This window comes from Kordiimonas lipolytica (genome assembly GCF_042651265.1).
GTDB lineage: Bacteria > Pseudomonadota > Alphaproteobacteria > Sphingomonadales > Kordiimonadaceae > Kordiimonas > Kordiimonas lipolytica.
Genome location: NZ_JBHSCR010000001.1, coordinates 1 through 57,671 on the forward strand (window position 1 = coordinate 1; position 57,671 = coordinate 57,671).

Genomic DNA, 57,671 nt, shown 5'->3' on the forward strand with positions numbered 1-57,671 from the left:
TGAAACATGTCGGAAAATATAGATGATGATCAACCAGACCACCGTCCACATCTCCCTTCCAATCTACAATGTCAAAGAGCAAAAAACTGCCCGACCGGAAAACCAGTTTGAAACTATCTTCGCGTTTCAGGCAATGTGCCGGACCGGACATTTCGTCAGCGTGCGGCAAGGCGGTCTGTATATGGTGGGCGAACCCTCCGTGTCAAGTCGTTTCAAACAAAGTTTTTAACAACTTTCAGACCGTGTCGTCGGTGCGGCATTCCTATCCGGCGTTGGTGCCCCGTGGGGCTCCGTCCGGTAGAGCAGCGCGCCCCGTCGGTGGAGCGGTTTCTAGGGGGATCGGCGTCAAAGCGCAAGCGCTTTTTTGGCATTTTTGCACTTTTTTTACACCCCTCCGTTATGATCCGCAGAAACCTGCGGCTTTTCGCGCATCAAGGCCGGATTTCACGATCAAATTGACAGTGAATCCATGTCAGATATACTGCCCTATATATATAAAGACTCTAATCAGGAATTAAAGAGCACCGCGCCGTGAATCATCTTGCAGTAACGGGAGCGGGTTTTGTGAATCAGAGGATGGTAGATGTTTCGATTAAATGAGATTCGCGACAAGATTTCCGACCCCGTCCGGCGCGCCCAGATGAAAAGTCGCTTGGCACAGGCGCTGAAATTGACCGAGTCGCCGTCAGGCTTCGCCGCCATGGCCGGCACCGGACTGGTGCTTGTCCTGATTCTGAACCTTGCGAATGACGACCCTTTAGCCTCAGACAACCTGGCTGAGCAAATAGCTGTGTCGCAGCCGAACGAAGCGGCAGGCGCTCTGCAGGCCAAAGAGCCGACCAATGAAGGTGCGGCGTTAGAAATGGCGCCAGAGGCCGAGCCTGCGGCCACCTCTGCGCAAAGTTATCGCCTGAAAAGAAATGAGACGCTGATCGGGCTGCTGCTCCGGGCCGGGGTGTCGTCTGTTGAAGCACACAAAGCTGTCAGCGTATTGAAGGATGTCACTAACCTGAGGCGCCTTCAGCGGGGCCAGGTGGTTCGCATCATCCCTGCCACTGATAATCAAGGCAGTATCCGGGAGCTTCGAATGCGAGACAGCTTTGAAGAAGAGGCTGTTCTGGTCTCCGCTGAAGGCAGCTACCAGGCAACACGGTCCACCATTACGACACTTCCCCTGACCCATCTGGTCGAAGGGGAAATCACTGACAGTCTTTATATGTCAGCACAGCGGGTCGGATTGCCCACTCCTGTGATAGTGGAGCTGATCCGCCTGATGAGCTTCGACGTGGACTTCGAACGCGAAATCCGGACTGGTGACAGATTCCAGGTCTATTTCGAGCGCACGTACGCGCCCGACTTCGGGGATCTTGCCGACGGCCGGATATTGCATATGCGGCTTGAGCTTCAAAAGCGCACCCTGGAAGCCACCTATTTCGAAGATGAAAATGGTCGCGGAGACTATTTTGACACCAATGGCCACAGCACCCGAAAGGCGCTGATGAAAACACCGCTGGACGTTACAGTCGTGACATCAAGCTACGGCAAGCGCAAACATCCGGTACTGGGTTATACCCGGCAGCATACCGGCGTGGACTTCCGTGCCCGAACCGGCACGCCAATCATGGCCGCCGGGGACGGTGTAGTGGAACGGGCCAGCCGCTATGGCGGCTACGGCAACTATATCCGTATCCGACACAACAGCACCTATGAGACAGCTTATGCACATCTCAGCAAATACGGCCGAGGTATCAAGGCCGGAGTACGTGTCAAGCAAGGCCAGATTATCGGCTATGCTGGCGCGACCGGGCGGGTGACGGCTGCCCACCTGCACTATGAAGTGCTTGTGAACGGTCGCCATGCGAACCCACTGACCCTGAAGTTGCCAACGGGCCGGAAGTTGGATAGCACCCAGTTGGCGGCATTCCAGAAAGTGCAAGCCACGCTCGCCTCAGATATTGACAAAATTCTGATGCAACAACAGATTTTACAGACCGCATCGGTCGACGCGGCTGACGTACCCGCCAGCGTGAGCGCCGAAGTAGAGAGAGCGATAACCGCAGACAGATAACAAGGCTGTCACACGTATCGACGTTCAAGGGGGACCATTCATGAACAGGATTGCCGCCACCATTCTGGTGGCCACAGCATTGACATTGTGCGGAACCGCAGACAATGCCGCGGCGGAAGACACACCCAAGCTGGAAACATTCAAAAAATGTGTCACCTTGAAGGATGATGTATCGCGCCTGGCCTGCTTCGACAAGGCCGCTGCCGGATTCGACTTTGAAAAGGCTTCAGCAAGCCTCAAAGAAGCGAAGAAGCTAAAAGAAGAAGCCAGAACTCTGAAGGAAGAGAAGCGCAAACTGGCCGAAGCAGAACAGCGGCGGAAAGAAGAGGTGGAGGCCATGCGTACCGAAGAATTCGGCAAAGCCGATGCCGAGGTGCGAACCGTCGACCGGGTGGACACCACCATCAAACGCGTTATCGAGCCACGCGTTGGTGGCAAATATCTTGTTCTGAACAACGGCATGGTCTGGCAGATCACGGACGGTGGACGTACCGGGCCCATCAAGGAAGGCATGGCCGTGCATATTAATAAGACAACTTTTGGTGGCTATCTGCTGACAATAGAACTTGCCCGCCGCACCTTCCGGGTCAAACGCGTCAACTAAACCGCAGCCAAGTACAAAAGCAAGGGAGCCTTCGCCGCGCTTCCTTGCTGGATGCTCAATCAACTTGTTGCAGGCAAGCCACATAAAGAAACGGTCGCGCCAGAAGCATCAAGGGCCATACGCGTCCACCAGTGCAATGATTCGCATGCCTTTCGGAAGGCTGCATGGCTTCTGCAACTGTCAACTCATAAAACCAGGGCGCTTCTGCCCAGCCGGTTCCAGGCTAGCCCCGACTGCAATTTGAAACTAAACACCTATGCTCATTGAGATTTTCTCCTGAACTGCACCTGATGCCGTGAGAATTGCGGCCTCTCGAACAACTGCAACTGCAGCCAAGCTCACAGCTGCCTGAAAAGAAGCATCGCCCCCCGTATTCAACCGCCATCGCCACCATCTGATGAGAAACGGTTTCTCCTAAACCCAACACTCGAAGAAAAACTTTCGCTCTAAACTAAATATTCTCAACTTTTGAGGGTTAAACCGGCAAAAATACAGCCACTGCGGCGTTCAGGGCACCCTATATAACCATGGTTTATGTCTGTGGCGCAAATGACACACCATTTTGCTAATCCCAAAGTTCAGCTATCGGGAATATTAAACTTTTCTGTCATGCAGGGACAGATTCTGGCTACAGGATATTGGCGGAAAGTAATTTCCGCATATTCCGAGTGCTTGGAAAGCAATAATACAGAAGAGGAAACGCAGAGTGTCTAAGGAACTCATGAAATTGCGCCGCTCCGCCCTTATGGGCAGCGCCGCAACACTGCTCGCCAGCTTCGCGCTGGGCGCAGGCGTAACCGGTGCTTCTGCACAAGATGCAGACTCCGATTTTGATATGGACCTGGAAGAAGTAACCGTAACTGGTTCGCGCATCGTACGTCGCGACCTGACGGCTCCTTCCCCAATTTCTACTGTTGGTGCTGAAGAATTCCAACTGACTGGTGCACAGAACGTTGAGCAGGTACTTGCTACTCTGCCACAAACGATCCCAGGCTTTGGTGGTTCTTCCAACAACCCAGGTGACGGTACTGCAACTGTTGACCTTCGTGGTCTCGGTTCTTTCCGTACACTGGTTCTGGTAAACGGCCGCCGTTACCTCCAGTCTCGTCAGTCTGGTACGGTTGACCTTAACACCATTCCTTCTACGCTGATCGAGCGTGTGGAAGTTGTGACCGGTGGTGCTTCCGCTGTTTACGGTTCCGACGCTATGTCCGGTGTTGTTAACTTCGTAATGAAAGACGACTACGAAGGTCTGGAAGTTTCCGGTCAGTACGACACCACTGTTCACGGCGATGCTGAGAAGTACAACATCGACGCTACAATGGGCGGTAACTTCGCTGACGGTCGCGGTAACGCTACCCTGTTCGTGAACTACGCTAAGCGTAAGTCTCTGATGCAAGGCGACCGTAAGTTCTCCACTTACGCTCTTGGCGAAGGCGGCGATCCAGACCGTCTGCCAGGTGAAGCATATGGTGCAGGCACTGGCCTGGGTGGCTTCGGCTCCTCCGGTATCCCTGGCACTCGTACCTTCACTCGCCCAACTGTGAACCCAGGTACTGCTGGTGAATACCTCCTGGGCCGCTTCAACAGCGACGGTTCCGGTGCGCCTTACTCCGCAGCGTCTGACAGCTTCAACTACGCTCCAGACAACTTCCTGCAGCTCCCACAAGAGCGCTGGATGGCGTCTGCAATGGCACACTATCAGATCAACGACAGCGTTCGTATGTACACGGAAGCTACGTTCGTATCGAACAAAGTGCCGCAAGAGCTGGCTCCAACGCCTGCCTTCACCACTGTTGAAATCAACCCAGACAGCCCATTCTTCACTGCTGACGTGCAGGAAGCTTGGCGCAGCCTGCGTACGCTTGATCCAAACGATCCTAACTCCGGCTGGGAAGACGAGAACGTCTTCGCATTCGTTGGCCGTCGTATGGTTGAAAACGGCCCACGTCAGGCTCTCGACACTCGTGATGCATTCCGCATTCTCGTTGGTTTCGATGGCGAAATCGGTGATGGCTGGTCCTACGATGTATCCTACAGCTACGCTCGCGTAGACAACTTCCAGTTCCTGAAAAATGACGTTTCTGCTTCCCGCTTCGTTCAAGCGATTGCAGTAACTGACGATGGTACTGCATGTCAGGATCCATCCGGCGGTTGTGTACCACTGAACATCTTCGGTGCCGGCAACATCAGCCAGGAAGCTGTTGACTTCGTAAACATCTCCGCAACCAACGTAACTCAGATCGAAACCCAGAATATCCAGGGTATCGTTTCCGGTACGCTCGGTGACTGGACTGGTGCTGGTGAAGTTGGTCTGGCAATCGGTGTTGAATACCGTAAAGACGAATCCGCGTTCACGCCTGATACCTTCCTGGCATCCGGTGACGTTCTCGGCTTTAACGCTGGTGAGCCAACTGTAGGTGGCTTTGACACTTACGAGGTGTTCGCTGAGATGGCTCTGCCACTCATCACTGGTGCTCCAATGGCTGAAAACCTCGAAGCCAGCCTTGCTGCTCGTTACGCAGACTACTCCACTGCAGGTTCCGTATGGTCCTACGCTGGTGGTCTGACTTGGGCACCTGTAGCTGACATCAGCCTGCGTGCACAGTATCAGCGCGCGGTACGTGCTCCTAACGTACTTGAGCTGTTCCAAGGTAACGCAAACGGCTTCCCAGGCGCATCTGACCCATGTTCCGATGCAACGGCCAGCCCATCTGCTACCCTGATCTCGCTTTGTGAAGCAACTGGCGTTCCTGCTGGTCAGACTGGTAACTTCACCCAAGCAAACGGCCAGATCGAAGGTATCTTCGGTGGTAACCCTGACCTCTTCGAGGAAAGCGCTGACACCTACACCTTCGGTGCTGTGATCACGCCAGAAGCCATCCCTGGCTTCACCATGACGGTTGACTACTACGACATCACGATCGATGACGCTATCTCCACCCTGGGTGGCGGCGTTAACAACATCCTGGACATCTGTTACAACACTGTTCAGGACCTGAACTCGATCTATTGTCAGGCAGTTACTCGTCGCCTTGACGGTAACGTTGACACTGTGTTTGCCGGTAACGCAAACATCGGTCAGATCAAGACTTCTGGTGTTGACCTCCAGATGTCCTACGGCATGGATGTTGACTTCGGCTTCTTCGAAGGCGGTTCTTCCATCGACTTCAACTTTGTTGGTACGCATGTAATCAACAACGAAGTTACACCTGACCTGTTCGTAGGTACGGTAAACGATTGTGAAGGCACCTATGGTAACACCTGTGGCGAGCCTGATCCTCAGTACCGCTTCAACCTGCGTACGACGATGACGAACGGCCCACTTCAGCTCTCGCTGAACTGGCGTTGGCTCGACAGCGTTGAAGACGACCAGATCAAAAACGCGGGCCTGACTCGCGCTGATCTGCCAGTTCCAACGCTGAAAGCTGAGAACTACTTCGATCTGTCCTTCACGTACGACGTGAACGAGAACCTGCAGATGTACGGTGGTGCTCGCAACATCTTCAACAACAAGCCTACGTTTGTTGGTGACAGCCAAGAGCAAGCAAACACCTTCCCAGAAACTTACGACGCAATCGGTACGCGCGTATTCCTGGGTGCACGTGTGCGCTTCTAAGCCATCGGCTTAATCAGAACACGGGAGCGGCGGGCATTGCCCGCCGCTTTCTTTTTTGGCCATAGGAAATAGCCGGGCCAGCATTGACCGGGCAGCAAGACAGGATGCCCTGTAGTGGCTGCTACTTTTCTGATGTCATTGATGAAATTTTCGGCTCAACGGCGCCCAGCAAATTGCCAGCCAAGAAGCGCCTGGTCCGCGCCAACGTGAAACGGCTCATAGGAAACATCCCGCAAACCAGCTTCTGCCATGATCTGCCGCAGATCTGCCGCATCATTTTCGGCCAAAGCCGCATCGCCAAGTTGTCGCATGCGTTCCTGCTCGGCCTCAAGCCGGCGACGCATATCTGTTGCACCTTCAGCGCGAACGATCAGGTCAAGGTCCTGACGCGTCAACAGCTGCCTGACAGCCGCGAATATCTCTGCCGTGATCCGAGGCAACTGGTTGTCATAAAGCTGGAGCAGGCGCCTACCCTCAGCCTCCAATTGCTCCATTCGGACCGTACCGGCCAAAAGCCCCTGAATACAGTCCACCAGCCCACCAGCCTGAAGCAGTGTGTCAATTTCATTCACTTGCGCCACATTCGGCGCCACCAAAGCCCCTGACTTATGGTGAACCAGCAACTGGAATGTGCCACTCGGCTTAAGTACACGGGCAAGTTCGGCAACCGCCGACACAGGCGGCGCATATTCAAAGCCGAACTGGGATACAACACCATCAAAAGACTGATCGGAAAACGGCAAATCACAGATATCAACCTGCCCCTCGAACTCGATCAACCGGATCAGGTCCCCATATTCCTTCAGGAAGATTTCAGGCCGGATGTCAGCCAGATCGACAGCCTTCACTGATATGTCCTGGCCCAGCTCAACGGCCGCCTCGACAAGACGTAACGCAACTGCCCCGTTCCCAGTGGCAAGATCAAGAATCTGTCCCCCGTCCGGCGTACCGGAAACAAACGTCCGCCAGAAGTCGAAGATGGCTTTTTGGTCATCATCCTGCTGGCCCGGGCGCACAATACAGCTATCCAGCCGGTTGGCATGCCAATAGGTGGTCCAGGCTGTTTCCCCGGCCGCCATCAGGAAAGCACTCCATAGCGCTTCAGCGCTGCCTCAAGCGGTTCCAGTTGCTGGGCATAGTACCGCCAACGCCCGATGCCTTCCTTGTTCAAAGGCTTCCTGACCTGCAGCTCGCTGAAGGTGAAGCTGGTGCCCTTGCTCTTGTGGAACTCAAGGCAGCCGGCGTGCCAATCAAGGCCGCAGAAGTCTGCAATGGCTTTGGTGTGGGTTGCGGGATCGTCCACCAGGTCTTCATAGACTACTTCCAGCACACGGTCAGGGAACGCGGCCTTCCAGTGATCTTTAAGCCGCATGTTTTCGGCATAGAAATGCGCCAGCCAATCCAGGTCAACGGCATAGCCATGCGCTTCCGGAAACAGGCGGCTGTATATGGACAGGCACACGTCCCTTGGGTCCCTCCGCATGTAGATGACGCGCGCATCAGGGAACATCTGACAGATCAACCCCACATGACGGAAATTGTGGGGCATCTTGTCGGTTACAACGGGCAGCGTATGGGGCGTTTTCTGCCAATAGGACTCAGCCATGTCCGCCAAACTGTCCGGACCGATCTCGGTTGGGCACACGATACGGCCTTGCGCCAGGTCCCAATAATATTGGGCGGCTACAAATTCGACTGCCTCGTTTTCACCTCCAGCCTCCACGCCATCAAGGCATGACAAAATCTTTTCAACTAGTGTTGTGCCGGACCTCGGCATACCCAGAATGAAGACAGGCCTGCGCCCCTCCTGCGCAGGCGCTTCAGCATAATTTCCGCCTTTTGGGAACCGTGCGATAATCTTGTCGTGCTCCGCGACGGTTGCTTCCTTGTCGTAGGAACAGTCTCGCGTCGCCAGGAATGCCTTATGTTTGAGGTTTCCTCGGTCGAAAGCCTCAAACGCTTCCCCAAAACGGCCAAGTTTCTCGTAAGCTCGCCCTGCCGTCAGCTCGAGCATGATACGGTCCCATTCCGTAGCCCGCGCATCGCCAACCAGGCCCACGCAGGTATCGGCAAGGTCTGCCAGCTTGTCGGTAGGCGAAACCTCAAATTTCAGTTGCCAGGCTTGGCCAAACGCGGGGCGGCGTTCGATTGCCATATCGGCAAACTTCCTCACACGCGCCTTATCGCCCTCAAGACGTGCGCACTTGGCCGCAAGGTGATGGGCTTCAGCCCGGTCAATCCCGCCATCTATGGCTTTTTCAAGCTCAGCTTGAGCGGCCTCAGGCTTTCGTGCGGTCAGCAAAAGGTCTGCGAGACGCAGATAGTCCTCCGCTGATGGCTCTTTTTTCGTCATATAGGTTCTGAAGGAGGCGATCGCATCGTCATAATCTCGCAGAAAGCCGGATGCCTTTGCATGCTCGAACCACACAACGGGATCATCCGGATTTTCATCCGTCAGGGCAGCCAGTGTTTTAGCTGCCCCGCGCCAATTGCCTGTTGCCCCGAGCGCCTTGGCTTTCAGGATACGCACCTTGGGACTCTGGTCACCCGAACGGTCCAGACAGTTGTAGGCTTGACCCGCCAAGCCCAACTCCACCATCTTGGTACAGATGGGAATAAGAAAATAGATGTTGTTGCCTGCAAGCGCCGCAGCCCGCAGAAGCGCGCCCTTGGCATCTTCTGTCTGGCCTACCTTGGCCAGGCAAAGCGCCAAATTGAACTGGAATTCAGGCACGCTGGGCAGTTGCCGGGCTGCACTCGCCAGATGGGATAGCGCTTCGGCATCCTTGTTCTGCTGCATGAGCACGGTACCCAGGCCGTAATCGGCGTCGGCATGCCCGGGAGACACCGACAGCGCCTTCCGGTAGAAGGTTACCGCATCGTCGAGCCGACCAGCCCGGTGGTGCCCTTCTGCCTGGTCAAGTAGGCGATCGATCGTCAAAAGATTCTCCCTTAGCCAAATCGTCCCATTGACTGCCTGCTTCCTTTTGTCGCCAGGAAAGTCATCGGCAAGCCCGCCTTCGCCTTTTACAATGGGCCGCCATAAGTTAAAAGACCTGTAGTCACCAGAGAGGGAAAAGAGTGGATATGTCGGACTTTTCGCTGAACAGCCAACTTGATGTAGACGAACTGGCTAAGAACTATGCTCGGAAAAAACGCCTGCATATTCCCAACATCCTGACCGATGAGAGCGCCACCAAAATTGCGTCCTGTCTGGAGACGCAGGTGCCCTGGGGCTTTGCCTACAATAACGGGGAAAGCCAGTTCCTGCGCGCCGAAGAAATGCAGCGCATGTCACCGCAGGAGCAGCAACAACTCCTGAAGGCGCTTTACGACCGGGCGCGGACCGGGTTCCAGTACGCCTATAACTGCTATCCTATTCTGGACGCTTATATGAACGGCTGGGGCCAGGTGCCGCTTCTGGACCGCCTTCTGGAGTTCATCAATTCAGAAGAAGTGCTGGAATTTATGCGCACGCTCACCGGCCGTCCCGAAATCATCAAGGGCGACGCCCAGGCCACGCGCTACGGCCCAGGCCAGTTCCTGAAGTTCCATACAGACAATGTGACCGAAGAATTTCGCGTGGCTGCCTTTGTCCTGAATTTCACCCGCGACTGGGACCCGGATTTCGGCGGCTACCTGCAGTTCTACGACCAGAATTGGGACATTGAAGAGGCATTCCTGCCGCGCTTCAATGCGCTCAATATCTTCACCGTGCCGCAGAATCATGCGGTCAGCTATGTAGCGAACTATGCCACCAAGCAGCGCTACGCCATCACTGGCTGGTTCAGGTACAAATAGGGCTCAGGTCGGCACCACGTCAAAAGGCGTGGTCATGCGTACGCTGTCGTCCGTAAACGGTACCGTGCCATGCCAGACATAAGACGGGAACAAAGCCAGAAGCCCTGGTTCCGGCTTGATGATCTTTCTGATTTCTTCCCTTCCCTCTCCAAGCGCAAGACCACTTTCACCAAACTTGATCCAACCCTCATGGGCCTGGTCAGTATCACACACGCTTTCAGGCACCTGCACATAGAAAGCCGAACTGATCCAGCCGGCTGGGTGCACGTGGTTGACATGGAAGCCATCTTTCGTCAGCCGCACAGACCATGAACCTGCAAACCGGAAGGTCTGGCTTTTGCGGCTGAGCAGCGGATGCTCTGCGTCATCAGGCAGAGAGGAGATATAGCGCGAAACGCATTTCTCCAGCTGTTGCCTGAGGGTCTGCACGATAGGCACAGGGCGGAAGAACAGGCGTCCGTGCGTCTGGGTGCCGCCCCGCAATGTCTGTTCAAGTGGCCGCACCTGGGTGACATGCATATCTGTCACTGTTTTCTCAAGCTCCTCTAGGAACTCCTCAAGCGACCCGTAGCCCTCGGGTGTTTCGATCCTTTGCGGCTGTACAAAGCGGTCATAATCATTGAGCCAAGCTTCACGTTTGTCGCCCAGGAACCGCCAGCAAAGGCCGCGATAACACCACATCTCCTGGTCAAATAGGTTCAGTTTCTCTGCCGCCTCCAGGTGACCGAGCGCACGCTCATATTCGCCCTTTTGGATAAGGAGGCGAGAGAAGTCCATGCGGATTGGCTGATGATCCGGGTTAGCATTCACTGCCTTGTCGAAATAGTCGACGCTTGCATCCACATCGCCCTTAGCCGCCAGAATGCGGGCCTTCCTGCGAAACAGCCCCGCGTCTCCGCCCAACTCAGAGAGTGCCTCATCAACAATAGCTTCAGCTGCCTCCTGGTTACCCGCCAGTTCCAGCGACTTTACATAGGCTTCCCGGAGTTCCGCAGAATCCGGGGCGCTCTTGATCCCAACCTGATAGGACTTGGCAAACAGGTCGCGCTTGCCGTGCTCCCAATACATCTGGTTCAGGGTCTCATGTGCATCCAGGAAATCTGGCTTGAGTGCAATGGCCGTGCGGTATTGTTCATCGGCCTCATCATACCTGCCGAGTTCATAAAGGGCATTTGCAAGGTTGTACCGAAGTTCAGCAACCCTGGGCTCAATTGCCATGGCACGCATATAATAATCCAGCGCTTCCGCCTGCCTGTCCTGCATCCGCAGGGCCACACCCATGTTATGGAGGGCGCGATAATAATCGGGCTTCACCTTGAGCGCATGACCGTAAGCCTCAACGGCCTTGTCAAGCTGGTCTGTCTCCTTGAAGGAAATACCAATAGCATTGGCGAAACGCGGGTCATTTGGATTGATGGCTTGAGCCTTTTCCAAGGCCTGAATTGCCTCATCATGCTGGTCCAGACTTTGGTAGACCAGCCCCAAATTGAAGAACGGCTCGGCAAATCCTTGCTGCGCTGCGGCCGCCTTTTCATAGGCTCCGATGGCTTCCTGTTGCCGCTTCATATCCCGCAAAAGGTTGCCCAGATTATTGAGCATTTGCGCGTTGTCAGGCTGGCCGGATAAAGCCTGTCTTAATGACTTTTCTGCTTCTGCAAACCGGCCCTGGCGTCGCCGAATCAAGGCCAGGAGGTGCAGAGCGTTTGGCTCAGCCACAACCTGGGCGAGGATCGCACGGCAACATTGCTCAGCCTTTGCCAGGTTGCCCTGACCAAATGCCTGCCCGCCCTGTTGTAGGATCTGTTGCAACTGCGCGTTACTCAAAAAGAGCCTCCTTTTGCCAATTCTTTAGCGTGCTTACACCGGTTTGAGAACGAAAAACTAGCTGTCGCAACATAATGTCATCACAACATTTTTTGCATGGATACGCCTTAAGTTTAGTCTGGGTTAGTTTCAGAAGTTACATTTTTGTCACACTTGGATTTCATAATTAATGATCCGTTAATCTTTGGCTTTACTCCATTTGTGGGGACCGACACTTTAGAAGCCTTAACAAAAGGTCAGGGGCGCCTGTCGGGGCTGGCAGGCGCTACTTATCTCTGGGAGGAGTAACTTATGAATAGCACAGAGCTATTGAAGAACCGGCTGGCATACAGCACGGCTTCACTGCTTATTGCGGCAGCGGGCATGATGGGCACGTCCGGCGCAATGGCACAAGATGCGCAATGCGCCGCCGACGAAGTGATCAACGACGCTGGCGAGTGCGTAATGGAAGACGAACTGGTAGAGGTGGTTGTTACGGGTTCCCGTATCCGCCGCAGCGAATTTACCAGCGCTTCCCCAATCCAGATTATTTCGGGTCAGAAGTCCCGTGAAATCGGTCTGATCAGTGCTGCAGACGTTCTGCAGTCCACCGTACAAACGTCCGGTCTTCAGATTGATAATACCTTCGGTGGTTTCGTGATCGACAACGGTCCTGGTTCGCAGCAGATTGGCCTGCGCGGCCTCGACCCAGAGCGTACTCTTGTTGTGCTCAACGGTCGTCGTCTGGCGCCTGCTGGTATCGGTGGCGCGCCAACATCACCTGACCTGAACTTGATCCCAAGTATCATGGTTGATCAGTATGACATCCTGCTTGACGGCGCTTCCACCATTTATGGTTCCGACGCTATCGCAGGCGTGGTGAACATCAAACTGCGTCAGGACGTTGAAGGCTTTGAGGTCGATGCATCCTACCAGGTTCCATTCGCTGGTGGCGGCGAAGAGCTGACGGCTTCTGTCCTGTGGGGCACGAAGACGGACCGCGCGAGTTTCATGATCGGTGCCGAATTCTATGACCGTAAGGCGCAGACTGTGGGCGAAAACCCATACATGGGCGAGTGTGAAGGCTATGAGTATGAAGACGCTCAGGGTAACCGTTACCAAGGCGACCGCACATTGGGCCCAGAGTCCCGTGGCATCGTTGATTGTAGCATCTTCCCTCTGACCAACCGTATATCTATCCCGGTGTTCTGGGGCAGCGTTTACTACACGCCTGGTTTCTCCAACACTGGTATCCCTGGTGTGTCGGACGGTATTCCTAACTTCTCTGAATCGTCCGTGACTGGCTTTGCCGGCTTCTTCCCTCACTGGGTAGCAGCTGACAGCAACGCAAACGGTGACCTGACAGACGACAATGGCTATGCCATCGTTGACTGGGATGGCGATGGCCTCAAGGACTTCGACTTCCAGGACCCGTTCTATGCATTTGATCGTTCTGATTATGCGCAACAATCCCAATTCATCACACCATCCCAGCGTGTGACAATCTTGGGTACTGCAGACTATAACCTGCAGGACGAAAACGATACGACCTTCTACTTCGAAGGCCTGTATTCTCAGCGTGATGACAGCAGCTTCGCAGCTGGCTACCAGTTGTTCCCAACTGTTGGCGCTGACAACCCGTACAACCCTTGTGGTGTGGACGGTGTTGACTGTCTTGGCGTGATCGGTTTCCCAATTGGCCCAACCTCCGTGACCCCAATTGTGAACATCCGCGGCGACCGTGATACGGCGAACTTCGACCTCTACCAGTACCGTCTGGTTGGTGGTGTTCGTGGTAACATCAGCGCGCTCGACAATTTCGGCGAAGGTAACTGGTCCTATGACGCATACGGTTCCTATAGCTACTCAAAAGGTACAAACAGCCGCTTTGGTATCAGCGCACCTCGTCTTGAGCAGTCTCTTGACGCAACGCGTGACGGCAACGGCAATGTAGTTTGTAACGATCCATCAAACGGTTGTGTTGCCGTAAATCTGTTCGGTGACAACATCTTCCAAGAAGGTGGGGGTACATTCACCGCCGCGGAAGCAGACTTCCTGTTTGTTGAGCGTTACTCGGAAACAATTGTTAAGCAGACAATGGCCAGTGCATTCCTGACGGGTGACCTGTTCCGTCTGCCATGGAACGACACTGTTGTTCCAATCGTGTTCGGTTACGAATTCCGCCGCGACACCATTGCTTCCAACCCGAACGACGTAGCAGCCGACGGCCTGCTCTTCGGCTGGTTTGCTGACGCTGGCGCAGACGGTTCCCGTGACCTGCATGAATTCTATGCAGAAACTCACTTCGACCTGCTGCAAGGTCTGCCATTCGCAGAAGAACTGTCGATCGACGCATCCGCGCGCTGGACAGATGAGAGCTACTATTCTCCGGCCACCACGTACGCTGTAAAAGGTCTGTACCGTCCGGTTGAATATCTGACCTTCCGCGGCAGCTATGGCACGTCTTACCGTGCACCAAACCTGCGTGAGCACTTCCTGAATGGCACCACGGGCTTTAACGCTGTTTCTGACCCGTGTGTTGTTCCTGAATCGGCTCGGGTCAATGCGCCTGGCAGCCAGCCTGGCGATCCTCAGGTTTATAATGCAGCAGAAGACACTCGTCTTGACCGCGTTCTCGACGCGTGTCGTGCAGACGGTGTTGATCCGACTACACTTGGTCTGAACCCGGTAACCTTTGGTTCCTACTCTGTGGAAATCAACACCGGTGGTGCACTTGACCTGACAGAAGAAGAAAGTACCAGTAAGACAGTTGGTGTTGTTCTTGAGCAACCTTGGTTCGACAACTTCGATCTCCGTCTCGCTGTGACTTACTTCGACATCGAGATCACTGGTAGTATCGAAGAACCAACTCGGGCATTCATCATCAACCGTTGTTACGACAACCCGGATGAGCCGAACGCAACCAGCGGCTTCTGTAGCCGTATTTCACGCGACACCGACGGCTTCATCGATCTGTTGGACACATCCTTCGTGAACGCTGGTCGTTATACGTCCAAAGGCTTCGACTTCAACATGTACTATCAGCAGGACTTTGAAGTTGGCAGCAAGACGCTTGGCGTTTCGTTCGACCTGCGTGCAACCAACCAGCGCGAGAACGTTTTCGAGCTGTTCGGTGACGTTGACGACCTTGCTGGCGAGCCTGGCTCTCCAAACTGGCGAGCTCGCGGCCTCCTGACCCTTGAATACGATGACTTCGCATTCAACTGGGATGCTCGTTGGATCCAAGGCGGTGAGAACGACAACCCAGAAGACTTCGACACCACTGCCATTCCTTGTGATGGCCTGGGTGTTGGCTGTCGTCCGGTCTACTACACCGAAAACTACATGCGCCACAACATGTCGGTTGGCTGGAGCAACGGAAAATACCGCGTGAACGTTGGTGTTGAGAACGTGTTCAATGCCAAGCCACCTCGCGTGGACAGTGCAGGCGTCTTCAGCGTGCGCAACGTTCCAATCGGTGTTGGCTACGACGTGACTGGCCGCTCTGTCTTCATGAGCGTCGGCGCAACATTCTAAGAAAAGTCTTAGCTCACTCTTGTGGGCTAAGTTAGATTGTGGCTCCGGGAGAATTTCTCCTGGAGCCATTTTCACCTGAGGGCCCGCGTTTTCGCTCGCTGTGGCCTCTACCTTGGGAAGAGATTGGGGTGAGATTCAATGCTTAAGAAACTCGGTTTCGCTCTGGCCGCTGTGCTGTCACTGACAGCTGCGCCGGGCAACACCGCCTTCGCGGAAGAAGAACAGATTCCGCTGGAGGCTTTCACCATGCTGCCTATCATTCAGGATGCGCGTATATCCCCTGATGGAAAGAAGCTTGCTGTCCTGCGTGCGACTACAGCTGCTGGCGACTATATTCTGGATATCTACGATACTCGCCGGATGGACAGAGAGCCAGTGCGCCTTGGCTCAGACAAAATGCAGATGCTTGCCGTTGGATGGGCAAACAGCGACCGCTTGTATATGACTTTCCGCGTCCAGAAGGATCGCCCGAACCGCTTGGGTAGCTACTACCGCTTCCAGCGCGCGATTGTCGATGCTGACGGCAAAGGCGAATGGCTATACCTGCCTGATGGCAGCAGCTGGATGTCTTGGCTCCGAAGCGAGAAGGACGAAATCCTGCTAGAAATGGATGCGAATGAAAATCGTATTCCTGACGTGGTTCGATTTAATGTCAATAACGGTCGCACACGTACAGTCATCCGTGGCAGCACCAAGATTAGCGGCTTCATCAGTGACCTCGACGGCGATATCCGTGGTGGCACAGGCTTTGAGGTCGAATCCGGATCGATCAAATATTATGCCCGCCTCAAGGGCGATGACGATTGGCAACTGATCAAGACGGTTACACCAGACGCAGAAACCCGGGATGACTTTGATCTTCTCGCTTTTTCGGTTGATAATCCGAATGAAATCTACATCCGGGCCAATAACGGTCAGGATAAATCAGGTATTTACACCTATAATCTGGAAACTAAGCAGACATCTGAACGCCTGTTCGGCCTGAAGTCTGTGGATGCAGGCGGTATCATCACCGGCAACCAGCCACACAACCTAGGCAAGCTTTTAGGCTATACCTACGACGCAGGAGAATATCGCCGGTTTTATACGGATCCCGCGGAAAAAGCGCTTCATGACGCGGTACAGGCCCTGTTCCCGGAAGATGATGTGTCACTTTACAGCCGGTCCGACGACGACAATATGATCATGGTCTATGTTTCGTCCGACACGACACCTGGCACCTATTATCTGCTGAAAAACAAAGCGGAGCTGATCAAGATCGGCGATACATATCCCCTTTTGGACAAGAGCAACCTCGCGGAAAAGAAATACATCCGCTATAAAGCCCGCGACGGTCGCACCATCTATGCATACCTGACAGTGCCACGCAGCGAAGGTCCGCACCCCGGCATTGTGTTGCCGCACGGCGGTCCGTGGGTTCGTGAGACCGGTGGCTATGATGAGTGGTCCCAGCTGCTGGCCAGCAGGGGGTATGTGGTCATTCAGCCAAACTATCGCGGCTCCACAGGTTATGGTCTTGATCACTGGAAAGCCGGTGACGAGAATTGGGGCCTGAAAATGCAGGATGACCTTGATGATGCGGCCATGTATCTGGTGGAAAAGGGCCTGTCTACGAAAGACAAGCTTGCCATGTTTGGCTGGAGCTATGGCGGCTATGCGGCCTTTGTTGCTTCTATGCGCGACAACAACATTTATCAGTGCTCTGTCGCAGGAGCAGGTGTCAGCAATCTGGAACTACTGAATGCTGGCTTGCACAACAGCCCGTTCCTGAAAGAGTTGCAGCGCCCTACAATCAAGGGCATTTCGCCTGAGAAGCAGGTCGAAAAGGTCAACATTCCAATCTTCGTCGTGCATGGCGCCATTGACGAGCGTGTGCCGGTGATCCACAGCCGCCAGTTTGTTGATGAGCTGGAAAAATACGGCAAGGACTATAAGTACACCGAGATGGAAGGTCTGGACCACTTCTCGAATCGTTTTACGCACGAACACAAGAAGCAATTCTACACCGAGCTTCTTGACTGGCTCGCCAGCGACAAGTGCTTCGGCAAGTAAGCGATACAAAACAGGCAAAAAGCCGGGGAATAAGTACCCCGGCTTTTTCTTCTAAGCCTGAACTATCAGGCCTCTAGTTATCAGGCTGCATCAGCCTTGCTTTCTTGTCGGTTCAGGAGCAGCATGCCATCGCCCGCAGACACAGCAACATGGTCGCCCGGCTTGATGTCACCCTTCAGGATTTCATCCGCTAGCGGGTCCTGCAGATATTTCTGCACTGTCCGCTTCAGTGGGCGCGCACCGTAAACCGGATCGTAGCCCATATTGCCAAGCCAATCCCGCGCTTCGTCCGAGAGGTCGATCACGATCTTGCGGTCGTCCAGAAGCTTCTGCAGCCGGCGAACCTGGATATCCACAATCGCCGCCATATGACTGCGTTCCAGCCGGTGGAACAGAATGATCTCGTCCAGCCGGTTGATGAACTCAGGCCGGAAGGAGCCCTTGACCACATCCATCACCTCGTTGCGTACGCTTTCAACCGGTTCACCGTCCTTCAACTCGGCAATCAGGTGTGAGCCAAGGTTGGATGTCAGGATAATGAGCGTGTTGGTGAAGTCCACCGTACGCCCCTGCCCGTCCGTCAGGCGGCCATCATCCAGCACCTGCAACAGCACGTTGAATACATCCGGATGGGCCTTTTCGATCTCGTCGAACAGGATCACCTGGTATGGCCGGCGTCGCACGGCTTCGGTCAGCACGCCGCCTTCCTCATAGCCGACATAGCCCGGAGGGGCGCCGATCAGCCGGGCCACGGAGTGTTTCTCCATGAACTCGGACATATCGATCCGCACCATAGCCGTATCGTCATTGAAGAGGAACGAGGCCAGCGCTTTTGTAAGCTCTGTCTTGCCCACACCAGTGGGCCCGAGGAACAGGAAGCTGCCAAGCGGCCGGTTCGGGTCCTGCAGGCCAGCACGCGCGCGGCGCACAGAGGCCGAGACGGCCTCAAGGGCTTCCCGCTGGCCGATCACACGACGACCGAGCTCATCTTCCATCCGAAGGAGCTTGTCGCGCTCGCCTTCCAGCATCTTTTCAACAGGCACACCAGTCCAGCGCGACACCACGGCCGCAATATCCTGGTCGGTTACCTCTTCCCTGAGAAGCGACCCGCTCTCATCGGCATTAGCTGCCTCTTCGAGGCGCTGTTCAAGCCCTGGGATTGTGCTGTGCTGCAGCTCACCCGCCTTGGCATAGTCACCGCGACGTTGAGCCTGCTCAAGCTCGATCCGTGCCTGATCCAACTGTTCCTTGAGGTTCTTGTCCCCGGCAATGCGGTCCTTTTCTGTCTGCCAGCGAGCTGTCAGTTCTGCAGAACGCTGTTCAAGGTCCGCCAGTTCTTTTTCAAGATCCTTAAGGCGTGTTTTGGACCCTTCGTCCTTCTCTTTCTTCAGGGCTTCCCGTTCGATCTTCAGCTGAATGATCTTGCGGTCCAGCTCATCAATCTCTTCAGGTTTCGATTCGGTTTCCATACGCAGGCGCGAAGCGCTTTCGTCCATCAAGTCGATCGCCTTGTCCGGCAGAAACCGGTCGGTGATATAGCGGTTTGAAAGAGTTGCGGCAGCCACAAGCGCGGCATCAGTGATACGGACACCGTGGTGCAGCTCATACTTTTCCTTCAGGCCGCGCAGGATGGAGATCGTGTCTTCAACCGTCGGCTCGCCAACAAACACGGGCTGGAACCGGCGCTCAAGGGCAGCATCCTTTTCAACATATTTCTTGTATTCATTAAGCGTTGTGGCGCCGATACAGTGCAACTCACCACGCGCGAGCGCTGGCTTCAGGAGGTTTGAAGCATCCATGGCACCGTCGGTCTTGCCTGCGCCCACAAGCGTGTGCATCTCGTCAATGAACAGAACGATATCACCTTCGCCTGCGGAAACTTCCTGCAGCACACCCTTAAGGCGCTCCTCGAATTCACCGCGGTATTTTGCACCTGCGATCAGCGCGCCCATATCAAGCGCCATGATGGTTTTGTTCTTCAGGCTATCCGGCACATCGCCATTAGCAATCCGCAATGCAAGGCCTTCCGCAATCGCGGTTTTACCAACGCCAGGTTCACCGATCAGCACCGGGTTGTTCTTGGTCCGGCGCGAGAGGACCTGCACCGTGCGGCGGATTTCCTCATCGCGGCCGATCACGGGATCCAGCTTGCCGTCGCGGGCCCGCTGGGTCAGATCCTGCGCGAAGCGCTTGAGGGCATCATAAGCGTCTTCGGCCGAAGCGGTGTCCGCCGTCCGACCCTTGCGGATGGTATTGATTGCGTCATTAAGCTTTTCGGGCGTCAGGCCAGCTTTCATCAGAATGCTGCTTGCGTCACACTTGGGTGTCAGCAGAAATGCAAGCAACATGCGCTCGGCAGTGACATACTTGTCACCCGCCTTTTCGGCGATCTCTTCTGCTTTGGCAAATACTTGCGCTGTTGCAGGGTCCAGATGCAATTGTCCGGCACCCGATCCCTCGACCTTGGGCAACTTTCCAAGGGCCTCTTCAACGCCCTTAAGCGCCTCTTCAGGCTTGCCTCCTGCGGCGCGAATAAGGTTCGCCGCGAGGCCTTCCTTGTCGTCGAGGAATACTTTCAAAAGATGTTCTGGTGTAAAGCGCTGGTGTCCCTCACGAAGGGCCAGTCCTTGAGCGCTCTGAATGAAACCGCGCGTGCGGTCGGTATAGTTTTCGATGTTCATGTGTCATCAACCCCATGATTGTCCCGCCCTTCTTTTGAAGCGACAGGGTTACTTTCGGTTACTCACAGACGCCTTCTTTGAAGCCCGCCTGCTATACACATGTGGGTATTATATCAAATTCTCGCAAGGGTAGGAGCCATGAAAAAAGGTCGCACCAACGCTGGCACGACCTTTTGGAACTCTTTAAGCCGGCACAATGGCCCTTAGGCGGCTTCATTGCCTTCTGGATTGCTACCAGCGTCGGCGGCAACTTCTGCAGCGGCTTCCGGCACGACATCAGCCTTGGGGCTGCGGCGGCGCACAGGTGCCCGGCGACGCTTCGGCTTTTCTTCTGCCGTAGTGCCGTCCAGATCCAACTCCGGATGCACCTCAACAGGTTGCTCTACCGCGGCTGGATCTGCTGCATTGCCCGCTTGGCCACCATTTTGATCCTGGTCTTCAGGCTTTTTCCGCCGCCCCCGACCTCGGCGCTGCGCCTGATCGGCGTCCTGCTGCACGCTTTCAGATGACGGCTGGTCATCCTCATGCTGACCCTGGTCGCGCTGGTTTTGGTCGCGCTGGTTTTGGTCCCGCTGGTTTTGGCCGCCATTCCTTGCGGTCATCTCATTCAGGACCCGTTGATAATGGTCGGCGAACTGATAGAAATATTCAGCCTGAACCCGGTCACCAGCCTGCTTGGCTTCCCGTGCCTGGTTCTTGTATTTTTCCAGCAGTTGCTTTGGATTGCCACGAACCTTGGGTTCGTTGCTACGGTTACCAGGACCGCCATTGCTACCTTTGCCGCCTTTGCGGGGTGCAGACCTACCGCGCTGTTTCCGCGCGTTCTGATTCTGTTTCATGCGAAATCATTACCAACAGTGATAAGAAATTAATTCAAAGGCAGACCAAGCCTGCCAGTCTTCCGACATCGAAATTCGACCTTTTTCGGAAATTATGTCTGCAGCGGTTGGTTCCCAAAGACCATGTCCGCTCTTTCCAAGACATCCTCACCCTAACGGGTCTTATTATGCATTCCAAGGGAAAAAGGCTGAGAATTCAGCTTTTTTTGCCGTATAGCACGCGCTCAACACCGCCCAGGTCTTTGACCTTGCCGGTTCCGACCAGACCCGCAGCATCAAAAAGCGCCATCACGTCACCAGCTTGGTGAATGCCCACCTCCACCGCCAGTAGGCCGCCAGGCGCAAGAAATGCAGGTGCCTGATCCGCGATCAAACGATATGGGCCCAGACCATCTTCGCCGCCATCAAGCGCACTGCCTGGCTCATAAAGCCGGACATCGGCCATCAGGCCGGCCATATCCTTTGATGGAATATATGGCGGGTTGGAAACGATCACATCAAACTGTGCCTGCTTATCCAGGGGGGCAAACCAGCTGCCTTGAAAGAATTCGACCCGCTCCTGAAGGTCCAGCGATACAGCATTTTCTTTGGCCACCGACAGGGCTCCGGCGCTGATATCAACGGCAGTTCCAAGGGCGTCCCGCAATTCATGCAGGAGGCTCAGCAAAATACAGCCGGACCCTGTCCCCAAGTCGAGGACGCGCCGAACCGGCAGTCCGTCCATCTGCCTGAGGACCGTTTCCACCAGGGTTTCAGTGTCCGGGCGTGGGATCAGGGTGTCAGGTGTCACCTTGAAGGGCAGGCTCCAGAACTCCTGCTCGCCGGTGATGTAGGCTACCGGCTCACACGTCAGCCTTCTGCTCAGCAGCGCATCAAATTCTGACACCGCTTGCTGGGGGACGGCAGCTGTCAGCTTGCCGTAGAGCGCCATCCGTGGGCAGCCCAGCACATGAGCCATTAGGATTTCTGCGTCCAGACGGGCAGTCTCAATCCCGGCCAAGGCAAGCCTGACCTCAGCCGCCTTCAATTGACTTAGAAGGGTGTCCGCTACGCTCAAAAGCCTTCTTCCATAGCGGACAGTTTAGCTGCCTGATCTTCACTGATAAGGGCGTCGATGACTTCTTCAAGGCCTTCACCCGCCAGAATCTGATCCAGCTTGTGAAGGGTCAAGCCGATACGGTGATCCGTCACTCGGCCCTGCGGGAAATTATAGGTACGAATGCGTTCAGACCGGTCACCTGAACCAACCTGGCTCTTACGCGCCTCTGACCGCTCCGCTGCCAGCATCTCCCGCTCCCGGTCATAAAGCCGTGCCCGCAGCACCTGCATGGCCTTCTCCCGGTTCCGGTGCTGGGACTTCTCGCTTGATGTCACCACAATCCCGGTTGGCAGGTGGGTGATGCGCACGGCACTATCGGTGGTGTTTACGTGCTGGCCACCTGCGCCTGAAGATCGCATGGTATCAATCCGGATGTCTTCCGGGCGAATTTCGATGTCCACCTCTTCCGCTTCCGGCATTACCGCAACGGTGGCCGCGCTTGTGTGAATGCGGCCACCTGATTCGGTTGCCGGCACACGTTGCACCCGATGCACCCCGGATTCGAACTTCAGCTTCGCGAACACGCCCTTGCCGGAAACGTTCGCCATCACTTCCTTGAAGCCACCAACGTCAGATGGGGAGCCAGAGATCATCTCCATCTTCCAGCCCTGGGTGGCTGCGTACTTTTCGTACATTTCATAAAGGTCGCCTGCGAACAGCGCCGCTTCATCACCGCCCGTGCCCGCTCGAATCTCAAGGATCGCCGACTTGTCATCCGCCGCATCTTTCGGCAGCAGCTGGATCGACAGGTCCCGGTCCATTTGGGGCAGCTTTTCCTTGAGCTCTTTAAGCTCTTCCTGCGCCAGTTCTCTCATCTCGGGATCGTCGCCTGACGCGATCATCTCCTCAAGATCTTCAACCTCCTGGCGCGCGGCTTTGAGGGCATTCACTGCCTCAACCACGGGGCCAAGGTCGGCATACTCGCGGCTCAGCTTCACGAACTCTTCGTTCGAAAACTCATCGGGTGTGCCAAGAGCATGACCCAGATAGTCATAGCGATCAGTTAGCAGTTCCAGGCGTTCATCGGAAATCATGGCTTCTCTCCTTACGCCTTGATCGAGGCAACGAGGCCGCCAAACGGCACTTCCCATTGCTCGCCACTATCAAGCTCTTTCACCATCACATTACCGGCCTCCAGCTCATTGTCGCCAAGGATCACGGCAAAGCGCGCGTTGGCTTTATTGGCCCGGTTCAGGCGCTTCTTCATATTGCCACTGCGGTCTGCGAGAACAGTCAATCCGGCTTCACGCATGTCTTCCGCGAGCGCAAAGGCCTTCAGTGTCGCAGCTTCGCCCATTGGCATGATCATAACCGGGCGAACCTCTCGGAGGTCCAAGTCAGACAGCATGGCAAGGCGTTCGATGCCACCTGCCCAGCCAACACCGGCCACGGCTGGACCACCGAGCTTCTCAATCAGGCCGTCATAGCGGCCACCGGCCAGAACCGTGCCCTGTGCGCCCAGCTCGGTGGTGACGAACTCAAAAGCCGTGTGGGTGTAATAATCAAGGCCGCGCACCAGGCGCTCGTCGTGCTCATAAGGCACGCCCACGGCTTCAAGGCCTGCCTTCACGCTTTCAAAGAAGGTGTGGGATGCCTCATTCAAGTGCGCCGACAGCAGCGGCGCGTCGGCCACGATCAGCTTGTCCCCTTCATCCTTGCTATCGAGGATACGGAGCGGGTTGGTTTCGAGCCTGCGCACACTGTCTTCCGACAGCTTGTCCCTGTGTGCTTCGAAATAAGCCACCAGTGCCTCGCGGTAGGCTACCCTGCTTTCCACATCACCCAGTGTATTGAGGTGCAGGATAACCTTGTCACCAAGCCCAAGCTCGCGCAGCAGGCGCCAAGCCATGGCGATCTGCTCCACATCCGCTTCCGGGTTTTCGGGGCCCAGAAGCTCAGCATTGATCTGATGGAACTGGCGATAGCGGCCTTTCTGCGGGCGCTCGTACCGGAAAGCCGGTCCGTTGCTCATCAACCGGCACGGCAGGTTCTGCTGCATCCCGTTTGAGATAAAGGCGCGGCACACGCCGGCTGTGAATTCCGGCCGCAGCGTGATCTCTTCACCGCCCCGGTCCTCGAAGGTGTACATCTCTTTCGAAACCACATCGGATGCTTCACCAAGCGGGCGGCGAAACACATCTGTGAATTCAAATATCGGGGTAGAGATTTCCTCGAAACCATATGAACCTGCCACACGGCGGAACGTTTCCACCACGGCATTCATCCGGCGGGCTTCATCCCCATAGATATCGCGCGTGCCCCGCGCTGGTTGCAGTTTGGACACGGGAAATTCCTTTTACGTCAGCTAATGAGTGTCTTGGGCTGCAGCGGCTTCAAGCTGAGCCGCCTTTTCTTCCACAAGATCAACAATATGATCGACAAGCTTGTCGTCAGTAATTTTATGATCGGTCACACCCGAGAGGTAAACCATATGGTTGCCCTGGCCACCGCCAGTGAGGCCGATGTCCGTCTCCCGCGCTTCACCAGGACCGTTCACCACGCAGCCGATGATCGACAGGCTCATGGGCGTATGGATGTGTGACAAGCGCTCTTCCAGCACCTCCACGGTCTTGATAACCGGGAAAGCCTGGCGCGCGCAGGACGGGCAGGAAACAATCCGCACACCACGGTGCCTGAGGCCAAGTGACTTGAGAATTTCAAAGCCCGCCTTCACTTCCTCGACCGGCTCAGCAGAGAGGGACACGCGGATGGTGTCACCAATACCGGCCCAAAGAAGCGAACCGATGCCGATAGCGGATTTGACCGTGCCGCCTCGAAGGCCACCGGCCTCCGTGATACCCAAATGCAGGGGGTAATCTGTCGCATCAGCAAGGCCTTGATAAGCCGCGACGGCCAGGAACACATCAGACGCCTTCACGCTGATCTTGAAGTCATGAAAATCATTGTCTTCAAGAATGCGGGCATGCTCCAGCGCGCTTTCAACCAATGCCTCGGGGCAAGGTTCGCCGTATTTTTCCAGGAGATGCTTTTCCAAGGACCCGGCATTCACGCCAATACGCATGGAGCAGCCGTTGGCTTTCGCGGCGCGGATTACTTCCCGAACCCGATCAGCAGACCCAATATTGCCCGGGTTGATCCTGAGGCACGCTGCGCCAGCGTCGGCTGCTTCAAGCGCCCGCTTATAATGGAAGTGGATATCCGCCACGATCGGCACATTGGCCTCGCGGCAAATCGTCGGCATCGCCGCTGTTGAGTCTTCGTCCGGGCAGGAAACCCGCACGATATCGACGCCGGCCTCTTCCGCCGTACGGATCTGGTTGATTGTCGCGCACGGATCAGACGTCAGGGTATTGGTCATGGTTTGCACCGTGATCGGCGCGTCGCCCCCAACAGGAACATTCCCGACCATGATCTGGCGGGATTTCCGGCGATAAATATCTCTCCAGGGGCGTACACTCATGACGGCCTATTACCTTCTAACTCCAAGCGTGTTTGTTGGCGTTATACATGAGGAAGCGCCTCGCTGAAAGCAAGGAAATTCGCGAAATAAAGGAATGATAAAGTTAGCGCGATCCAGCACCTGAAGAGCTGATAGAAGATAGCAAGCGGTCTTGGTCAAGACGAACGCCTTCAATCACTTCTCCGCGACTGCCTAGCGCAACCATCTGCTGATCCCCGAGCGTCAATGTCACGCCACCGGCATTTGTGGTAGACAGAAGCGCGGCCCCTTCAATCTGCGGACGGTAACTCTGGCCCTCTCGCAGAACGCCAGACCAGATTTCAGTACCGTCTGTATTCTCAAGGCGTACCCAGGAATCTTCGCTGGCCTGCAATGTGAAATCAGCCTGGCCCGGTGTTGCTGGCCCGGCCTGGTCCGCAATCGCTGCCGGCGAGAACAGAGAAGCAGGGCGCGCAAACAGTTTTTCACGGTCTGATGACACTGTTTCCAGCTGAACCACCTCTTCGACAACTGCGGCGTCAGCGTTCAGGACCTCTGTCTCCTTTGTGAGAGACGGTAAAGAGGCCTGCACAGCCTGCAACTGCGCCACATCTGTATTGCGGTCAATAATGTCGCTGTCAGCGGTCAGGCTAAAAGGTACGATACTGCTGCCGAACATGGCCCAGCAAAGGGAGACACCCACAACGCCAGCGAGCGGCGATAGCCAGCCAGGAAGGCGGCGACGAGGCTGCGCGAGCGCGTTATCCACCGGCAAAGCCAGCGGTTCGTCTTCTGCGCCATATTCTTCTTTGAACTGAGCAACAATGGCTTTTGCGTCTTGCTTTAGTGCCATGGCATAAGCGCGCACAAAACCAACTGCGAAAGTTTTTTCAGGCAGCTCGCTATAGTCGTCCGCTTCAATGGCGACCAGATAGCTGCTCCTGACACAAATATCTTTGGCGATGGACTCAATACTCAGGCCACGCTCATCACGCGCGTCCTGCAACAGTTTACCAACTGTTTTTACTTCCTGGTTCATCACAAAAACCGTCCCCTGCCTTGCCTTTGCTGGATTTTTCCAGTCTGGACAGACAGTAACCTGCTATTACAGCGTTATCCCATCATGAGACCGTCCGGCTTAACCCTAGGCCTCTCGAGCACCACATTTCTGCATCCAAAGTGCACCCCGCTATCGTGCGAGCAGCTTGTGGTTGCGGTCCGTGGTATTTTTCTACGGTTTCTATTGGACCACACATTAGTCAAAAAACATTTAACGCCCCGAGTCAAATAGATTCAATTTTTATGGGAAATTATTCCCCTCCTGACAGCAAACATTTGCTGCTTCAAGAGAATTTCAGAGTTTGATGTTGTGATCCTGGGCAAAAGCCAGGAGTGAGTCGCGAATCGAATGTTCCGGCGACGTGATGTTTGAAAGCATGAAATCGCGCAACTGCTTCAGGTTGACTGACCGGATCATGCGCTTCACTGGCCCCACAGATGTAGGCGAAATGGAAATGCGACGAAGGCCCAGCGCCACCAGTGCCATGGCCTCGATGGGGCGCCCACCCATTTCACCACACAGCGTTACAGGAACATCTGCGTTATCGCACGCCTTGATCACCATATGGAGGAAAGCAAGAACAGGCGGTGCCAGTAGGTCATACCGGTTGGCAAGCTTCGGATTGCCGCGGTCGCAGGCAAAGAAAAACTGCATCAGGTCATTGGTCCCGATCGACAGGAAGTCGATCTCCTTAAGCAGAATATCGAGCTGCCACGACAAGGACGGCACCTCAAGCATGCAGCCCACCTTCACAGCCGTTGGCGCCTCACGGCCATGCTTGGCCAGACGGTCAATTTCCTTTTGCAGGATCGCCTTGCAGCGCCTGAGTTCGGCGACTTCCGCAATCATGGGAAACATGACGTGAAGTGTCTTTCCCGGCGACGCATAGAGAAGTGCCCGCAACTGATATCTCAGGAGCGCAGGGCGGTCGAGCGCGATGCGAATTGCGCGCCAACCCATGGCCGGGTTCTCTTCTTCTTCGCGTGGCAGAAAAGGGGCAGGCTTGTCGCCGCCGATATCCAGGGTGCGGAACACCACTGGTCGGTCGCCTGCAGCTTCAAGCGCGGCTTTATAGATCTTCGTTTGCTCATCCACGCGGGGCAACGCCGGTGAAACCATGAACTGGAATTCCGTCCGGAACAGGCCGATGCCTTCGGCACCGGTCGTATCAAGGCTGGGCAGGTCCACCAACAGACCCGCGTTCATGAAAAGCGTGACCCGCTGGCCATCCACCGTTTCCGCAGGCAGCTCGCGTTCGGCTGCATATTCGGCATAAAGCTTTTCCTGAAGCTCAAGCGTCGCCTTATAGCTTTCAACCACATCATCGGCCGGGCGAATGTAGACATGCTCGCTGCCTGTATCGACGATCACCTGTTCGCCGGGCTCAACATGTGTCAACAGGCCCTTGACCCGCCCCAGAACAGGAATGCCCATCGCACGAGCAATGATGGTCACATGGGACGTCGCCGATCCTTCCTCAAGCACAATGGCTTTCAGAAAATCGCGGTCATAATCCATCAACTCTGCCGGGCCGATCGTGCGGGCAATCAACGCCGAATCCTCTGTCAGCTTTATCCGGTAATCGGTGGTGTCGCCCTGGATGATCCGGATAAGACGCGTGGCGAGGTCTTCAAAATCTGAAATCCGTTCCTTCAGGTACGGATCACGGATCTTGCTCATACGGGCGCGGTTTTCCTGCTGAACCCGGTCGACCGCAGCCTCGGCGGTCAGGCCCGACAGCACAGCATCACGCATCTTGTCCTGCCAACCCTGGTCGTAGGCGAACATGCGGTAGGTCTCGAGCACTTCGCGGTGTTCGCCGCCATGGGCAAGGTCTGGATGCTCTATAAGCTCTTCAAGGCGAAGCCTAAGTTCGGCGATCGCCTCTTCCAGACGCAGTTTTTCGGCATCAACGTCTTCCGCGACCGTGCGAGTGATATGAATTTGCGGCTGGTGAAACACGGCCACACCGGCGCCTACACCACCCGCGAGAGACATGCCGTCAAGCGTGACAGGCTGGCCCGTCGTGGTACTGTCTTCCGACAGCTCTTCCTTGTCCACCAGGGTGCCAGAGCCCACAAGCTCAGCGATCACCATCGAGATGGTCTGAAGCGCTTCCACTTCCTCTGGCTTATAACGGCGCGGGGCCACATTCTGCACAACCAGAACACCCACCACCTTGCCGGTCCTCAGGATCGGTACGCCAAGGAAGCTGTGATAGATGTCTTCGCCTGTTTCAGGGCGGTAAACGAATCGGGGATGCTGCGGTGCTTCAGAAAGGTTCAGCGGCAGGCCACGTTCGGCCACAAGACCCACAAGGCCTTCACCGAAGCGCAGGCGCGTCTGGTGCACAGCCTCTTCCTTCAGGCCTTCTGTCGCGAAAAGTTCCAGGATGCCGCCTGCCCTAGCCAGATAGATTGAGCAAACTTCGGCAACCATATTCTGCGCGATAACACGGACCACGCGGTCGAGCCGGTCCTGCGGCTGGCCACTGCCAGCCATAACGCTATGGAGCCGCCGAAGCAGCAATCTTGGCTGACTTACGTGGTCAGGCAAGGCATTCCCCCTCTTGCTTGTACCGGCCGATGAGCCGGCGTGCGGCGGAAACCGCGATCCACCTGTTAGCCTCGGGCATCCAGGTGGGCTATTGCTTGGTCTACAAGCTCCCGAATGATATCGGCGGTCGGCTCAATCTTTTTGACCATGCCGACGCTTTGACCAGCCATAACAGAGCCGGTTTCGACGTCGCCGTCAACCACCGCGCGGCGCAGGGCACCACCCCAGAAGTGTTCAATCATCATCTGGCCTTCGTCCTGGGCAATTTCACCGGCCCGGAATTTGGCGACAACTTCCTGCTGGGTCTTCATGAAATCTTCTGTGCCCTGATTCTTGAGCGCACGCACAGGAATTACAGGGAAACGGCTATCGATCTGCGTGCTCGCCACAGCGTCTCGGGCACTCGCGCGAACAAAAGCCTTCTTGAAGTTTTCATGAGCCACACATTCTTCTGCAACCACAAACCTGGTTCCTAACTGGGCACCTGACGCACCCATTTCAAGGTAGGAAGCCATCACTTCACCGCGGCCGATACCCCCCGCCACGAAAACAGGCACGTCTGTGATCACCGGCAGGATTTCCTGCGCGAGGACACTTGTGGACACAGGCCCGATATGGCCGCCAGCTTCAGCGCCTTCGATAATGATCGCATCAACGCCAGACCGCACCAGCTTCTTGGCCAGCGCCGCCGTTGGCGCAAAACACATCAGCTTGGCCCCGAAACCCTTGATTTTGGCAATCGAAGCGCCACTTGGCAGGCCGCCCGCGAGTACCACATGGCTGACCTTCTGCTCGGCACAGACATCGATAAGGGCATCAAGGTCGGGGTGCAGCGTGATCAGGTTAACCCCGAAAGGCTTGTCGGTCAGCTTGCGAGTTGCGGCGATCTCAGCAGCCAGAAGGTCTGGCCCCATTCCGCCACAAGCGATGACACCGAAGCCACCTGCGTTAGAGATGGCGGATACCAGGTTCCGTTCGGAGACCCAGGTCATTGCACCGCCAAGGATGGCATATTCACTGCCTAAAAATTCCTTGCCGCGCTGCCAGTGTCTTTCCAGGCGCGCCAGACCAATTTCACTCATAAAAATACCCTCAAACTCTACGCAGATTATGCGTCAGTCGGGGCATCCAAACCATAGGCCGTATGAAGCGCCCGAACTGCAAGCTCTGTATATTCCGCGTCGATAATTACACTAACTTTAATTTCAGACGTAGAGATAACTTGGATATTGATACCCTTTTCTGCGAGCGTATCAAACATTTTGCTTGCGACACCTGCGTGACTACGCATGCCGACACCCACAACAGACACCTTTACAACGTCGCCGGTGTAGACGAGGTCGCGGTATTTGAGCTCATCCTTGCGGTCTTGGAGAATCTTAACCGCTTTCCTCAAGTCATCCTCAGGCACCGTGAAGGTCACGTCAGTGGACGTGCCGTCTTCGGACGCGCTTTGCACGATCATGTCGACGTTGATATTTTCCTCGGCAAGCGGCGCGAACAGGTGCGATACCTGACCAGGCCGGTCTTCAAGGCCAACAACGGTAATTTTTGCTTCGCCGCGGGAATATGCGATCCCGCTTACTACTTCCTGTTCCACGATTTCGTCCTCACCAACTACAAGTGTTCCGGGCAGGTCTTCAAAAGATGACAGAACCTGAGTGCGCACGCCGTGCGTCATGGCCATGGCAACAGACCGGGTCTGCAGCACCTTGGCCCCCAGGGATGCCATCTCGAGCATCTCTTCATAAGTAATTTTATCAAGCTTGCGCGCCTTTGGCACGATACGAGGGTCTGTGGTGTAGACACCGTCCACATCCGTGTAAATATCGCACTGGTCCGCCTTCAGGGCAGCAGCAAGCGCCACCGCTGACGTATCCGACCCACCCCGACCAAGCGTGGTGATGCGGCCGTCGTCAGCAATACCCTGGAAGCCTGCCACAACGGCCACACGGCCACCCTTCAGGCATTCCTCAAGCTTTTCGGTCTCAATAGATTCGATTCGGGCCGCACCATGGACGTCGTTGGTGTGGATCGGCACCTGCCAGCCCAGGAAAGAGCGCGCAGGCACTTCCATTTCCTGAAGGCAGATAGACAGGAGCCCGATGGTAATCTGCTCGCCAGCTGCTACGACAGTGTCATATTCGCGGGCATCATGCATGGGTGCGGCCGCGCGGCAGAAATCCACCAGTTGGTTTGTAGTGCCCGACATGGCGGAAACAACGACAACCACTTCATGGCCTTCGTCCACGGCTTTCTTGACCCGGTTTGCTACGTTGCGAATGCGGTCAACGTCGCCAACAGAAGTCCCACCAAACTTTTTTACTATCCGTGCCATCTGAATTTCCGGTTCCTATCGCAAACAATCCTGTTTCCGGCAATTTGACGCATGCACTTGACCCGATGGGCACAAAGGTGCGTATTGAGAAACAGCGCGATATTGTTTAAAGGCTGGCTTGCATGCGTGCAAGCGCTCAGTCTTTGGGTCGCGCGGGAAAAGCTTGCTTGGAACAAAAGATATGCTGAACGAAAACCAGACATCCGACACAGCACCAGAGGCCGGCACCATCGCCCATGGTGGCACAGTGGATGAAAGCGAAGTCGCTTTCTTCGCCCGCATTGCCGATACCTGGTGGGACCCAAAGGGCCCCTTCAAGCCGCTGCATATCCTCAATCCAACGCGCCTTGGCTATATCCGGCAGGAAGTGGAAGCTCATTTCGGCCTCGAGAAGAATCTGAAGGAACCCTTCAAAGGGTTGCGTCTTCTGGACATTGGCTGCGGCGGCGGGCTGGTATCTGAACCCGTGGCGCGCCTGGGAGCCGATGTGGTGGCCGTTGATGCGTCTGAGAAGAACATCAAGACCGCCAGTGTGCATGCGGCGCAGTCGCGCCTCGAGATTGACTTTCGCAACACCACCGCCGAAGCGCTCGCGGACGCAGGCGAACAGTTTGACGTGATCATCAATATGGAAGTAATCGAGCATGTGGCAGACGTGGATGCCTTCCTCGCATCCTGCCGCAAGCTCCTGAAACCCGGCGGCATCATGTTGCTCTCCACTATCAACCGGACGGCAAAATCGTACCTGTTCGCGATTGTGGGCGCAGAGCACATCCTGCGCTGGTTGCCCGTGGGCGCGCACGACTGGAACAAGTTCATCAAACCGGATGAGCTGAAGGAATATGTCGCTAAAGCTGGCTTCACGCCCGGCGACGCCACAGGCTTTGTGTTCAACCCCATCGGAGGCCGGTGGCGGCTGAGCAGCACAGACACGGGTGTCAATTATGCCATGACGGCAACCGCACCCAAATAAGGACGCGGTCGCCGTCATACCCCCATCAACTCAGGCTTGGGGCTTCTTCTTGAGGCCACGGTAGGCCAGTAGACACGCGATGATCAGGACCGCGCCGGTGATGGCGCTGTTCTCTGGCCCTTCGGCACCACCCGAAAGCCAGTCACGTGCGCCTGTCTTGATCATCAAGTCCACCCACAGCGGCTTAACATCAAGGGCAATGCCGGTTGTCGGCAGGCCGAACCATGTGATGAACGACCAGTTCCAGGCCGCGTGCCAGGCGCACGCCCCCCATACGGATTTCTGCCGGATCGCCAGGAAGCTGACAAAGATCGAGAAAGCCATTGTCATGAATGTGAAAATGGCGAACACGAGAGGGTCAAAATCTTCACCGCCGATCCCCTCGATATGCATCAGCATGAACAATGTGGAGTTGCCAAGCACCCCGGTCCACATGCCGAACCGCTCCGTAAGGCGGGACAGCATCCAGCCCCGAAACAGGATTTCCTCCACACTGGATTGGACAATGAAGGCCAGCCCCAGGAACAGGATTGGGCCATAGCTCACCAAGGCAAAATCCTGCGGCCCCTCCAGCGTGTAGCCGCCCACAAGCCAGACAGCCACTACGGAAACCGATGCCATCAACAGGCCAATAGCGAAGCCTTTAGGGAAATAACGCTTCAGGCTGCCACCCGGCGCAAGCCCAACGCTTGCCAGGCTGCGTCGTTCAAAATAGCGAAGCCATAACCACAAAATGCCGAAGGACGCACCAAAGGACGCCACCAGGAAATAGAGGATTGTCGGATAAGTCTCGACATTTTCCCGCGTGACCAGATTGGAAAATTTGGCGGGCAGCAGAACCATAAGCTGGCCACCGATAAAGAACACCGGCAATAGGATGAACAGAGCCCAAAACCAGGTTCTTCGACTGTTTTCGTTAAGGTCGGAATAGAAAGTTGTTGTCATTGTTTTTCTCTCGCTGTCGGACTCGTCTTTGCGCGAGCCATCCAACAAGCCCCTAACGAAAGTCATAGGGCTCGAATATCAAAATCTTGCTGTTTTGGGTGCGCATGCCTATCTTCTGCAAAGACAGTGAGAGGAATTCGGCATGAGCCGCGCAGATAAGAAAATAGACAGCGCGCTGCTTCTGAAAGCCAACGCAAGCATCGAGGCCCAGCACGACATCCACAGGGATGTGGCTGTATCCAGATGGTCCATCGACCGCAACAGCGTGGCTTATGAAAAAAGCGACAGCCATACGCTAAGCCTTTACCTTAAGGGCGGCGACACAAGTTACCGCGCCGACCAAAAGGGCAACCCAGGTCGCGCGGGAACCCTGTGCCTGATGCCGCAGGGGCACGCATCCAGCTGGCATATCGGTGGCCCGATCGATTTCGTGCACCTATATTTTTCAGACGCCATTTTGAAGCGCTTCGCCGCCGATCATTATGAGCAGGATGTGCGGCTCGTGGATATCAGGGACCTGACTTATCAGGCGGACCAAACGCTCTCGAATATGCTGCTTGGATATGTTGATTGCTGTGCCCGGCAGCCGGACCGCGCCGGGCTTATCGGCGAGCAGCTCCTATACAGCATCTTCGATCATGTCATCGGCCACTATAACGGCTTCGAGATAAAGGAAAGCCGCCTCAAGGGTGGGCTGACGCCGCGCCAGATGAAGCGGGTGAAGGCGCTGATTGCCGACCGGCTCGAAACCCGCCTGTCCATGACAGACCTTGCAGCGGAGGCGGGCCTGAGCCCTTTCCACTTTGCCCGCCAGTTCAAGGAAAGCTTCGGGGAGACGCCGGGGCAACATGTCATGCGGCGGCGAATTGAAAAGGTGAAGGAGCGACTGTCGAGCGATGAGCCACTGGCACAAATCGCTGCCAACGCCGGTTTCGCTCAGCAAAGCCACATGACGGCCCAGTTCAAAAGACAAATGGGGATAACACCGCAGGTCTACCGGATAGCCCTGGCGGGCTAATGGATTGTTCAGGCGTCCTTGCGCCCAAGCCCGGGCAGCGGCATGACCTCTACGCCTTCCTCCAGAAGTTCCTTGGCTTCCTTGAGGGTGCTTTCGCCGTAGATGCCGCGCTCTTCTGCTTCGCCATAATGAATTTTACGGGCTTCGTCCGCGAACTTGTCGCCGACATAGTCGCAGTTCTGTTCAACGTGGTTCTTCAACTTCGTCAGAACCTTCTGCGCCTCGGCCACGACTTCCTGCAGCTTGGGATCGCCCGAGCGAGCAGCAACCGACGCCACTTCAGACTTCTGATTGCCTTTTGAGGCCACATTGGGCGCCATCAGTGCCTTTGATACGTCGTTGGTGCCACAGTGCGGGCATTCCACGAGCCCGGCAGCTTTCTGCTCTTCATAGGCCCCCGAGGAACGAAACCAGGCTTCGAACCGGTGACCAGTGCTGCATTTCAGGTCAAATACAATCATTTGGCATCTACAGTCGTTACATTTATGTCGCGGTCATGCGTCAATGAAGGGATTTTCTGCCGCGCTTCAGCGCATTTTGCAAGGTCCAATTCGGCATATGTAACGCCCACATCCTCGCCCGCGTCAGCAATCACCCGCCCCCAGGGATCAATCACCAGGCTGTGGCCAAACGTATCTCGGCCGGTGGCATGGTGGCCTGTCTGAGCCGCTGCCAATACAAAACAACCGGTCTCGATCGCACGGGCCCTGAGCAGCGTATGCCAGTGGGCCTCACCAGTTGGTTTTGTGAAAGCCGCAGGCACCAGCAATATGTCAGCCCCGGCGTGGGCGAGCGCACGATAGAGGTATGCGAAGCGAAGGTCATAGCAAATGGAAAGACCAAACGCGCCCATCGGCGTTTTTGCCACGACAGCAGCCTTGCCCCCTTCATACAGGGCCGATTCCCGGTAAGCTTCGCCACCACCCAGATCCACATCAAAGAGGTGTATCTTGTCATAGCTCGCCTTGATCTCACCGTCCGGGCCGATCAGGAAGGCCCTGTTGGCCAGACGGTCTTCAGCCACCTTTGTGATGAGCGAGCCGATATGCAGCCACACGCCAAGTTCTGCCGCCAGGGCGCGGAAGCGCTTCAGCCCAAGGTCTTCATCCTGGGTGCAGGCCTTCTCGAGCACTGCCTTTCGGTTCATTTCCATCAGATGCGTGGTCTCGGGCGTGCTGATGAAAACTGCGCCGCCAGCTGCCGCTTCCCGAATAAGGCTTTCTGCCGCAGTCACCGCGTCAGCGACGATGTTTCCGGTATTCAGCTGTATAAGGGCAATACGCAAGGGCTCTATCCCGCCAGAAGTGCCGTCAGGCCACCCTGTGCATCAAGGGCGTATAGATCGTCACAGCCGCCAACGTGGCGATCACCGATCCAGATTTGCGGCACAGTGTTCACGCCGCCTGCCTTTTCACGCATCTCGCGCCGGGCAGCGGGGTTCATGTCCACATTGATTTCCTTAAAACGGGCACCTTTCTGCTTCAAAAGCGCCTTGGCGCGAAAGCAGTAGGGGCACATGTTCGAGCTATAGATGACGATGTCAGCCACAAAAAGATCCTTTACTTCAAACAGCGTTGCCTTTCACGGCAATCTGGATTCGCCACATATGTAAGCGAAAACATGCAAAATTTAAAGGGAATCCCCGCTTCACGAAAGCGGGAGCTAGGCATGAACCGGGCGTCCGACCCGGGCAAATGCCACAACACCCACCTGAGATACCCCCGCCTTTTTGAGCGCAACAGCGCACGCAGAAGCCGTCGCCCCCGTTGTCAGCACGTCATCCACCAGAAGCACCCGTTTGCCTTCAAGCTGGCTTGAGCAAGAGGGCAGCACCCTGAATGCGCCCTGTACATTCTTCCGCCTGCCCTTCCGGTCAAGCGTGCCCTGGCTGGGTGTTGCGCGAGTGCGCTCAAGAATGAAAGGGTCGGCACGAACCCCAAGCTTGCCCGCCAGGCCCTTCGCCAACAGCTGGGACTGATTGAAACGGCGTTTCAAGAGCCTCCAGCGATGAAGAGGCACCGGGACTATCAGGTCAGGCAAGGCGTCAGGTGGGATCACCCGGGCCATCATGGTTACAAAGGCAGGAATGCTGGCCCCGGCCCCACCATGCTTCATCCTGATGATCAGGTCACGCCCCAGCGCCTCGTATGATACAGCCGCGCGAGCCCAATCGAAGGCCGGTGGATCTTTCATGCAGGCCCCGCACTGGGCATCTGGGCCCACATCCACTTCGAACGGCAAACCGCAGGAGGCACACCATGGCGCAGCAATGGGTGCCAGCTCCTGCCAGCAATTCCCGCACAGATGGCCATGCGACAGAATGCGCTCGCCGCATGCGGGGCACCGCGGAGGCAGCAGAAAGTCCACCACCCCGCTTGCGACCTTTCTTATGACCGACAGTTCCCCCACATGTTTCATGAGCAAAGCTTAGCAGGCAACGTAATGCGAAACCAGTTGCAACACCCACGCCCCTCGCCTATGTCAGAACCCATGAACACTCAGCCAGACGATATCAATCTGTTTGATGCAGATGCTGTACAGCGCAACCGGAAACGGGGCCGTGCAATGGGGCCGGATTTCGACTTTCTGCGCGCGGAAATCGCTGACCGCATGGCGGACCGGCTGGCGGACATCAATCGTGACTTTGGCTCCGTGCTGGACCTGGGCGGCAATTTTGCGCCCCATTCCAGCAAGACAGTTGAAGCTGTGCCGGTGGGCGACGAACCTTTGGCTGCCTCGCCCGGCAGCTATGACCTTGTCGTCTCCAACCTGGCGCTTCACTGGGTAAACGACCTGCCGGGAGTGATGGTGCAAGCCAACCGCGCCCTGAAGCCAGATGGGCTTTTCATGGCTTCGCTTTTCGGCGGCGAAACGCTGCATGAACTTGGCCACAGCCTTCTGGCAGCAGAAGCAGAGGTGACGGGCGGCGCCAGCCAGCGGGTAATCCCATTCGCTGATGTGCGCGATCTGGGTAGCCTGTTGCAGCGCGCTGGCTTTGCCCTGCCAGTCACGGATATGGACACCATCACTGTGACATACGAGCATCCGCTGAAGCTGATGCAGGAACTTCGGGGCATGGGTGAAGCCAACGCCATGCATTCTCGCAGCCGGCGCTTCCTACGGCGTGATGTGTTGATGCGCGCATGTGAGATCTATCAATCGAAGTTCGGCATGGCCGACGGCCGTGTTCCCGCCACTTTCCAGGTCATGTATATGACGGGCTGGCACCCGCACGAGAGCCAGCAGAAGCCATTGAAGCCTGGCAGCGGCAAGGTGAACCTGGGCGATGCACTCAAGGCTGGCGGGCCACCGAAAAAGCCTAGTCCCTGATCACAGTCAGGTTCGGCCAGCGCTGCTGCCACCCCTTGGCGGCAAGGCGACGTTCGAAGCCTTCCGGGTCATTCGCCTTCATGGCTGGCGTAATCCTGAGCACGTGACCGAACAGGTCATCAAATCCGAAAGCAGCCAGCCAATCAAAGTCGCCGCTGGGCTTGAGCCGCACCCCAATGCCCGTCGCAGTTTCCGCCCAATGCTGTAGCGCCGTAACGATATCGGGGAAAGGATCATGGCCGCCGAAGGTATGCATGCGCGCCTGATTGCGCACCTGCCAATCCACATCAGGCTGTTTGAGCTTCAGCGAAGCTTCATAAGCCATGTCGCGGGTCTTCAGGTTATAGGTCTTGTCGAAATAGATGACGTCCACGTCTGATCCCGGCGCCATTGGCGCGGGATCATAGAGGCTATCCCAGTAACGATTGCGGACAAAACCGGCAGCAATATAGGCGCCTTCGGGGCCAGCAGTGTGGACAGCCTCAAGTGCTGCCATGGCGGCATCGTCACCGCGCAGAAGGTCTTCGAGCGCCTTCAGGCTCAAAAGAAATCCCTGAGCATGGCGACAAGCGGATCATCCGCGGGCGGCATGGGGTAATCGCCAAGATCTCTGATCTTTACCCACTTTGTTGCCTGTCCTTCCATACCGCGCACAAGGCCTTCCCATTTCCGGCACAAGTAAAGCGGCATCAGCAGATGGAACTTCTCATAGGAATGGGACGCGAAAGCAAACGGCGCCAAACAGGCAGCCGTGATATCGATATCCAGCTCTTCCTTGCATTCGCGGATCAGCGCAGCTTCAGGCAGCTCGCCTTCTTCGACTTTGCCGCCCGGAAACTCCCACAGCCCGGTCATGGACTTGCCTTCGGGACGCTGCGCGATCAATACGCGGCCATCGATATCGATAAGCGCGATCGCTGCCACCAGGACAGTCGGCAGGCCTGCGTCAATCTTCACATTGGGTTCTGGACAATCATTGATCATGGTGGCTACGCGTAAACACACTTTTACGCAAATTCAAGCTTTAACAACTTGTTTAGGTTTCAAATGGAGGCTTAGGGCAGCTTATAGCGCGGATGAAAGATATGGGGTTACAGAAGTGTTCAAGACAGTCGCTGTAAAAATACGCGTGCTGCAGCACGCCATTTGGCGGGACCGCCAAGGCGCGACGGCTGTTGAATACGGCCTGTTGGTTGGCCTTGCCGCCCTGGGCCTTGCTGCTGGCTGGGGAGCGCTTGGCGATCTGGTGCAGCAAATTTTCGGAATGCTAAGTGACCAAACACAAGCAGCCACCCCAACCCCCTAAAGGCTGGAATGGAAACAAAGGTGTAATGCCGAACCGGCGAACCGGTTCGATCAGCTATAGGCAGCTTCCTGAAACCCACCTGTCATGCGGCGGGACCGACGACCTGACTTACCATCATCAGACTCATCATCCATGCGCTCGGCAATCACAAGGCGCGCTCTCGCGACTTCCTGCTTCATGTAATTCAGCTCCGCCAGCTTATCCGCGCCTTCATCAGCATAGCGGTCCAAAGCTTCGGTCAGTGCTTCATTCAATTCCGTCAGGAACTTCATCTGTAACTCTAGATTGACGGTTGGCATCATATTTCTCCAGCGAACTCCGGTTCAACGTACCCCACGCCTTCCTTGATACAAGAGTCATGCCAGAGATTTATTTGTTTACTTTCAATATCTTACGGCAACAAAAAGAAACACCCGGCAGAAACCACCGGGTGCAATTCGCTATTTGAGGAAATTTCGTCCTAGCTGCGATAGTCGGCGTTGATCCGAATGTAGTCATAGGTGAAATCACAGGTCCAGACAGTTGCAGTCCCGGTCCCTACGCCCACATCGATGCGGATATCAATGTCCTGGCCCTTCATGTGCTCGGCCGCCACAGGTTCGCTGTAACGGGGATGAACGCAGCCTGCCTTAGCCACCTGCTGGCCGCCAATCCAGATTTGCAGTGCGTCACGCGCTGCCGCTTCGCCCGCCTTGCCCACGGCAGCGACAAGGCGGCCCCAATTGGGGTCTTCGCCCGCGATGGCCGTTTTTACAAGCGGGCTGTTGGCCACGGACTTGGCGATAACGCGTGCTGCCCTATCGTTTTCGGCACCTTCAATCGTGATCGAGACAAATTTCGTCGCGCCCTCTCCGTCGCGCACGATCTGATGCGCCAGATCGGTCATCAGCTCATCAAACTTGGCGCGGAAGTCTTCCAGGCGCGGATCGTCCGGGTCATCGATCGGGTCATAGGTCGCTCCGACGCCAGTTGCCACAGCAATGCAGGTGTCGTTGGTTGAGGTATCGCTATCCACAGTGATGCTGTTGAAACTGCGGTCCGTGGCGTCTGTGAGCATCTTCTGAAGGCAACCATGCGTCAGCGCCGCATTGGTGAAAACAAACCCCAGCATCGTGGCCATATCTGGCGCGATCATGCCTGACCCTTTGGCGATTCCCGAAATTACAACAGGTCGACCTTCAACGGTCGCCACCTTGCAACTGCCCTTGGGGTATGTGTCTGTTGTCATGATGGCGCCCGCAGCTTCGCGCCACATGAAACCGGACATACCGTCCTTGATGGCTTTCAGCGGCTTTTCAAAAAGATCACCATTCAGCGGCACGCCGATAACGCCGGTTGAGCAGGCCAGCACCTCCTCGGGCGCGCATCCAACAATTTCGGCGGTCGTCTCAACCGATTTCATCGTCGCCTTCATGCCTTTCTCGCCGGTAAAGGCATTGGCATTGCCCGCATTCACGATAATCGCCCGCACCTTGCCGCCTGACTTGGCGAGTGCCTCACGGCACCAATCCACGGGGGCTGCCGGCGCTTTTGACCTGGTGAAGACACCTGCCGCCACAGACCCTTCAGCCATCACGGCGAACAGAAGGTCCGGCCTTTCACGTTTGCGAAATCCGGCGTGCATGGCGCCCATTTCAACGCCAGCAACGGGCAAAAGGTTCGGAAAGCCCTCAGGGGCAAGTGGAGACACTTTAGACTCGGCCATATGATGATCCTCAATCGATGCCAAATTTCATGCTGCATCATGCCCCCAGAATTACCAATCATCAAGAAATGACACAGGAATTACTCAATTCACCGTTAGAAGGTGCCGCACCAGTTGACAGACGCAGGCATGATACTTATCTGTGCCTGCACTCATGTAGTTGTGAAACTGCATATATAAATAAAGTCAGTAACGCATTCCCTCAGGGATCACAGTACGGCCGGCCGCGCTTTGCGCACTTCGAAAATGACCGGTGATGTCAGAGCTAGGAAGCCAAGGGCAGGCCAGGAAAGAAATATGCTGGGACTAAGCAAACTCGCCAAAAAGATTTTTGGGTCCGCAAACGAACGCTATCTCCGTAAACTCGAGCCGAAAGTTGCCGCCATTGGCGCGCTGGCTGACGAGATGAAAGCGCTGTCAGACGAGGCCCTCAAGGCAAAGACCCAAGAGTTCCGCGACAGGCTTGATGCAGGTGAAACGGTTGACGACCTTCTGGTCGAAGCCTTTGCCGTTGTCCGCGAAGCCGCGACACGATCACTGGGCCTGAGGCACTATGATGTCCAGCTCATCGGCGGCATGGTCCTGAATGACAGCTCGATCGCTGAAATGAAGACAGGTGAAGGTAAAACCCTGGTGGCGACGCTGGCCGCTTACCTCAATGCCCTGCCCGGTAAAGGCGTGCATGTTGTAACCGTGAACGACTATCTCGCCGAACGTGACGCCGAATGGATGAGCAAGGTTTATGGCTTCCTGGGCATGACCACTGGCGTCATTGTGCCAGGCAAGACAGATGAGGAGCGGCGCGAGGCATATCAGTGCGACATCACTTATGCCACCAACAACGAGCTGGGCTTCGATTACCTGCGCGACAATATGAAAACGCACAAGGACCAGATGGTCCAGCGTCCCTTCCACTTTGCCATTGTCGACGAGGTGGACAGCATCCTGATCGACGAGGCGCGGACCCCGCTGATTATCTCTGGCCCGACCGAAGACAAATCCGAGCTTTACATCACCATCGACAAGCTGGTGGCTGAACTGGAAGAAGGCGACTATGAAAAGGACGAAAAGTCCAAACATGTGGCGCTCACCGAAGACGGTCATGAAAAGATCGAGAAAATCCTCGCAGACCAGGGCCTTCTGAAGTCCGAAAACCTTTATGACTATGAGAATACACAGATCGTTCACCACGTGGACCAGGCCCTGAAGGCGCGGACCATGTTCGAACGTGACACCGACTATATCGTCAAGGGCGATAAAGTGGTGATCATCGACGAATTCACAGGACGCATGATGGACGGCCGCCGCTACTCCGGTGGCCTGCACCAGGCGCTGGAAGCCAAGGAAGGCGTGGCCATCCAGCCTGAAAACCAGACACTGGCATCGATTACTTTCCAGAATTATTTCCGCATGTACCCGAAACTTTCGGGCATGACCGGTACGGCTGCCACGGAAGCTGAAGAGTTTGGCGACATTTACGGCCTTGGCGTGATCGAAATCCCGACCAACGTACCTGTGGCCCGTATTGATGAGCACGACGAATTCTACCGCACCGGCAAGGAAAAATTCGACGCCATCATCAAGGATATCCTTGAGGCTCAGAAAAAAGGCCAGCCGGTTCTGGTTGGTACCGTGTCGATCGAGAAATCGGAGGTACTTTCCGATTACCTCAAAAAGAAGAAGATCAAGCATCAGGTCCTTAACGCCCGCTTCCATGAACAGGAAGCGCACATCATTGCCCAGGCCGGTCGTCTCGGAGCCGTAACGATTGCCACCAACATGGCGGGTCGGGGTACTGACATCCAGTTGGGCGGTAACGCGGACATGCGTATCGCTGATGAAACCGCAGGCGTTGAAGACGAAGCTAAGATCAAGGAAATCACGGACCGCATCCGCAAGGAAGTCGAGGAAGAGAAACAGAAGGTTCTGGAAGCCGGCGGCCTTTATGTTGTGGCCACTGAGCGGCACGAAAGCCGCCGCATCGATAACCAGCTTCGCGGCCGTTCTGGTCGTCAGGGTGACCCGGGCCGCACGAAATTCTTCCTGTCGCTGCAGGATGACCTGATGCGCATCTTCGGCCCTGAGCGCATGGACGCCATGCTCGTGCGCCTTGGCATTGAGGAAGGCGAAGCCATCATCCACCCATGGATCAACAAGGCTATTGAAAAAGCCCAGTCCAAAGTGGAAGCCAGGAACTATGACATCCGGAAAAACCTGGTGAAATTTGATGACGTGATGAACGACCAGCGCCGCGCCATCTACGACCAGCGCAAGGAAGTGATGGACGCAGATGAGATCAGCGAGACCATTAAGGATATGCGCGCCGATGTCATCCACAATATTGTGGAAACCCGCATCCCGCCAAAATCCTACCCGGAGCAGTGGGACATTGATGGCCTGGATGAAGACGTAAAAACCAAGCTCAGCCTTGACGTTGATATCCGTGCCTGGGCGGCAGAAGAAGGCGTGGATGACCATGTGATCATCGAACGCCTTGATGAAGCCTGCAGCCAGATGATGACTGAAAAAGCCAAACGTATCAATGAGATGACCGGAACAGCGGACGCTGAAACCGGCTTTGGCATGTGGGAAAAGGATATCGAGAAAAATATCCTTCTTCAGGTACTTGACCAGGAATGGAAAGAACACCTGCAGAATCTGGACCATCTGCGCCAGGGCGTTTCTCTTCGTGCCTACGGTCAGCGTGATCCACTCAATGAATATAAGACCGAAGCCTTCACCCTCTTTGAAGGCATGCTCTATCATATCCGCGAGGAAACGACCCAGCTACTGGGCCGCATTGAGCTTGCTCCGCAGGTTCGCCCGGAAGACCTGGAACCCGAAGCACCTTCTGTCTTCAAGGAAAGTCACCCGACACCAGACACGGCCGTTGGGGCACCGTCTCAGGGTGGTAGCTTCAACCCGAACGACACATCAACCTGGGGCGATGTGCCGCGGAACGCACCATGCCCATGCGGCTCGGGCGAGAAATTCAAGCATTGTCACGGTGACATCACGAGCATGAACCCGGCGTCATTCGCCGGTGCGCGCCAGGCATCCAACCCGTTTTCTGATGTTGGTCGCAACGACCCATGCCCCTGTGGGTCTGGCAAGAAATTCAAACACTGCCACGGCGCTTTCTAACGCCGCACAGGAACAAAACAGTGTATCAAGGCGGGCTTTGCGGCCCGCTTTTTTATTTAATAACAAATGGTTATTCCCTACTAAGCCAGATGAACAACCTATGAACGTCAAGCTCAGGATGGTGTAAGACGCGGCTGTCTATTGTGTTTCCATAAGACGAGGAGACCCGAGCAATGACAGCGAAACGACTGACCTCCATCCTGATCACAGCGGCAACCAGCTTTGCCATCGGTGGCGCGGCGACAGCAGATCACCGCGACCCACGCGACCTGCCTGACTATGACGCAGAAAGCAACGTGTTCCGCACCAGCCACCCAATCCGGGTTTTTGTAGATGTGGACAGCAAGGACGAACGCCGTGAAGCTGGCGTAACCGCGTTTGAGGCGCAGGCCTTCAAACACATGCGGTACGCCTTGCCGAATTATGTCGAGTTCGTGCGCGAACGCCACCATGCCGATATGATTGTACGCGCCCGGGAAAAGGATTACCGATTCGGTTTCCGCGTTGTCGACACCGACCGCAAGGATAAGAAATACAAGAAGCATGCCCGCAATACCGGAGGCCGGTGTGGCCATTTCCAGAAGGCTTACTACACCAAGGTGAAGGAAAAGGGCGAGGCCTATGCCTCCTACGGCATCAAGATCGCCATGCATGGGTATGGCCGCGACACGGACTTTATCGAGCTTCGGTCGGCTGAGAATTTCAGCTATGGCACTGACCTGGTGGCCCGCACCAATTGCGGCATGGTTTCCACCTACCATATGCCGTCATCCGGTGTTGCCGAGCTGTTTGCCCGCAACACACCAGAGTATAGAAACCATGTTGCCCGCGAGGTTCGCGAAGAAGCAGCAGCCGATCTGGGCCGTGCACTGGCCCATAAGATCAGAAATGGCGTAGACCATTATTATCTCAACCTGGCCACAAGGCTGAGCCAGGCAGACTATGACCGATATTCACGTCGTGGTGGCGACTATGGCAGACGTTCTGAGTATGACCACCACGCACCTCGTCCTCCGCTGGCACAAAACCAGCATTTTGAACTGGAGGACGATGACCTGGGCGCCGCGGTTTTCATCGCTACCGGGTTGGCAATCCTCGCTGCCACCCTGGACGATTAAACCTCCCCTATAACGGCTCCCTAAACTGAAGCGCCCGGCTTTGTCCGGGCGCTTTTTTTTAAGATAGGGGTCCGGAGCACGAAAAAGCGCCCGAGAATGTCTCGAGCGCTTCTTGTTCCGGACTTGTGACCAATTTGCCCATTCGGGCTTAATGCGTTCGGATTTACTCGAACGCGTCCTCCCACGAGCCTTGGGTGGCCGCTTTTGAATATTCGGTCGCCCGGTTTTCGAAAAAGTTGGTGTGCTCCACTGCGTTCAACATGCTGTCCAGCCACGGCAGCGGGTTGGACTCCACATGGAAAACCTCGTCCAGATCCAGTTGCGACAGGCGGCGATCAGCGATATAGCGGATATATTGCTTCACTTCTTCCGCCGTCAGGCCTTCGATTGCCCCCATGCCAAAGGCAAGGTCGATAAAGGCGTCTTCATGCTCCACAATGGTCTTACATGCTGTTGTCAGCTCTTCCTTCATGCGGTCATCCCACAGGTCAGGGTGCTCTTTCATCAGCGTGTGGAACAATTTGATGATGCTGTTGCAGTGCAGGCTTTCATCGCGCACAGACCATGTAATGATCTGCCCCATGCCCTTCATTTTATTGAAGCGCGGGAAGTTCAGCAGCATCGCAAAACTCGCAAACAGCTGCAGGCCTTCGGTAAAGGCGCCAAATACAGCAAGCGTAACTGCAGCAGACCGAAGGTCGTTCGAATTGAACTGCTGCATATAGTCGTATTTGTCCTTCATCTCCTTATAGCGGAGGAAGGCGGAATATTCCGCCTCGGGCATGCCAAGCGTGTCGAGAAGGTGGCTATAGGCCGCGATATGGATGGTTTCCATATTCGAAAAGGCCGACAGCATCATCTGCACTTCAGTGGGTTTGAATATTTTGGTGTAATGCTTCATGTAGCAGTTATTCACCTCGATATCGCTTTGGGTGAAGAAGCGGAAAATCTGCGTCAGTAGATTCTTCTCAGACTCCGTCAGTTTCTTGGCCCAGTCGCGCACATCTTCCGCCAGCGGCACTTCTTCCGGCAGCCAGTGAATTTGCTGCTGCGTCAGCCAGGCTTCATATGCCCAGGGGTAACGAAACGGCTTATAGACATGCCGTTCTTCCAAAAGACCTGTTGGTTCCACCGTTTCTACAGTCGCCGCTTCAGCCATACTGACCGTGCCTCCCACTCTTAACGCTGTTTATTTTCAAATTGCCCATTGGTTGCGTGGCGGCAGTATAGCCCCTCAATTAGTAGAATGGAATTTAAGAGACACAATATTTGGTAAAAAAAAGACTTGCCGCTAAAATCCTGACAACGCCCATTCAGACGAATCAAGGGTTTCCCTGACAGGCTGTTTCAATGCCCGGACAGACAGAAAAAATTACCTATTGATCATTCAGCCAGATGCAACCGATGATGTCCGCATTCTTGGAAGGGTTAGAAATGTGAACCAGAGCAGTTCAAAAAGCGTGCTCGGCGATGTCACTGCAAGGGCAATCCTTTTTGCAGCATTGGCTGCTGCTGCCCTAACGCTTATCCAATTCTTCCTGGAAGTCCAATTAGCCAAAGGGCGCGCCGCCGCCGGGATCGACCAGCTGATGACGTCCCTTGAAAAACCGGCGGCACGGGCAGTCCTGATCCTCGATGCCGAACTGGCTACTGACATTGCCCGGGGGCTTATGGAACATGGGTTCATCACTGAGGCCCGCATTTATGAAGATCATAATGTAGTGCTAGGACAGGCGAAACGAACCGGCACTATTGGTTATTCGCTCCTGCATTCTATTGTCGGGCCTTTCGTTGGCCATGACACGGAAGTCTCGCGTGAGCTTGTCCTGCCGGAAAGCATGTCGGAAGCCACCGGCGAAATCCGCATTAGCTTTAACGAAAGGCAAGCCGTCGCCAAGGAACTTGGCAGCATCTGCACTCGCCTGTTCCTGACATTCCTGATGGCCATGATTGCCATCCTTGCCGTACACGGCTTACTGTCCCGCCAACGGGGCTAACCCCAACGCCCCATAAAAAAAGGTTCATCACGGAACTCCGGGGAAAGCGGCTTTTATTTTCATGAAGAAGTATTCTGAATCCCTGTAGCCGTATGCCATTCTCTTGATGACCTTTATCTTGTTGTTAAATCCTTCGAGGATGCTGGTATTGATCTGCCATTTAGCGTGGGAGATGATGCCGTCGCGGTATGGCAACAGTCTTTTTGCGAACCTGACCAGGGGCTTGACGGCTGATGCGAGAGCACGCCTGATCCATTCATTCCATGCCTTGATTGCCATTTTTCTGGACGGCTGCCGCCAGATTTCCCGCAAGTCGTCCTTGAGGACATAAGTGATCATCAGCGCCTGGTTGGCCTCCAGAAGCTCAGCGAGCCGGATCTTTGCGGCTTCACCCGGCAGGTTTTCCGGGTTGCGCAGCAATAGCCACCGGGCTGATTTGATGACCTTTCTTGCCGGTTTGTCATCGCGCAGCCGGTTGGCTTCATCGACCCGCACCCGGTCGATGACCTCGCGGCCATATTTGGAGACCACATGGAACAGGTCATAGACGATCTCTGCGTAGGGGCAGTGCTCCTTCACCTCAAGGGCAAAGGCGGCATTCATATCCATGGCCACCGCTCGGATGCGCCTGCAACCCGCTGCACCCAGGGCTTCGAAGAAGGGCCGGACAGCCGTGCGACTGTTGCCATTGCCGACCCACAGAACCCGTTTGCGGCGGGGATCAATGACCACAGTTGCGTATCTGTGCCCCTTGTGCAGAGCGAATTCATCCATTGCCAATACTTCAAGGCCCTCTGCTGACAGGGGCGGCAGCGTGGCTTCAAGGTGGCGCTTGTCGATGGCTTTCACGGTGGACCAGTGAAGGGCGAAAAAGGCGGCTACCTGTGACACTGGCAGAACCGACACAAGCCGGACAACGCTCTGTACCAGCCGCCGGGTCAATCGGGCATGTCGGTCAAGCCAGGGCAGCCGTTCGAGCTTCGGCCCGCAGTTCGGACAAGCGACCCGACAACGTGGCACCACCAGCAACACCGGGGCATCAAGGATCGGCAGGTCACGTACAACCCTGCGTGTCGTATCATGAACTGAACGGCAGTCACAGCCACAGCCATCACAGACCAGATGCCTGTCGTCATGCCCGGAAAGCTCAATCCAAAGGACTTCTTCCCGTCGCTCCCAATGCGCGACAAAGAAACCTTCCCAGAAACCAAATTCGGAAATATCATCAATGCAGGACACATCAGCCTCCAATCTTCATGCTTGTAATTCGCAAAACAAATAATGAAGACGGCTGGTGTGTTCGTCCACTTATCTCAAATCACGATAATCCGTGATGAACCTAAAAAAAGGCGTGCCATGCAGGCACGCCCTTGTCTATCACTGTCACTACTTCAGCTTATTGGCAAGCGAGGCATTCCTCATAGTCGGTGGTGCCACCACCGCCCAGCTCCAGCTGCACTTCCTTGGCCTTCTTCTTGTAGCTGCCCGTAGCCACGACCTCAGCACGGCTGATAGACTTGGACCGGCAGTAATAAAGGCTTTTGAGACCCTTCTTCCAGGCCTGATAGTGAATCTGGTGCAGGTCACGCTTGTGCACATTCGCTGGCAGGAAGATGTTCACCGACTGCGCCTGGCTGATGTGCTCGGCACGGTCAGCTGCCAGTTCAACCACCCAACGCTGGTCCAACTCAAATGCGGTCTTGAACACGTCTTTTTCTTCCTGGCTCAGGAAGTCCAGATGCTGCACGGAACCTTCGTTGATCGTGATCGACGTCCAGATCTCATCCGTATCCTGGCCCTTCTCCTTCAGAAGCCGCTTCAGCGCGCGGTTGTGAACGATGAAGTTCCCCGACAGGGTTTTCTGGTTATAGCTGTTGCCGGCGATCGGCTCGATGCCCGGGCTTGCGCCACCACAGATGGTGGAGATGGAAGCCGTAGGCGCGATAGCCGTCTTGTTCGAGAAGCGCTGCATGATGCCATAGTCAGCCGCGTCCGGGCATGGGCCGCGTTCAAACGCGAGAGCCTCTGATGCGCGGTCCACTTCGGCTTCAATATGCTTGAAGATTTTCTTGTTCCAGGCCTTCGCCATCGCGCTTTCAAACGGGATCATATTGTCCTGCAGGAAGCTGTGGAAACCCATCACACCAAGGCCCACAGAGCGCTCGCGCATAGCCGAATAGCGGGCCTTCGCCATCTCGTCCGGCGCGCGGTCGATGAAGTCCTGCAGCACGTTATCAAGGAACCGCATCACGTCTGGGATGAAGTCCTTGTTGTCTTTCCACTGCTTATAGTGCTCGAGATTGAGGCTCGACAGACAGCAGACAGCCGTACGTTCGTTGCCCAGGTGGTCAAGACCCGTCGGCAGCGTGATTTCCGCGCACAGGTTCGAAGTCTTCACCGTAAGGCCCGCAAGCTTGTGATGCTCAGGCATCTGGCGGTTCACCGTGTCGGAATAAATGATGTAAGGCTCGCCGGTCTCAACGCGGGCAGTCAGCAGACGAATCCACAGGCCGCGTGCAGACACGGAACGAACTGCATGGCCGTCTTTCGGACTGGTGAGCACCCAATCCTCATTCGCTTCCACCGCACGCATAAAGGCGTCTGTTACCAGCACACCGTGGTGCAGGTTTGGTGTCTTGCGGTTTGGGTCACCGCCTGTCGGGCGACGAAGCTCGATAAATTCTTCAATTTCCGGGTGGCTGATCGGCAGATAGATCGCCGCAGAGCCGCGACGCAGAGACCCTTGGGAGATCGCAAGCGTCAGGCTGTCCATCACACGCACGAACGGTACGATACCGCTGGTCTTGCCAACACCGCCAACCGTTTCACCGATCGAACGCAGGTTACCCCAGTATGAGCCAATGCCGCCGCCTTTGGACGCCAGCCAGACGTTCTCCGTCCACAGGTCCACGATCGAGGAAAGCTTGTCCTGCGCCTCATTGAGGAAGCAGCTGATCGGCAGGCCGCGGTTGGTCCCACCGTTCGACAGAACGGGTGTTGCCGGCATGAACCAAAGGTTGGAAATGTAATTATAGAGCCGCTGGGAATGGGCTGCGTCATCGCCATAGTAGGACGCCACGCGAGCGAACAGGTCCTGATAGCTCTCACCGGGCATCAGATAGCGATCCTCAAGCGTTGCTTTTCCGAAATCGGTGAGTAGCGCATCGCGGCTACGGTCCAGCTCAACCGGTCCGCCATGCTCAAACTGAGTGACCTCAAACATTGTGCCCATATCTCCCTTGTCCGCCCTAGCCATGCGGTACTGACTCCTTCTTCGTCTCGAGAAACACCCCATTGTGCCCGAGCAAAGAACAAAAGTCGAACAAATCGACTTTTCGTAATTATTGTAAGTGCTTAGCGAAGCGCTCGTCCGAACTCCCCCGTTCGAGTCGCCATATCGCCGCGAGATTTGTAGGATAAGGTCGAACGGGTATTTTCGTCAAGATAAAGTGGTGAGAATTTTTAAGTGCCCAATATCTAGTGTTTTTATGACAGACGTATGACAGCCAAGGTTGCACAGAATACACCCTGCCTATTGCCAACTATAGGGAATTCAATGAGTCGCGGTTAACAGGGCCGCCTAGAGGCCCTTGTCGCCCATCGCCAGGAATTTATCGCGGCGAAGTTCCTTCAAGCGCGCGCCGTCAACACCCGCCATATCCCGGAGCGACCGCTCCATCGCGTCACCCAGCATGTTCATCGCACGCTCCGTATCGCGGTGTGCGCCACCAAGCGGCTCAGCAACGATTTCATCAATCACGCCCAGCTTCAAAAGGTCCTGTGCGGTGATCTTAAGGGCGACTGCAGCTTCGTTCGCCTTGTCGTTTGTGCGCCACAGAATGGAAGCACAGCCTTCAGGCGAGATCACGGAATAGATGGCATGTTCCATCATGAGCACCTTGTTGGCCGCAGCGATTGCCACAGCACCACCCGAGCCGCCTTCACCCACGATGCAGGTCACCAGCGGCACTTCAAGGCCAAGGCATTTGTCGGTCGACCTTGCGATGGCTTCCGCCTGGCCGCGCTCTTCCGCCCCCACACCTGGATAAGCGCCTGACGTATCAACAAGCGTTAGCACCGGCAGGCCGAAACGGTCGGCCATATCCATCAGGCGAATGGCCTTACGGTAGCCTTCCGGGCGCGCCATGCCGAAATTGTGCTTGAGGCGGCTTTCAGTATCCCAGCCCTTTTCATGGCCCATGACCACGCAGGCTTCGCCGCGGAAGCGGGCAAGGCCGCCAACAAGCGCCTCGTCTTCACCGAAGCACCGATCGCCGGAAAGCGGCGTGAAATCTTCGAACAGGTGCCCGATCAGGTCGTGGAAGTGCGGGCGCTCAGGGTGCCGCGCCACCTGCATTTTCTGCGTTGGCGTCAGCCCCGCGTACGTTTCCTTGAGGAGCTTACCAAGCTTGGTCTCAAGCTGGCCGACTTCCGCTGTAATGTCAGCGCCGCCCTTGAAGCTGCGCAGTTCGCGGATCTTGCCTTCCAGTTCTGCAATTGGCTTCTCAAACTCTAGAAACGTCATCATATCATTCGTATCCGTTTTTTGAGGCGACTTGTTCATGGACCCAGTAAACCATGTTTCGCCGACGGGCGCAAAATCCTTGATTGCACTTGTTATGTCAAGTTCTCAGTTGCCTGCCCCGCCAAGGCGCCTTTCGCTTGTTTTCTCAAGCTCCAAAGCCACCATATCTAGTGGCAATTTTCTTTCGCGTTCGTCAGCAAACAGGGGGGCCTGATCGGCATAATGCTGTGACGACGCATCAAGCGTCGCACTGCCGAAATTATGCATCGTGCGCACATGCTGCGCACCAGCGGCATCCCATTCCACAAACATGATGTAACTATCCCCTGCCGTGGCTTCAAGGTGCCCGGCTTCTTCATCCCATTCAGCATAGACCGCGCGCAGCACATCCGGCCCGCCCGAAAGCGGCCAGCTTTCGCCCCCGCGCACCAAACGGTTCACTTGTCCCCAGGGTACATCCAACCGGCCGAAATTGTCTTTCAGGGTGCGCACAGCATGCTCAAACGCCTCGCGCGGGTCAGGCCTTGGCTCGCCGCTCATGTCCGCCATGATAAAGGGGGTTACCGTCAGAACGCCTAGTGCCGCATGCTCGCTTGAGGCATCTGTGGTCAGACTCCAGCCAAAGAGATAATCCCGCGCTTCCCTGAGTTCAGCGTCTTCAAATTCCAGCCCCGTCACCTCATGCCATACTTGAAAGGCGAGAGACTTCTCCTCCCCCATGAAGGAATAGGCGTTGTCGTATTTAATCCTGCGGAATGCGTGATCGTAGACCTGCTCAGCGTCTGACAAGAGCTCTACAAGGCGAAGCGCCCGGTTGGTCATCTGCGTCTCGATTCCCATCGAACTGGGGAAATCTTCCCGCAGTGCGCTTCCGTCCCCATCGGATGCCACATAAGGCGTATTGTTGGCATTGAACACAGCGCCCGAAGGCGGGTTCACCGTTTTCGGAATATCCCCAAAGCCGTGATAGCCGTGCCAGATCAGGTCAGACCTGTCACCCGGCACGAGGCCTGACCAATCCACGCCCTCAGGCCGCTTGGGCATCATGGCGTTATAATAGTGGGCGATATTGCCTGCCTTGTCGGCATAGACATAATTGATGCTGGGCATGGCCATCATGGCAAGCGCGGTCTCAAAATCCGCTGGCGTTCGGGCCTTATTGAGTGCGATCATTTCTTCAAGCGTGCGCATCTCGTCCATACCCGCCCAGCGAACGGCAAAAGCGCCCTCTTCTGTCTTGAACACCGGGCCGTGGGCGGAGCGGTAGATGGGTTCATGAAACGTCCAGCGAATGGGGCCCCAGAAGGTGACATCAATCGCGGCATCGCTGATCTCAAAGTCCCGCCATTCGCCGTCAAGCTTGTACTGGTTCCCATTGTCTGGATTGAGCGTCAGCTCATATACGTCCACCAGGTCAGGTTTGTTTACCGTATTGGCCCAGCCCAGCGTCGGCCCGGTGCCGTGCAGGATAAGTGGCGAACCCGGGAAGGTGCCGCCGGCCATATCCCAGCCCTCATTCGACTTCAATCGCGCCTCATACCAGGCGACAGGCCCTGTGAGCGGCTGGTGGGAATTGACGAGCAAGCGTGTCGAGCCGTCACCGGAGCGTGCGGGCGCAATCGCCACGCCCTGGCTTCCCAGGTCCGGCTGGGGTGCGTCCGTCACCATCAGGGCAGCCGTCTTGTCAAGGCCCGTGCCGTATTCACCGGCGGCCACTTTGGCCACATCCTGGTCAAACCCAAAAAAGAGCGGTGTTTTGAAGGTAAAACCCGCAACGATGTCCTTGCCGGTGAAGGGCAGCACACCGGGCGCCACCACATGCGGATGCTCTGAAACATAATAGTTCAGCCCGTCGGCATAAGCTTCCGCGTGATCACGTGTCGCCTGGCTGATGCGCGTCTCGTAGCCCGCGTTGACCACATCCCAGATACCCATCCACTGAATCAGATAATCTGTCTTCGCCGCATCCGGGCCCTTGAGGGTGGAAAGCGTGCCTCGGGTCGCCAGCACCACATCCTGAATGGTCGCAAAATCATCTTCGGCGTGGGCGAAGGCAAGCCCGAAGGAGACATCTACATCACGGTCGCCAAAAATATGCGGCACGCCATACTTGTCGCGCACGATACGCACATCATAGTTCTGGGTAAGCCTGGCATATTGGGAAGGGTCGCCCGTTCCCGGCGCGCTCACCCAGAAACCGGCATAAACAACGACCATGAACGCAATTGCGCCATACAGACTTTTCCGGATCATGTGCTCCCCCTGACTGTCCCCTTATTGGCAATCTAGCGCATTTTTCCCGCAAGTCACTCCCAGCCGGTCACCCCCTAATCACCCAGGGGGTGTTTAGTAAGCACCAGGCTCTTGAGCCTTTCTTCAAGCACATGAGTGTAAATCTGGGTCGTGGAAATATCTGCATGCCCCAGCATCTGCTGCACCGCGCGCAAATCCGCCCCGTGCGCCAGCAGATGCGTCGCAAACGCGTGCCTGAGCTTGTGCGGGCTGACCGCACTAGGCATCACCCCGGCCGCAACTGCCAGGTCTTTCATCAGTTGCCCGACCCGTCGGCGGGTCAGGAATCCTTCCTTGCCGCGTGAGGGAAACAGGTATGGCGAGTCCTTGAAGGGTGACGTGCGCACCGCCTCCATATGCGCCATAAGGGCATGCCGGGCCTTGTCCCCCAGCGGCACCATGCGTTCGCGCCCGCCCTTGCCGCGCACCATAATCATGGTCGTGTCCGGCCCCACTGCGCGCTTCGGCAATGTCACCAACTCACTCACCCGAAGCCCGGTGGCGTATAGCGTTTCAACAAGTGCATGCAGGCGCTTCTCGCTCATGCCGCCTGCTGCCGCCTGTGCTTCGGCGGTATCCAGAAGCCGGTCCACATCAGATTCCGACAGCACTTTCGGCAGCTTCTGTTCCGGCCGCGGGCTTTCGATATTTTTTGCGGGGTTATCTGGCCGAAGACCGTCAGAATAAAGAAACAGGTAAAATTGCCGGATCGCAGACAAGCGCCGCGCAACTGTGCCAGCCTTCAGGCCGCGGCGGTTGAGGCCGGAAAGATAGTCTCGGATATCCTGCGCGTCAGCGGACACCAGTTTACTGGTGGAATGCTCGGTGAAATCCTCAAGGTCGCGCCGGTAAGCCATCAGGCTGTTCTTGGCCCGCCCCTTTTCCGCCGCCAGCATTTCAAGAAACTGATCAATCAGCGAGGCGTCAGACATAACTGTCTACAGGCCTCGCCGGACCAGAAGCTCCGCAGCCAACCGGTGGGCCTCAGTCTCAAAACCCAGCTCCCTCAGCGCACCGACAAGTGAGCTGGCATAAGACGCCGGAACCGTGCCGTCAGCTGTGGTTTCATAGGCAAGCGACAACGCCCCCGCCTTGTCCCCCTCAGCCTGCATCACCAGAAGCCTGCGCCAATAAGCCGGTGACATGCTCGGCCCTGCAAGCTGCGGGTCGCCGTCTTCGGCAAGCGCCCAGATATCTTCAGGCACCACATGCCCAAGGGCCTCAAGCGTGGTGAACAGAATAGCGGCACGAATGAAACGGCCTTCGCTTTCGCCCTGCCCGGCCCACCAGGCGTTAAGCCGCGCGGGTGTTACCTCCGGCGCGCCATCAAGCCCCGCCGCAACCATCAGCGGCCAACTAGCCGTCAGAACTGCGTCTTTTTCAGCATCATCGCCAGCCTGGCCCGCGCGCAGGTCTGTAAACAAAGAGCCCGCCCGTTTATGGTCACCCGACATCAACGCGGTGCGTACCTCACGCGCCATGGTCGCCGCTGCATTGCCTTCTCCCGCGCTCAGGTACTGGAGAACAGGCAACAGATAAAAGGCCTTCTCCGGGTCCTTGGCGCGACGTTCAAGCGACGCCAGCGCGTCAGCCCGCACTATATCGTCCATGCCGCCGATAGCTTGGGCAATGACCATCATGTCGCCGTCGAAGCTCATGTCTTCCTGCATCAATGCCTGCGCGTCCACATCAGCCTGCACCGCAGGCGGGGCAGCCCGCAGATAGTCAACAAGCACGTCAGCGCCCAGCCAGCCTTCCGATAGGCCGCGCGCAATAAGCTGCAGCTTGGCTTCAGGCACAACGCCGGGAATGCCCAGCATGGCCTTGGCAGCCATCGGGCTTACGTCTGTCATATCCAGTGCGGAGACCTGCACCTTGGCAAGCCGCACCATCGTGGCTTCAAGCACATTCACCTTGAGCGTGTTCGACAGCACCATACCGGATGTCAGCACGGCACCGCCGGCCTGCTCCGCCTCAACCAGAATCTGGTCGGTCAACTGATAGAAAGTCGGCTGAACGCTGCTGACTTCTTCCAAAATGCCCAGGTTAAAGTCCACGCCTACACGGTCGCCCTGTACCGCGCGGCAGAAGACCGCCATCCTGAGCCAGAATGCATCATTGCTGTCCGCGCGTTCCTCAGCGGCAAGGGAACAGGCATCCTCAATCCGCCCCGCGAGCAGGTGGCCGTCCACCAAGTCACGCGCGAGGCCAGACCAGTCATGGTCCGGCGTCAGGGACTTTAGAAGCGCCAGATAGCCTTCTGTATCACCGTGGGCCGCCAGAACATTCAGACGCGCCTTGATAAAGGCATCAATTTCACTGTCATCAGCTGGGGTTGGCAACTGATAGCCTGAAAGCGCCATCCTGCGCGCAGCATCGGTCATGGCTGCAGTCTTGCTCGGCGCAGCTAATGCCTGCAGCCGGGCTTCCACATCCTGCCGGCTATAGCCTGACCAGAAATCACGAGGGTAAGCGTTCGCGCCCGTCAGAACGGCAATCCCGCTTGGGTCCAGCGTCTGCAAGGCGCCTGCGAAAATATCGGTTTCAGGGGTCGGGACGGCTTGCTCTTCCGTCAATTCATTGGTTGCGGTCTGGTCCGCCTCAAGTGGCACTTCTCCCAAATCAGCAGTCAGGACACCATCTTGTGCTGCGGCTTCATCGGTCGCGGTCTCGGGCGCGGGTGGAACCTCGATGGTCCCTTTCGGCACATAGGGCTGCGGCAGAATGGACCGGGGGGTGCCAAGTGCCGGGCCGACCTGCCGTTTCAGCGTAGGCCTGGGGCCCAGGAAGAAGCGGCCATCGCTTTCTTCTGCAGCCTCTTGTTGCTTGGCGTCAGCAGGTTTCGCTTCCTGCTGGGCTTCCTGCGCCTCATCGTCTTCGGCTTCCTGCGCAAACGCATCAAAAGCGGAAAGCGCAACAATAGCACTACCCATCAGCAACGCGGCCATCAAACGCCTGATTGCTGTCATGTCTGCCGCGCGTGCGACCGCGCGAGCCTTATGCCGGGAAACGGTCATTGCTCAGCGTTTTGGTCACTGTTTCGGAAGGCGCCGGAATGTCCCAGGTCATCAGAAAGATGGCCCCGCCCACGATCACCAGTGCACCGGCAACCAGCAAAATCTGCGTTAATTTCGACATGAAACTCCCTTTGGTCTCTCGGTTACCTTGCCATACCTGTTGGTCTTATATGATGGCGCAGCGCACAAGTCCACCCACCCCAGCACAAGGAAAAGTCATCAAAAACACATTGGCCAGCCTTTTTGGCGGAAATAAGGTATTGGTTTCCGATAAAACCGTTGGCGAAGCGGGCCGGGCTGTGTAAAGAGCGAAGCATGACGAACGCAAAGCAGAAAAATCAGGGCAAAAAGACGTCGGTAGCGCGCCAATATGGCGTCGACCGTACGATCGTTCTGGTTGGCCTGATGGGCGCCGGCAAGACCACAGTCGGCAGGCGGCTGGCGAGAAAACTCAATCTGCCCTTCGTCGATTCAGATCATGAGATCGAAAAAGCCGCCGGCATGTCGGTGGCTGAAATTTTCGAATGCTTCGGTGAGGCCGATTTCCGCTCGGGCGAACGCCGGGTGATCGAACGCTTGCTGGACGGCAAGCCCCAGATTGTAGCCACCGGCGGCGGCGCGTTCATTAATGAGGCCACACGGGCGCTCATCAAGGACAAAGGCCTCTCGATCTGGCTGGACGCGGACATCGACGTACTCGTGGAACGCACCGGCAGGCGCGACACACGGCCACTTCTGAAAACCGGCGACCCGAAAGAAATCCTGACCCGGCTGGCCGAGGAACGGGCGCCATTTTACGCTGAAGCCGACCTCAAGGTCGCAAGCTCAAACGGGCCGCACGAGG

General features: G+C 56.0%; 45 protein-coding genes and 1 pseudogene (1 of these 46 running past the window's edge). 15 read left to right on the forward strand and 31 right to left on the reverse strand.

The window, feature by feature from the left end:
- Positions 1-22: 22 nt before the first annotated feature.
- From ACFO5Q_RS00005 to ACFO5Q_RS00020, 4 genes are all read left to right on the forward strand, one after another.
- Positions 23-229: a hypothetical protein gene (locus ACFO5Q_RS00005; RefSeq protein WP_068150360.1), complete on the forward strand. Its 207-nt coding sequence runs from the start codon at positions 23-25 to the stop codon at positions 227-229.
- Between the two features lie 354 nt (positions 230-583).
- A complete protein-coding gene (locus ACFO5Q_RS00010) occupies positions 584-2,068 on the forward strand; it encodes a M23 family metallopeptidase (RefSeq protein WP_068150362.1) in 1,485 nt (494 codons plus the stop codon).
- A gap of 40 nt (positions 2,069-2,108) precedes the next feature.
- Positions 2,109-2,672 (forward strand): hypothetical protein, encoded by a 564-nt coding sequence (locus ACFO5Q_RS00015; protein ID WP_068150365.1) that lies wholly within the window; start codon positions 2,109-2,111, stop codon positions 2,670-2,672.
- A 706-nt stretch (positions 2,673-3,378) separates the two neighbouring features.
- Entirely contained in the window at positions 3,379-6,291 is a 2,913-nt protein-coding gene (locus ACFO5Q_RS00020) for a TonB-dependent receptor plug domain-containing protein (RefSeq protein ID WP_197421205.1), read from the forward strand.
- 155 nt (positions 6,292-6,446) lie between these two features.
- Here the strand turns inward: ACFO5Q_RS00020 and ACFO5Q_RS00025 are convergent, their stop codons facing one another.
- Positions 6,447-7,370: a class I SAM-dependent methyltransferase gene (locus tag ACFO5Q_RS00025; protein WP_068150371.1), complete on the reverse strand. Its 924-nt coding sequence runs from the start codon at positions 7,368-7,370 to the stop codon at positions 6,447-6,449.
- On the reverse strand, positions 7,370-9,232 hold the full coding sequence (locus ACFO5Q_RS00030; RefSeq protein ID WP_068150373.1) for a tetratricopeptide repeat-containing sulfotransferase family protein: 1,863 nt from the start codon (positions 9,230-9,232) through the stop codon (positions 7,370-7,372). Before ACFO5Q_RS00030 ends, ACFO5Q_RS00025 begins: the two co-directional genes overlap by 1 nt.
- 146 nt (positions 9,233-9,378) lie before the next feature.
- On the opposite strand from ACFO5Q_RS00030, the gene ACFO5Q_RS00035 reads away from it, so the two are divergent.
- Complete coding sequence (locus ACFO5Q_RS00035) at positions 9,379-10,092, forward strand: 2OG-Fe(II) oxygenase (protein WP_068150376.1); 714 nt, start codon at positions 9,379-9,381, stop codon at positions 10,090-10,092.
- A 3-nt stretch (positions 10,093-10,095) separates the two neighbouring features.
- Here ACFO5Q_RS00035 and ACFO5Q_RS00040 read toward each other — a convergent pair whose 3' ends face one another.
- The gene (locus tag ACFO5Q_RS00040) at positions 10,096-11,916 is read right to left on the reverse strand and encodes a tetratricopeptide repeat protein (RefSeq protein ID WP_068150379.1); all 1,821 of its coding nucleotides are present in this window, start codon (positions 11,914-11,916) and stop codon (positions 10,096-10,098) included.
- A gap of 291 nt (positions 11,917-12,207) precedes the next feature.
- Here ACFO5Q_RS00040 and ACFO5Q_RS00045 point away from each other — a divergent pair, with 291 nt between their 5' ends.
- Together ACFO5Q_RS00045 and ACFO5Q_RS00050 are read left to right on the forward strand one after the other, a co-directional pair.
- On the forward strand, positions 12,208-15,432 hold the full coding sequence (locus tag ACFO5Q_RS00045; RefSeq protein ID WP_068150382.1) for a TonB-dependent receptor domain-containing protein: 3,225 nt from the start codon (positions 12,208-12,210) through the stop codon (positions 15,430-15,432).
- Positions 15,433-15,570: 138 nt separating this feature from the next.
- The gene (locus ACFO5Q_RS00050) at positions 15,571-17,484 is read left to right on the forward strand and encodes an alpha/beta hydrolase family protein (protein WP_068150385.1); all 1,914 of its coding nucleotides are present in this window, start codon (positions 15,571-15,573) and stop codon (positions 17,482-17,484) included.
- Positions 17,485-17,564: 80 nt separating this feature from the next.
- Here ACFO5Q_RS00050 and clpB read toward each other — a convergent pair whose 3' ends face one another.
- The 10 genes from clpB to ACFO5Q_RS00100 all read right to left on the reverse strand — a co-directional run bounded on the left by clpB (position 17,565) and on the right by ACFO5Q_RS00100 (position 31,457).
- Positions 17,565-20,165: an ATP-dependent chaperone ClpB gene (gene clpB, locus ACFO5Q_RS00055; RefSeq protein WP_068150387.1), complete on the reverse strand. Its 2,601-nt coding sequence runs from the start codon at positions 20,163-20,165 to the stop codon at positions 17,565-17,567.
- A 203-nt stretch (positions 20,166-20,368) separates the two neighbouring features.
- The gene (locus tag ACFO5Q_RS00060) at positions 20,369-21,004 is read right to left on the reverse strand and encodes a DUF4167 domain-containing protein (RefSeq protein WP_068150390.1); all 636 of its coding nucleotides are present in this window, start codon (positions 21,002-21,004) and stop codon (positions 20,369-20,371) included.
- 196 nt (positions 21,005-21,200) lie between these two features.
- Positions 21,201-22,061 (reverse strand): peptide chain release factor N(5)-glutamine methyltransferase, encoded by an 861-nt coding sequence (prmC, locus tag ACFO5Q_RS00065; protein ID WP_197421207.1) that lies wholly within the window; start codon positions 22,059-22,061, stop codon positions 21,201-21,203.
- Positions 22,058-23,137: a peptide chain release factor 1 gene (gene prfA, locus ACFO5Q_RS00070; RefSeq protein ID WP_068150391.1), complete on the reverse strand. Its 1,080-nt coding sequence runs from the start codon at positions 23,135-23,137 to the stop codon at positions 22,058-22,060. The genes prmC and prfA overlap by 4 nt, the downstream gene beginning before the upstream one ends.
- A gap of 11 nt (positions 23,138-23,148) precedes the next feature.
- Positions 23,149-24,387, reverse strand: a complete 1,239-nt coding sequence (gene hisS / locus ACFO5Q_RS00075; protein ID WP_068150394.1) for a histidine--tRNA ligase — start codon at positions 24,385-24,387, stop codon at positions 23,149-23,151.
- A 21-nt stretch (positions 24,388-24,408) separates the two neighbouring features.
- Positions 24,409-25,524, reverse strand: a complete 1,116-nt coding sequence (ispG, locus tag ACFO5Q_RS00080) for a flavodoxin-dependent (E)-4-hydroxy-3-methylbut-2-enyl-diphosphate synthase (RefSeq protein ID WP_068150396.1) — start codon at positions 25,522-25,524, stop codon at positions 24,409-24,411.
- Positions 25,525-25,627: 103 nt separating this feature from the next.
- Positions 25,628-26,542: a helix-turn-helix domain-containing protein gene (locus ACFO5Q_RS00085; RefSeq protein WP_068150399.1), complete on the reverse strand. Its 915-nt coding sequence runs from the start codon at positions 26,540-26,542 to the stop codon at positions 25,628-25,630.
- 315 nt (positions 26,543-26,857) lie between these two features.
- Positions 26,858-29,065: a phosphoenolpyruvate--protein phosphotransferase gene (gene ptsP, locus ACFO5Q_RS00090; protein WP_068150402.1), complete on the reverse strand. Its 2,208-nt coding sequence runs from the start codon at positions 29,063-29,065 to the stop codon at positions 26,858-26,860.
- A 119-nt stretch (positions 29,066-29,184) separates the two neighbouring features.
- Positions 29,185-30,201, reverse strand: coding sequence for an NAD(P)H-dependent flavin oxidoreductase (locus ACFO5Q_RS00095; RefSeq protein WP_068150407.1), 1,017 nt, complete (start codon positions 30,199-30,201; stop codon positions 29,185-29,187).
- Between the two features lie 26 nt (positions 30,202-30,227).
- Complete coding sequence (locus ACFO5Q_RS00100) at positions 30,228-31,457, reverse strand: aspartate kinase (RefSeq protein ID WP_068150409.1); 1,230 nt, start codon at positions 31,455-31,457, stop codon at positions 30,228-30,230.
- A 181-nt stretch (positions 31,458-31,638) separates the two neighbouring features.
- Between ACFO5Q_RS00100 and ubiG the strand changes: the two genes are divergently transcribed.
- Entirely contained in the window at positions 31,639-32,430 is a 792-nt protein-coding gene (ubiG, locus tag ACFO5Q_RS00105; RefSeq protein ID WP_082720001.1) for a bifunctional 2-polyprenyl-6-hydroxyphenol methylase/3-demethylubiquinol 3-O-methyltransferase UbiG, read from the forward strand.
- Between the two features lie 30 nt (positions 32,431-32,460).
- Here the strand turns inward: ubiG and ACFO5Q_RS00110 are convergent, their stop codons facing one another.
- Positions 32,461-33,375: a CPBP family intramembrane glutamic endopeptidase gene (locus tag ACFO5Q_RS00110; protein ID WP_068150412.1), complete on the reverse strand. Its 915-nt coding sequence runs from the start codon at positions 33,373-33,375 to the stop codon at positions 32,461-32,463.
- A 142-nt stretch (positions 33,376-33,517) separates the two neighbouring features.
- Between ACFO5Q_RS00110 and ACFO5Q_RS00115 the strand changes: the two genes are divergently transcribed.
- Positions 33,518-34,393: an AraC family transcriptional regulator gene (locus ACFO5Q_RS00115; RefSeq protein WP_068150414.1), complete on the forward strand. Its 876-nt coding sequence runs from the start codon at positions 33,518-33,520 to the stop codon at positions 34,391-34,393.
- 8 nt (positions 34,394-34,401) lie between these two features.
- Here the strand turns inward: ACFO5Q_RS00115 and ACFO5Q_RS00120 are convergent, their stop codons facing one another.
- The 5 genes and pseudogenes from ACFO5Q_RS00120 to ACFO5Q_RS00140 all read right to left on the reverse strand — a co-directional run.
- Positions 34,402-34,854 (reverse strand): DUF1178 family protein, encoded by a 453-nt coding sequence (locus ACFO5Q_RS00120; protein ID WP_068150418.1) that lies wholly within the window; start codon positions 34,852-34,854, stop codon positions 34,402-34,404.
- The gene (locus tag ACFO5Q_RS00125; protein ID WP_082720003.1) at positions 34,851-35,678 is read right to left on the reverse strand and encodes a carbon-nitrogen hydrolase family protein; all 828 of its coding nucleotides are present in this window, start codon (positions 35,676-35,678) and stop codon (positions 34,851-34,853) included. Before ACFO5Q_RS00125 ends, ACFO5Q_RS00120 begins: the two co-directional genes overlap by 4 nt.
- Before the next feature lie 5 nt (positions 35,679-35,683).
- Entirely contained in the window at positions 35,684-35,941 is a 258-nt protein-coding gene (grxC, locus tag ACFO5Q_RS00130; RefSeq protein ID WP_068150426.1) for a glutaredoxin 3, read from the reverse strand.
- 114 nt (positions 35,942-36,055) lie between these two features.
- Positions 36,056-36,586 carry a ComF family protein gene (locus ACFO5Q_RS00135; protein WP_197421209.1) on the reverse strand — a complete coding sequence of 177 codons (531 nt, stop codon included), beginning with the start codon at positions 36,584-36,586 and terminating at the stop codon, positions 36,056-36,058.
- A 9-nt stretch (positions 36,587-36,595) separates the two neighbouring features.
- Positions 36,596-36,811: pseudogene (locus ACFO5Q_RS00140) on the reverse strand (double zinc ribbon domain-containing protein); the annotation flags it as partial.
- A gap of 72 nt (positions 36,812-36,883) precedes the next feature.
- Between ACFO5Q_RS00140 and ACFO5Q_RS00145 the strand changes: the two are divergent.
- Positions 36,884-37,723, forward strand: coding sequence for a methyltransferase domain-containing protein (locus ACFO5Q_RS00145; protein ID WP_068151133.1), 840 nt, complete (start codon positions 36,884-36,886; stop codon positions 37,721-37,723).
- On the opposite strand, the gene ACFO5Q_RS00150 is transcribed toward ACFO5Q_RS00145, so the two are convergent.
- On the reverse strand, positions 37,713-38,267 hold the full coding sequence (locus ACFO5Q_RS00150; protein ID WP_068150437.1) for a nucleotidyltransferase family protein: 555 nt from the start codon (positions 38,265-38,267) through the stop codon (positions 37,713-37,715). The genes ACFO5Q_RS00145 and ACFO5Q_RS00150 overlap by 11 nt on opposite strands.
- Positions 38,264-38,707 carry a (deoxy)nucleoside triphosphate pyrophosphohydrolase gene (locus tag ACFO5Q_RS00155; protein WP_156432019.1) on the reverse strand — a complete coding sequence of 148 codons (444 nt, stop codon included), beginning with the start codon at positions 38,705-38,707 and terminating at the stop codon, positions 38,264-38,266. The genes ACFO5Q_RS00150 and ACFO5Q_RS00155 overlap by 4 nt, the downstream gene beginning before the upstream one ends.
- On the opposite strand from ACFO5Q_RS00155, the gene ACFO5Q_RS00160 reads away from it, so the two are divergent.
- Positions 38,706-39,029 (forward strand): Flp family type IVb pilin, encoded by a 324-nt coding sequence (locus ACFO5Q_RS00160; protein ID WP_082720005.1) that lies wholly within the window; start codon positions 38,706-38,708, stop codon positions 39,027-39,029. The genes ACFO5Q_RS00155 and ACFO5Q_RS00160 overlap by 2 nt on opposite strands.
- Positions 39,030-39,079: 50 nt before the next feature.
- On the opposite strand, the gene ACFO5Q_RS00165 is transcribed toward ACFO5Q_RS00160, so the two are convergent.
- Both ACFO5Q_RS00165 and argJ read right to left on the reverse strand, forming a co-directional pair.
- Positions 39,080-39,328 carry a hypothetical protein gene (locus ACFO5Q_RS00165; protein ID WP_156432020.1) on the reverse strand — a complete coding sequence of 83 codons (249 nt, stop codon included), beginning with the start codon at positions 39,326-39,328 and terminating at the stop codon, positions 39,080-39,082.
- A gap of 161 nt (positions 39,329-39,489) precedes the next feature.
- The gene (gene argJ / locus ACFO5Q_RS00170) at positions 39,490-40,734 is read right to left on the reverse strand and encodes a bifunctional glutamate N-acetyltransferase/amino-acid acetyltransferase ArgJ (RefSeq protein WP_068150445.1); all 1,245 of its coding nucleotides are present in this window, start codon (positions 40,732-40,734) and stop codon (positions 39,490-39,492) included.
- A gap of 297 nt (positions 40,735-41,031) precedes the next feature.
- Here argJ and secA point away from each other — a divergent pair, with 297 nt between their 5' ends.
- Positions 41,032-43,878 (forward strand): preprotein translocase subunit SecA, encoded by a 2,847-nt coding sequence (gene secA / locus ACFO5Q_RS00175; RefSeq protein ID WP_068150448.1) that lies wholly within the window; start codon positions 41,032-41,034, stop codon positions 43,876-43,878.
- Between the two features lie 173 nt (positions 43,879-44,051).
- The gene (locus ACFO5Q_RS00180; RefSeq protein ID WP_068150450.1) at positions 44,052-44,996 is read left to right on the forward strand and encodes a hypothetical protein; all 945 of its coding nucleotides are present in this window, start codon (positions 44,052-44,054) and stop codon (positions 44,994-44,996) included.
- A gap of 163 nt (positions 44,997-45,159) precedes the next feature.
- Here ACFO5Q_RS00180 and ACFO5Q_RS00185 read toward each other — a convergent pair whose 3' ends face one another.
- Complete coding sequence (locus ACFO5Q_RS00185) at positions 45,160-46,155, reverse strand: ribonucleotide-diphosphate reductase subunit beta (RefSeq protein ID WP_068150453.1); 996 nt, start codon at positions 46,153-46,155, stop codon at positions 45,160-45,162.
- 277 nt (positions 46,156-46,432) lie between these two features.
- Here ACFO5Q_RS00185 and ACFO5Q_RS00190 point away from each other — a divergent pair, with 277 nt between their 5' ends.
- Entirely contained in the window at positions 46,433-46,993 is a 561-nt protein-coding gene (locus ACFO5Q_RS00190; protein WP_156432021.1) for a hypothetical protein, read from the forward strand.
- 27 nt (positions 46,994-47,020) lie between these two features.
- On the opposite strand, the gene ACFO5Q_RS00195 is transcribed toward ACFO5Q_RS00190, so the two are convergent.
- From ACFO5Q_RS00195 to ACFO5Q_RS00225, 7 genes are all read right to left on the reverse strand, one after another.
- Complete coding sequence (locus tag ACFO5Q_RS00195; protein ID WP_082720006.1) at positions 47,021-48,232, reverse strand: ISL3 family transposase; 1,212 nt, start codon at positions 48,230-48,232, stop codon at positions 47,021-47,023.
- A 157-nt stretch (positions 48,233-48,389) separates the two neighbouring features.
- Positions 48,390-50,225, reverse strand: a complete 1,836-nt coding sequence (locus ACFO5Q_RS00200; protein ID WP_156432034.1) for a ribonucleoside-diphosphate reductase subunit alpha — start codon at positions 50,223-50,225, stop codon at positions 48,390-48,392.
- Positions 50,226-50,573: 348 nt separating this feature from the next.
- Entirely contained in the window at positions 50,574-51,521 is a 948-nt protein-coding gene (locus ACFO5Q_RS00205; RefSeq protein WP_068151143.1) for an acetyl-CoA carboxylase carboxyltransferase subunit alpha, read from the reverse strand.
- A gap of 102 nt (positions 51,522-51,623) precedes the next feature.
- Positions 51,624-53,771 carry a penicillin acylase family protein gene (locus ACFO5Q_RS00210; protein ID WP_068150459.1) on the reverse strand — a complete coding sequence of 716 codons (2,148 nt, stop codon included), beginning with the start codon at positions 53,769-53,771 and terminating at the stop codon, positions 51,624-51,626.
- 74 nt (positions 53,772-53,845) lie between these two features.
- Complete coding sequence (locus ACFO5Q_RS00215) at positions 53,846-54,742, reverse strand: site-specific tyrosine recombinase XerD (RefSeq protein ID WP_068150462.1); 897 nt, start codon at positions 54,740-54,742, stop codon at positions 53,846-53,848.
- Between the two features lie 6 nt (positions 54,743-54,748).
- Positions 54,749-56,779 carry a hypothetical protein gene (locus ACFO5Q_RS00220; protein WP_156432022.1) on the reverse strand — a complete coding sequence of 677 codons (2,031 nt, stop codon included), beginning with the start codon at positions 56,777-56,779 and terminating at the stop codon, positions 54,749-54,751.
- A 28-nt stretch (positions 56,780-56,807) separates the two neighbouring features.
- Positions 56,808-56,948 (reverse strand): hypothetical protein, encoded by a 141-nt coding sequence (locus ACFO5Q_RS00225; protein ID WP_197421210.1) that lies wholly within the window; start codon positions 56,946-56,948, stop codon positions 56,808-56,810.
- Between the two features lie 194 nt (positions 56,949-57,142).
- On the opposite strand from ACFO5Q_RS00225, the gene ACFO5Q_RS00230 reads away from it, so the two are divergent.
- Positions 57,143-57,671: the 5' portion of a shikimate kinase gene (locus ACFO5Q_RS00230; RefSeq protein ID WP_068150467.1), read on the forward strand. 50 nt of this gene lie beyond the right edge of the window; the window shows 529 of its 579 coding nt (coding positions 1-529); the start codon lies at positions 57,143-57,145; the stop codon falls past the right edge of the window.

Bases quoted from the DNA above. Each gene is read 5' to 3' on its own strand.
- ACFO5Q_RS00160 (WP_082720005.1), top strand. From the start codon at position 38,706: ATGGTGGCTACGCGTAAACACACTTTTACGCAAATTCAAGCTTTAACA.
- argJ (WP_068150445.1), bottom strand. From the start codon at position 40,734: ATGGCCGAGTCTAAAGTGTCTCCACTTGCCCCTGAGGGCTTTCCGAAC.
- ACFO5Q_RS00220 (WP_156432022.1), bottom strand. From the start codon at position 56,779: ATGACAGCAATCAGGCGTTTGATGGCCGCGTTGCTGATGGGTAGTGCT.
- ACFO5Q_RS00045 (WP_068150382.1), top strand. From the start codon at position 12,208: ATGAATAGCACAGAGCTATTGAAGAACCGGCTGGCATACAGCACGGCT.
- ACFO5Q_RS00120 (WP_068150418.1), bottom strand. From the start codon at position 34,854: ATGATTGTATTTGACCTGAAATGCAGCACTGGTCACCGGTTCGAAGCC.
- ACFO5Q_RS00095 (WP_068150407.1), bottom strand. From the start codon at position 30,201: ATGAGTGAAATTGGTCTGGCGCGCCTGGAAAGACACTGGCAGCGCGGC.
- ACFO5Q_RS00060 (WP_068150390.1), bottom strand. From the start codon at position 21,004: ATGAAACAGAATCAGAACGCGCGGAAACAGCGCGGTAGGTCTGCACCC.
- ptsP (WP_068150402.1), bottom strand. From the start codon at position 29,065: ATGGCTGGCAGTGGCCAGCCGCAGGACCGGCTCGACCGCGTGGTCCGT.
- ACFO5Q_RS00210 (WP_068150459.1), bottom strand. From the start codon at position 53,771: ATGATCCGGAAAAGTCTGTATGGCGCAATTGCGTTCATGGTCGTTGTT.
- ACFO5Q_RS00225 (WP_197421210.1), bottom strand. From the start codon at position 56,948: ATGTCGAAATTAACGCAGATTTTGCTGGTTGCCGGTGCACTGGTGATC.
- ACFO5Q_RS00180 (WP_068150450.1), top strand. From the start codon at position 44,052: ATGACAGCGAAACGACTGACCTCCATCCTGATCACAGCGGCAACCAGC.
- ACFO5Q_RS00015 (WP_068150365.1), top strand. From the start codon at position 2,109: ATGAACAGGATTGCCGCCACCATTCTGGTGGCCACAGCATTGACATTG.
- ACFO5Q_RS00205 (WP_068151143.1), bottom strand. From the start codon at position 51,521: ATGATGACGTTTCTAGAGTTTGAGAAGCCAATTGCAGAACTGGAAGGC.
- ACFO5Q_RS00215 (WP_068150462.1), bottom strand. From the start codon at position 54,742: ATGTCTGACGCCTCGCTGATTGATCAGTTTCTTGAAATGCTGGCGGCG.
- ACFO5Q_RS00115 (WP_068150414.1), top strand. From the start codon at position 33,518: ATGAGCCGCGCAGATAAGAAAATAGACAGCGCGCTGCTTCTGAAAGCC.
- ACFO5Q_RS00010 (WP_068150362.1), top strand. From the start codon at position 584: ATGTTTCGATTAAATGAGATTCGCGACAAGATTTCCGACCCCGTCCGG.
- ubiG (WP_082720001.1), top strand. From the start codon at position 31,639: ATGCTGAACGAAAACCAGACATCCGACACAGCACCAGAGGCCGGCACC.
- ACFO5Q_RS00165 (WP_156432020.1), bottom strand. From the start codon at position 39,328: ATGCCAACCGTCAATCTAGAGTTACAGATGAAGTTCCTGACGGAATTG.
- ACFO5Q_RS00035 (WP_068150376.1), top strand. From the start codon at position 9,379: ATGTCGGACTTTTCGCTGAACAGCCAACTTGATGTAGACGAACTGGCT.
- prfA (WP_068150391.1), bottom strand. From the start codon at position 23,137: ATGATTTCCGATGAACGCCTGGAACTGCTAACTGATCGCTATGACTAT.
- ACFO5Q_RS00110 (WP_068150412.1), bottom strand. From the start codon at position 33,375: ATGACAACAACTTTCTATTCCGACCTTAACGAAAACAGTCGAAGAACC.
- ACFO5Q_RS00005 (WP_068150360.1), top strand. From the start codon at position 23: ATGATGATCAACCAGACCACCGTCCACATCTCCCTTCCAATCTACAAT.
- ACFO5Q_RS00145 (WP_068151133.1), top strand. From the start codon at position 36,884: ATGAACACTCAGCCAGACGATATCAATCTGTTTGATGCAGATGCTGTA.
- ACFO5Q_RS00200 (WP_156432034.1), bottom strand. From the start codon at position 50,225: ATGGGCACAATGTTTGAGGTCACTCAGTTTGAGCATGGCGGACCGGTT.
- ACFO5Q_RS00185 (WP_068150453.1), bottom strand. From the start codon at position 46,155: ATGGCTGAAGCGGCGACTGTAGAAACGGTGGAACCAACAGGTCTTTTG.
- ACFO5Q_RS00050 (WP_068150385.1), top strand. From the start codon at position 15,571: ATGCTTAAGAAACTCGGTTTCGCTCTGGCCGCTGTGCTGTCACTGACA.
- ACFO5Q_RS00085 (WP_068150399.1), bottom strand. From the start codon at position 26,542: ATGAACCAGGAAGTAAAAACAGTTGGTAAACTGTTGCAGGACGCGCGT.
- ACFO5Q_RS00135 (WP_197421209.1), bottom strand. From the start codon at position 36,586: ATGAAAGATCCACCGGCCTTCGATTGGGCTCGCGCGGCTGTATCATAC.
- secA (WP_068150448.1), top strand. From the start codon at position 41,032: ATGCTGGGACTAAGCAAACTCGCCAAAAAGATTTTTGGGTCCGCAAAC.
- ispG (WP_068150396.1), bottom strand. From the start codon at position 25,524: ATGAGTGTACGCCCCTGGAGAGATATTTATCGCCGGAAATCCCGCCAG.
- ACFO5Q_RS00100 (WP_068150409.1), bottom strand. From the start codon at position 31,457: ATGGCACGGATAGTAAAAAAGTTTGGTGGGACTTCTGTTGGCGACGTT.
- clpB (WP_068150387.1), bottom strand. From the start codon at position 20,165: ATGAACATCGAAAACTATACCGACCGCACGCGCGGTTTCATTCAGAGC.
- ACFO5Q_RS00025 (WP_068150371.1), bottom strand. From the start codon at position 7,370: ATGGCGGCCGGGGAAACAGCCTGGACCACCTATTGGCATGCCAACCGG.
- ACFO5Q_RS00155 (WP_156432019.1), bottom strand. From the start codon at position 38,707: ATGATCAATGATTGTCCAGAACCCAATGTGAAGATTGACGCAGGCCTG.